Origin of the sequence: Enterococcus sp. (assembly GCF_032555305.1) — a bacterium.
Taxonomy (GTDB): Bacteria; Bacillota; Bacilli; order Lactobacillales; family Enterococcaceae; genus Enterococcus_A.
The window spans coordinates 1-57,671 of the sequence record NZ_JAWGOQ010000011.1 but is presented as its reverse complement, the minus strand read 5'-3'; the positions used below and the strand labels follow the sequence as shown (position 1 = coordinate 57,671).

General features: G+C 39.8%; 46 protein-coding genes (1 of these 46 running past the window's edge). 15 read left to right on the top strand and 31 right to left on the bottom strand.

Features of this window, described 5'->3' with window-relative positions; genetic code table 11:
* On the top strand, window positions 1-368 hold the 3' portion of the coding sequence (locus E6139_RS09870; RefSeq protein WP_316402897.1) for a ClC family H(+)/Cl(-) exchange transporter. It extends 1,207 nt beyond the left edge of the window; 368 of the gene's 1,575 nt are visible here — the last part of the coding sequence; its start codon lies beyond the left edge, outside the window; the stop codon is at window positions 366-368.
* Window positions 369-534: 166 nt separating this feature from the next.
* On the opposite strand, the gene E6139_RS09865 is transcribed toward E6139_RS09870, so the two are convergent.
* A complete protein-coding gene (locus tag E6139_RS09865; RefSeq protein ID WP_316402896.1) occupies window positions 535-1,995 on the bottom strand; it encodes an alpha-amylase in 1,461 nt (486 codons plus the stop codon).
* 159 nt (window positions 1,996-2,154) lie between these two features.
* On the opposite strand from E6139_RS09865, the gene E6139_RS09860 reads away from it, so the two are divergent.
* From E6139_RS09860 to E6139_RS09850, 3 genes are read left to right on the top strand one after another with little or no spacing between them, the layout of a single operon-like run.
* Complete coding sequence (locus tag E6139_RS09860; protein WP_316402895.1) at window positions 2,155-2,907, top strand: DeoR/GlpR family DNA-binding transcription regulator; 753 nt, start codon at window positions 2,155-2,157, stop codon at window positions 2,905-2,907.
* The gene (gene pfkB, locus E6139_RS09855; RefSeq protein WP_316402894.1) at window positions 2,904-3,818 is read left to right on the top strand and encodes a 1-phosphofructokinase; all 915 of its coding nucleotides are present in this window, start codon (window positions 2,904-2,906) and stop codon (window positions 3,816-3,818) included. Before E6139_RS09860 ends, pfkB begins: the two co-directional genes overlap by 4 nt.
* Window positions 3,819-3,870: 52 nt before the next feature.
* Window positions 3,871-5,784, top strand: coding sequence for a fructose-specific PTS transporter subunit EIIC (locus E6139_RS09850; protein ID WP_316402893.1), 1,914 nt, complete (start codon window positions 3,871-3,873; stop codon window positions 5,782-5,784).
* A gap of 43 nt (window positions 5,785-5,827) precedes the next feature.
* Here E6139_RS09850 and E6139_RS09845 read toward each other — a convergent pair whose 3' ends face one another.
* A complete protein-coding gene (locus E6139_RS09845) occupies window positions 5,828-6,013 on the bottom strand; it encodes a hypothetical protein (RefSeq protein WP_316402892.1) in 186 nt (61 codons plus the stop codon).
* Window positions 6,014-6,093: 80 nt separating this feature from the next.
* Window positions 6,094-7,422, bottom strand: coding sequence for a hypothetical protein (locus E6139_RS09840; RefSeq protein WP_316402891.1), 1,329 nt, complete (start codon window positions 7,420-7,422; stop codon window positions 6,094-6,096).
* Window positions 7,423-7,556: 134 nt separating this feature from the next.
* Between E6139_RS09840 and E6139_RS09835 the strand changes: the two genes are divergently transcribed.
* Window positions 7,557-7,709 carry an SPJ_0845 family protein gene (locus E6139_RS09835; protein WP_316402890.1) on the top strand — a complete coding sequence of 51 codons (153 nt, stop codon included), beginning with the start codon at window positions 7,557-7,559 and terminating at the stop codon, window positions 7,707-7,709.
* On the opposite strand, the gene yihA is transcribed toward E6139_RS09835, so the two are convergent.
* From yihA to E6139_RS09795, 8 genes are all read right to left on the bottom strand, one after another.
* Window positions 7,706-8,302: a ribosome biogenesis GTP-binding protein YihA/YsxC gene (gene yihA / locus E6139_RS09830; RefSeq protein ID WP_316402889.1), complete on the bottom strand. Its 597-nt coding sequence runs from the start codon at window positions 8,300-8,302 to the stop codon at window positions 7,706-7,708. The two genes, E6139_RS09835 and yihA, sit on opposite strands and share 4 nt — an antisense overlap.
* Before the next feature lie 53 nt (window positions 8,303-8,355).
* Entirely contained in the window at window positions 8,356-9,603 is a 1,248-nt protein-coding gene (gene clpX / locus E6139_RS09825) for an ATP-dependent Clp protease ATP-binding subunit ClpX (RefSeq protein WP_316402888.1), read from the bottom strand.
* A gap of 152 nt (window positions 9,604-9,755) precedes the next feature.
* Entirely contained in the window at window positions 9,756-11,144 is a 1,389-nt protein-coding gene (locus E6139_RS09820; protein WP_316402887.1) for a GH25 family lysozyme, read from the bottom strand.
* A 298-nt stretch (window positions 11,145-11,442) separates the two neighbouring features.
* Window positions 11,443-12,726, bottom strand: coding sequence for a trigger factor (gene tig / locus E6139_RS09815; protein WP_316402886.1), 1,284 nt, complete (start codon window positions 12,724-12,726; stop codon window positions 11,443-11,445).
* A gap of 103 nt (window positions 12,727-12,829) precedes the next feature.
* Window positions 12,830-13,753 carry a hypothetical protein gene (locus E6139_RS09810; RefSeq protein ID WP_316402885.1) on the bottom strand — a complete coding sequence of 308 codons (924 nt, stop codon included), beginning with the start codon at window positions 13,751-13,753 and terminating at the stop codon, window positions 12,830-12,832.
* On the bottom strand, window positions 13,750-14,295 hold the full coding sequence (locus E6139_RS09805) for an RDD family protein (RefSeq protein ID WP_316402884.1): 546 nt from the start codon (window positions 14,293-14,295) through the stop codon (window positions 13,750-13,752). The genes E6139_RS09810 and E6139_RS09805 overlap by 4 nt, the downstream gene beginning before the upstream one ends.
* A gap of 2 nt (window positions 14,296-14,297) precedes the next feature.
* The gene (sppA, locus tag E6139_RS09800) at window positions 14,298-15,326 is read right to left on the bottom strand and encodes a signal peptide peptidase SppA (RefSeq protein WP_316402883.1); all 1,029 of its coding nucleotides are present in this window, start codon (window positions 15,324-15,326) and stop codon (window positions 14,298-14,300) included.
* Between the two features lie 20 nt (window positions 15,327-15,346).
* Window positions 15,347-15,634: a hypothetical protein gene (locus E6139_RS09795; protein WP_316402882.1), complete on the bottom strand. Its 288-nt coding sequence runs from the start codon at window positions 15,632-15,634 to the stop codon at window positions 15,347-15,349.
* Between the two features lie 479 nt (window positions 15,635-16,113).
* Between E6139_RS09795 and glmS the strand changes: the two genes are divergently transcribed.
* Window positions 16,114-17,922 (top strand): glutamine--fructose-6-phosphate transaminase (isomerizing), encoded by a 1,809-nt coding sequence (glmS, locus tag E6139_RS09790; RefSeq protein ID WP_316402881.1) that lies wholly within the window; start codon window positions 16,114-16,116, stop codon window positions 17,920-17,922.
* Between the two features lie 149 nt (window positions 17,923-18,071).
* Here the strand turns inward: glmS and glmM are convergent, their stop codons facing one another.
* From glmM to nifJ, 4 genes are all read right to left on the bottom strand, one after another.
* On the bottom strand, window positions 18,072-19,427 hold the full coding sequence (glmM, locus tag E6139_RS09785) for a phosphoglucosamine mutase (protein ID WP_316402880.1): 1,356 nt from the start codon (window positions 19,425-19,427) through the stop codon (window positions 18,072-18,074).
* Window positions 19,428-19,450: 23 nt separating this feature from the next.
* Complete coding sequence (locus E6139_RS09780) at window positions 19,451-20,554, bottom strand: YbbR-like domain-containing protein (RefSeq protein WP_316402879.1); 1,104 nt, start codon at window positions 20,552-20,554, stop codon at window positions 19,451-19,453.
* Complete coding sequence (gene cdaA, locus E6139_RS09775; RefSeq protein ID WP_316402878.1) at window positions 20,551-21,435, bottom strand: diadenylate cyclase CdaA; 885 nt, start codon at window positions 21,433-21,435, stop codon at window positions 20,551-20,553. Before cdaA ends, E6139_RS09780 begins: the two co-directional genes overlap by 4 nt.
* Before the next feature lie 105 nt (window positions 21,436-21,540).
* The gene (nifJ, locus tag E6139_RS09770) at window positions 21,541-25,215 is read right to left on the bottom strand and encodes a pyruvate:ferredoxin (flavodoxin) oxidoreductase (protein ID WP_316402877.1); all 3,675 of its coding nucleotides are present in this window, start codon (window positions 25,213-25,215) and stop codon (window positions 21,541-21,543) included.
* 437 nt (window positions 25,216-25,652) lie between these two features.
* Here nifJ and E6139_RS09765 point away from each other — a divergent pair, with 437 nt between their 5' ends.
* Window positions 25,653-26,168 (top strand): thioredoxin domain-containing protein, encoded by a 516-nt coding sequence (locus tag E6139_RS09765; RefSeq protein ID WP_316402876.1) that lies wholly within the window; start codon window positions 25,653-25,655, stop codon window positions 26,166-26,168.
* Window positions 26,169-26,188: 20 nt separating this feature from the next.
* Here the strand turns inward: E6139_RS09765 and whiA are convergent, their stop codons facing one another.
* The 7 genes from whiA to uvrB form a co-directional block, all read right to left on the bottom strand.
* Entirely contained in the window at window positions 26,189-27,124 is a 936-nt protein-coding gene (whiA, locus tag E6139_RS09760) for a DNA-binding protein WhiA (RefSeq protein ID WP_316402875.1), read from the bottom strand.
* 48 nt (window positions 27,125-27,172) lie between these two features.
* Entirely contained in the window at window positions 27,173-28,171 is a 999-nt protein-coding gene (locus E6139_RS09755) for a YvcK family protein (protein ID WP_316402874.1), read from the bottom strand.
* Entirely contained in the window at window positions 28,168-29,055 is an 888-nt protein-coding gene (gene rapZ, locus E6139_RS09750) for an RNase adapter RapZ (protein WP_316402873.1), read from the bottom strand. Before rapZ ends, E6139_RS09755 begins: the two co-directional genes overlap by 4 nt.
* Window positions 29,056-29,366: 311 nt before the next feature.
* Window positions 29,367-30,080 carry an amino acid racemase gene (locus E6139_RS09745; RefSeq protein ID WP_316402872.1) on the bottom strand — a complete coding sequence of 238 codons (714 nt, stop codon included), beginning with the start codon at window positions 30,078-30,080 and terminating at the stop codon, window positions 29,367-29,369.
* 2 nt (window positions 30,081-30,082) lie between these two features.
* Window positions 30,083-31,339: a carboxylate--amine ligase gene (locus E6139_RS09740; protein ID WP_316402871.1), complete on the bottom strand. Its 1,257-nt coding sequence runs from the start codon at window positions 31,337-31,339 to the stop codon at window positions 30,083-30,085.
* Between the two features lie 100 nt (window positions 31,340-31,439).
* On the bottom strand, window positions 31,440-34,262 hold the full coding sequence (gene uvrA, locus E6139_RS09735; RefSeq protein WP_316402870.1) for an excinuclease ABC subunit UvrA: 2,823 nt from the start codon (window positions 34,260-34,262) through the stop codon (window positions 31,440-31,442).
* Between the two features lie 146 nt (window positions 34,263-34,408).
* Entirely contained in the window at window positions 34,409-36,400 is a 1,992-nt protein-coding gene (gene uvrB, locus E6139_RS09730; RefSeq protein ID WP_316402869.1) for an excinuclease ABC subunit UvrB, read from the bottom strand.
* 245 nt (window positions 36,401-36,645) lie between these two features.
* Here uvrB and E6139_RS09725 point away from each other — a divergent pair, with 245 nt between their 5' ends.
* Together E6139_RS09725 and E6139_RS09720 are read left to right on the top strand one after the other, a co-directional pair.
* Window positions 36,646-38,811, top strand: a complete 2,166-nt coding sequence (locus tag E6139_RS09725) for an amino acid ABC transporter substrate-binding protein/permease (RefSeq protein WP_316402868.1) — start codon at window positions 36,646-36,648, stop codon at window positions 38,809-38,811.
* Between the two features lie 12 nt (window positions 38,812-38,823).
* A complete protein-coding gene (locus E6139_RS09720; protein WP_316402964.1) occupies window positions 38,824-39,561 on the top strand; it encodes an amino acid ABC transporter ATP-binding protein in 738 nt (245 codons plus the stop codon).
* A gap of 20 nt (window positions 39,562-39,581) precedes the next feature.
* Here the strand turns inward: E6139_RS09720 and E6139_RS09715 are convergent, their stop codons facing one another.
* The gene (locus tag E6139_RS09715) at window positions 39,582-40,625 is read right to left on the bottom strand and encodes a glycerol dehydrogenase (RefSeq protein WP_316402867.1); all 1,044 of its coding nucleotides are present in this window, start codon (window positions 40,623-40,625) and stop codon (window positions 39,582-39,584) included.
* 116 nt (window positions 40,626-40,741) lie between these two features.
* The gene (gene tuf, locus E6139_RS09710; RefSeq protein WP_102871141.1) at window positions 40,742-41,929 is read right to left on the bottom strand and encodes an elongation factor Tu; all 1,188 of its coding nucleotides are present in this window, start codon (window positions 41,927-41,929) and stop codon (window positions 40,742-40,744) included.
* 332 nt (window positions 41,930-42,261) lie between these two features.
* Between tuf and E6139_RS09705 the strand changes: the two genes are divergently transcribed.
* The 3 genes from E6139_RS09705 to E6139_RS09695 are packed head-to-tail and all read left to right on the top strand — an operon-like array spanning window position 42,262 to window position 43,935.
* A complete protein-coding gene (locus E6139_RS09705; RefSeq protein ID WP_316402866.1) occupies window positions 42,262-42,537 on the top strand; it encodes a hypothetical protein in 276 nt (91 codons plus the stop codon).
* A 1-nt stretch (window position 42,538) separates the two neighbouring features.
* A complete protein-coding gene (locus E6139_RS09700; protein ID WP_316402865.1) occupies window positions 42,539-43,177 on the top strand; it encodes an ATP-binding cassette domain-containing protein in 639 nt (212 codons plus the stop codon).
* A complete protein-coding gene (locus E6139_RS09695) occupies window positions 43,174-43,935 on the top strand; it encodes an ABC transporter permease (RefSeq protein WP_316402864.1) in 762 nt (253 codons plus the stop codon). The genes E6139_RS09700 and E6139_RS09695 overlap by 4 nt, the downstream gene beginning before the upstream one ends.
* Window positions 43,936-43,979: 44 nt before the next feature.
* Here the strand turns inward: E6139_RS09695 and ilvA are convergent, their stop codons facing one another.
* The 7 genes from ilvA to E6139_RS09660 all read right to left on the bottom strand — a co-directional run bounded on the left by ilvA (window position 43,980) and on the right by E6139_RS09660 (window position 54,205).
* Window positions 43,980-45,236, bottom strand: coding sequence for a threonine ammonia-lyase IlvA (ilvA, locus tag E6139_RS09690; RefSeq protein WP_316402863.1), 1,257 nt, complete (start codon window positions 45,234-45,236; stop codon window positions 43,980-43,982).
* Between the two features lie 14 nt (window positions 45,237-45,250).
* Window positions 45,251-46,246, bottom strand: a complete 996-nt coding sequence (gene ilvC / locus E6139_RS09685) for a ketol-acid reductoisomerase (protein ID WP_316402862.1) — start codon at window positions 46,244-46,246, stop codon at window positions 45,251-45,253.
* Between the two features lie 53 nt (window positions 46,247-46,299).
* The gene (ilvN, locus tag E6139_RS09680; RefSeq protein ID WP_016179202.1) at window positions 46,300-46,776 is read right to left on the bottom strand and encodes an acetolactate synthase small subunit; all 477 of its coding nucleotides are present in this window, start codon (window positions 46,774-46,776) and stop codon (window positions 46,300-46,302) included.
* Window positions 46,777-48,474 carry a biosynthetic-type acetolactate synthase large subunit gene (gene ilvB, locus E6139_RS09675; RefSeq protein ID WP_316402963.1) on the bottom strand — a complete coding sequence of 566 codons (1,698 nt, stop codon included), beginning with the start codon at window positions 48,472-48,474 and terminating at the stop codon, window positions 46,777-46,779. It lies immediately after the preceding gene.
* A 20-nt stretch (window positions 48,475-48,494) separates the two neighbouring features.
* The gene (ilvD, locus tag E6139_RS09670) at window positions 48,495-50,177 is read right to left on the bottom strand and encodes a dihydroxy-acid dehydratase (protein WP_316402861.1); all 1,683 of its coding nucleotides are present in this window, start codon (window positions 50,175-50,177) and stop codon (window positions 48,495-48,497) included.
* Window positions 50,178-50,676: 499 nt separating this feature from the next.
* Complete coding sequence (locus E6139_RS09665; RefSeq protein WP_316402860.1) at window positions 50,677-52,482, bottom strand: ABC transporter ATP-binding protein; 1,806 nt, start codon at window positions 52,480-52,482, stop codon at window positions 50,677-50,679.
* Window positions 52,463-54,205 carry an ABC transporter ATP-binding protein gene (locus tag E6139_RS09660; protein ID WP_316402859.1) on the bottom strand — a complete coding sequence of 581 codons (1,743 nt, stop codon included), beginning with the start codon at window positions 54,203-54,205 and terminating at the stop codon, window positions 52,463-52,465. The genes E6139_RS09665 and E6139_RS09660 overlap by 20 nt, the downstream gene beginning before the upstream one ends.
* 77 nt (window positions 54,206-54,282) lie before the next feature.
* Between E6139_RS09660 and E6139_RS09655 the strand changes: the two genes are divergently transcribed.
* The 3 genes from E6139_RS09655 to E6139_RS09645 all read left to right on the top strand — a co-directional run bounded on the left by E6139_RS09655 (window position 54,283) and on the right by E6139_RS09645 (window position 57,479).
* Complete coding sequence (locus E6139_RS09655; RefSeq protein WP_316402858.1) at window positions 54,283-55,125, top strand: MerR family transcriptional regulator; 843 nt, start codon at window positions 54,283-54,285, stop codon at window positions 55,123-55,125.
* 156 nt (window positions 55,126-55,281) lie between these two features.
* On the top strand, window positions 55,282-55,695 hold the full coding sequence (locus E6139_RS09650; RefSeq protein ID WP_316402857.1) for a GNAT family N-acetyltransferase: 414 nt from the start codon (window positions 55,282-55,284) through the stop codon (window positions 55,693-55,695).
* Between the two features lie 617 nt (window positions 55,696-56,312).
* Entirely contained in the window at window positions 56,313-57,479 is a 1,167-nt protein-coding gene (locus tag E6139_RS09645; RefSeq protein WP_316402856.1) for an RtcB family protein, read from the top strand.
* The last annotated feature ends 192 nt before the right edge of the window (window positions 57,480-57,671 follow it).

Genomic DNA, 57,671 nt, shown 5'->3' with positions numbered 1-57,671 from the left:
TAACCGCTTATGTAATCAATGATTTATTAGGTGGTAATCCAATTTACGAATCGTTGCTTGAACGTTTACTCAAAGGACATCTTCCAAGTATTACTGGAAATAAGACGATCATCGAATTTCCTGTTACAGCCGAAAGTACTTTGGATGGTACGATGGTTCGCGATTTTAATTGGCCGGATGAGATGTTGTTGATATCGATTCGACGTGGCTCTTCTGAAATACTCACTCACGGAGACACGATCATGAAGGTTGGTGATCTACTCATGATCCTGACCGATGAAGGCTATACACAAAAAATAAAAGCAGAGATTCGCAAGCGCTCAAATGCTGCGATTGCAAAAAAACAAGATAAAGCAATAAAAAGTTAAATTAGAAAGCAATTTTGAAAAATCCTTTACAAATAAAAAGCAAATGTTTATATAACTATCCGAATGGAAAGAAATATTAGCATTTGCTTTCTTTAAATATTCTCAAAGTCACAGACGATGGATAAATTGATCAATTTAAACTACTCCACAGAGTCTCTTGAATGATCTAGCCTTGAATTTTTTTAGCTAGTCTTTCGTTCACGTAGACTGAAACCTGACCGTCATTCACTGGAAATACCCCTTGTCCATTTTCATCCAATACCACTTTAGCTTCATTATTTCCAAGTAAATCAACAAATGTTTCACCTTCATGAATAGCGCTGATGGTCATTTCTTTTTCGCCACCATTGGCATTTGTCATAATCACTGCCGCTCCTGATTCAGGATCATCAAAATCACCTGTTAAAGTCCAACCAATCACATCAGGATCATCAAAATAATCTGCTTGATTACCAAAATTCAGCATTTGTCGCAACTTGATTAAGTTGTTAAGACCCGGACCAACTGCTTCAGCGTTTTCCGTTCCATACAAGTCTCCCCAAAAAACGACTGGTTCACCTTCGTTTCGCAGTAAAATTAAACTATAGGCATGCAATTTGAACCAGCCTTCTACCCACGATTCCAAGCTTTGTCCATGTTGGGTATCATGATTATCGACAAATGTTACCGCCCAATCGGGACGCGTCTCGATCAAAGTTCCAGCAAATATTTGCCTCATATCAAATCCACCCATAGTTGAAGCCGCTTGAAAGAAATTGAAATGTAGTGGAACATCAAAAAGTGAAATCAGGTTTCCAGAAGAATCTAGATATTCCTGCAGTTTCTCTAGCTCATCGGACCAATACTCTCCGACAACAAAAAGATCTTCACCTTTTTCCTCACGACGTTTAAGAAGCCAATCAACAAAAAGGTCAAATCGAATGTGCTTCACTGCATCTAAGCGATAACCATCCACACCTGTCAATTCCTGATACCATTTACCCCATTTGTCTAATTGTTCGATGGTTTCAGGATTCTCCATGTCTAGATTACATCCCATTAAATAATCAAAGTTGCCATTTTCGTCATCAACATTCGGCTCCCAGCCTTTGTCTGCAAAGTTGAAAATCGCATGATCTTTTTCCCGAGCATCATAATCTACCCCTGAAAAATTTTCCCAATTCCATTGATAATCATTGTATTTACCTTGACGACCAGGGAAAGTAAATTTTGTCCAGGCTTCAATTTCTTCTTCTCCGGAATCAGGTTTAGTCCGATCATCAAAGCGATAGGAAACAGCTGAAACGGTTTCTGTCTCATCTGCGCCCATAAAATGATCGAAAACAATATCTGCATAAATTTTCAATCCAACTTTTTTCAATGCAGCTATACTGCTTAAATACTCTTCTTTGGTTCCATACTTTGTTCGAACACTGCCCTTTTGGTCGAACTCGCCAAGATCATAAAGATCATAAGTTCCATATCCGACATCATTTGCGCCTTCAGAACCTTTATAGGCCGGCGGCATCCAAATAGCATCAATTCCAATTTGACTTAATTCCTCCGCTTTTTCTGCTAATGTCTTCCAATGATTGCCGTCAGCAGGAAGGTACCATTCAAATCCTTGTAAAATCGTTTGTTTTCCCATAATCTTCACCTCTCTATATTTATCATACAGAATTTTAGCGCTCCTTCAAAATAAGACGAACCAAATATTCCTGTTTAAATGTTTTTGACCGTTTATGACTGTTTATGGTTGTATTATAAAAAAAACTGTGGTACTATTTCAAATGAAGGAGGATTGAAAATGCTTACAGAAGAACGACACAGAAAAATTACTGATTGGCTGGAACGGGATGGATTGGTAAAATCACAGGATCTAATCCAATGGTTAGATGCTTCTGAATCCACAATTAGACGTGATTTACAGGAACTTGAAAATTTAGGGATGCTGGAACGTGTCCACGGTGGTGCAAAACGTCCACAGCATCTTGAACAAGAACTAGGTATGGCTGAGAAATCATCCAAAAACGTTCAACAGAAGAAATTGATAGCCAGATATGCAGCTAAGAGCATATCCGAAGGCGATGTAATCTATTTGGATGCCGGAACCACAACTTCTGAAATGATCCCTTTCCTTAAGAATCGAGCAATCACAGTCGTCACAAATTCAGTAGGTTTAGCTGCTCGTCTGGTTGAAGCTGAAATCGCAACAATCGTATTAGGTGGACGAATCAAACTGACAACTGACGCAGTTGTAGGATCTCAAGCCTTGGAACAATTGAAACAATATCGCTTTAATAAGGCCTTTATGGGAATGAATGGTGTTCGAATAGACAGCGGCTATTCTACTCCTGATCCTGAAGAAGCGATATTAAAAAGGGCAGCGATCCAACAATCCGAAGAAGCATTTGTCTTAGTTGATCACAGCAAATTCAATCAAACAAGTTTTGTCAGTGTCGCTCCATTGTCAGCAGCTTCAATCCTCACCGATACCTGTCCTTTGGTTATCCATAATCAAATCACAGAACAAACTACCTTGAAGGAGGTTTCTGTATGATTTATACAGTGACACTAAACCCATCGATTGATTATATAGTACATGTTGAACAATTAATGATAGGCGATGTTAATCGCATGAAGAATGATTTAAAACTACCAGGAGGTAAAGGGATAAATGTTTCGCGGATTTTGAAACGAATTGATAATGATTCTACCGCATTAGGATTTCTCGGCGGATTTACTGGTCGTTTCATAGAAGAATGGCTGGAGAGAGAAGCCATTCAGACCAACTTTACCACAGTTGCTGATGATACACGAATTAATATCAAGTTGAAGGCCGATGAGGAAACGGAGATCAATGGTCAAGGCCCTGTCGTTTCAGTAGAAGAAATGAATGGACTAAAAAAAGTACTGGAAAACTTGACTTCAACCGACATCGTAGTTTTGTCAGGTAGTAAGCCTGCCAGTGTTCCGACTGGCTTTTATCAAAAGCTAATTGAGATCATTAAAGGTAAAGGCGCATCGTTTGTGATTGATACAACCGGTGCTGATTTGATGGATGCCTTAGAAAAAGGGCCACTTTTAGTAAAGCCAAATAATCACGAACTGGCAGAACTATATCAAACAAGCTTTAATTCAGTTGAAGATATTTTTCCGTTTGGTCAACGTCTGCTAGACGAAGGCGCACAACATGCGTTGGTCTCAATGGCCGGTGATGGTGCTCTGCTATTTACTGAAGATGGCGTATTTCGTTCAAATGTACTGAAACGTGAAGTGAAAAATTCCGTGGGTGCAGGTGATTCAATGATCGCTGGATTTGTCGGTAATTATACTAAAACACAGGATTCTGTCGAAGCATTTAAATGGGGCGTTGCATGCGGCAGTGCCACTACATTCTCAGATGATTTAGCAACAGCAGATTTCATTAAGGAATTATTACCAGAAGTTGAGATCACTAAAGTAAAATAATGCTGATTTCCCTTCTGTCAAACATATATTTATTACAATTGGAGGAATTATGATGGATATTAAAGATTTATTGATCAAAGATGCCATGATCATGGACTTGCAGGCGACCACAAAAAAAGCTGCGATCGATGAAATGGTTCAAAAAATGTATGACGCTGGCCGTATTTCTGACACTGATATTTATAAAGAAGGAATTTTAAATCGGGAAGCTCAAACTTCCACTGGCCTGGGCGACGGTATCGCAATGCCTCATGCAAAAAATAGTGCAGTCAAAGAAGCGACAGTTTTATTTGCTAAAAGTAAAAACGGTGTTGACTACGAATCTTTAGATGGTCAACCAACCTATCTATTCTTTATGATCGCTGCTCCAGAGGGTGCGAACGATACACACTTGCAAGCATTAGCTGCCCTATCTCGACTTTTAATTAATCCAGATTTTGTTGCAAAATTGAAAGCGGCTGATAGTCCAGATCAAGTCCAAGCGACCTTTGATGCAGCTGAAAAAGAAAAGGAAGCTGAGGAAAAAGCCGAAGCAGAAGAGAAAATAAAAGACACAAATCGTCGTTATATCGTTGCGGTAACAGCCTGCCCCACTGGAATCGCACATACTTACATGGCTGAAGATGCCTTGAAGAAAAAAGCGAAAGAAATGGGCGTAGAGATTAAAGTTGAAACTAATGGTTCTGAAGGAATCAAGCATCGCTTGACTGACGAAGATATTGCCCGTGCTGACGGAGTCATCGTAGCAGCTGATAAAAAAGTAGAAATGAATCGTTTTAACGGTAAAGAGTTAGTCAACCGTCCAGTTAGTGATGGAATCCGAAAACCTGAGGAATTGATCAACCTCGCCTTGAGCGGAAGCGCTCCTATTTATCATGGCAATGGCGAAGAAGCTTCAACTAGCGATGACAAAAGTGATAATGGAACTTTAGGACAACGCATTTATAAAGATTTAATGAATGGTGTATCACACATGCTACCATTCGTCATCGGCGGCGGAATCATGATCGCTTTATCATTCATGATTGACCAATTTATGGGCGTACCTCAGTCTGAACTTGCTAATCTAGGGAATTACAATCAAGCTGCTAGCTGGTTCAATCAAATCGGCGGTGCTGCATTTGGTTTCATGTTACCTGTTCTTGCTGGATTTATCGCATCAAGTATTTCTGATCGTCCTGGCTTGATTGCTGGTTTTGCAGCTGGTGCTTTGGCAAATGCTGGCGGAGCTGGTTTCCTAGGTGCTTTGATTGGTGGTTTTATTGCAGGATATGTCATTGTGTTCTTGAAAAAAATCTTCAAAAACTTGCCTAAATCACTTGAAGGAATCAAAGCGATCCTCTTCTACCCCTTCTTTGGGTTGATGATTACTGGTTTCTTGATGCTCCTTGTCAACGTTCCAATGAAAGCCATAAATGATGGTTTAAATGGTTTCTTGACTGGCCTTAGCGGCTCAAATGCGATTTTATTAGGCGCTCTGCTTGGCGGAATGATGGCTGTCGATTTAGGTGGTCCTATCAACAAAGCTGCTTATGTATTTGGTACGGCAACGCTTGCGTCAAGCGTCGCTCAAGGAGGATCAATCGTTATGGCGGCTGTAATGGCAGGTGGAATGGTACCTCCTTTGGCTATCTTTGTTGCAACGCGTCTGTTCAAGAATAAATTTGAAAAGAGTCAAGTAGATGCAGGATTGACAAACATTGTAATGGGACTTTCTTTCGTAACTGAAGGAGCGATTCCGTTTGCAGCTGCCGATCCAATTCGCGTGATTCCAAGCTTTGTCGTTGGATCAGCTTTAGCTGGTGGATTAGTTGGTGCTGTCGGCATCAAATTGCTTGCCCCTCATGGCGGGATCTTCGTAGTTCTCTTGTTGAGTCATCCGTTACTTTACCTTTTATTCATCGTCATCGGTGCAATTGTGTCAGGTGTTATCTATGGTTTAGTTAAAAAACCAGTTGTTAAGTAATAAAAAAGAAATCCACTCTCAAAAACTTGAGAGTGGATTTTTTTTACAGCCAGCGATCTCTTCTGTGAGCGCGGACAGGTTGAGGTTTTGGTTTAATCGCAAACAGGATCATCCCAATAAAGAAAACTGCAATCGACAAAGGAATCTCTAGAGACGGAAGTGGCAACAAGAAAATTAATGCAACGATCAATAAGCAACTACCCATTATCTTGATATATCTTCGATCCATAGCAAACCTCACCTTTCTATAGCAAAAGTACAATTTTTATTAATCTTTGAAATGCAGATAGTTCTGCTATTTTCCCTCCATCAAATTTCTAAAATATCTAACTGATTTTTAGCGGATACCTTCTTCTGATCAATAAATGACACAATCAAATGCTTCGCTTCTTTTTCTAATGAAAAGGTCAGAGAATCATTTTTGCGACTCACTTGATGGATAGTCATGTCCTTCAATGCCAGTTTCAACTCATCTAAAGGAAAATCCAAAAAAGCTTTTTTGGGGATGAATAGTTGTAAGACAGCGGTATAATCCTTATAACGCATATCCTGAATCTCAAATTCAATAGAATCACGAATATAGTACTCAAATGCTGCTAAACCTTTGTCTAACGTCAACTCAGGATACAAAATGTGATAGTTCATCATCCTCTCGCTCTCATCATCAATCCACGGGAAGTAAGCAAGAGCGTTTAGACCACCCTTCATTCGATTTACGCGATATTGATTCGTCAAGAAATTATAGGTTCTAGTGACGAAATAAGAAGCATCACTCTTTTCAGTCGGTTGGAACTGCTCATTTTGATATTGCACTGTTTGGATTACTGTGTCTTCAAAAGCAAACTCAATATAGGGTTGTTTCAATATGCCGACACCGTTAGTATAAGACAATTGTGAGATACCTAACTGATCCCTAAATAATTGTTGAAACCTCAAATTCGCTGCATCTTGCCACTGAAACGGGTCCTTATAGAGCTCAAAGAAAACGCCTGAACCCAGCTCTGCTACTTGGTCAACCTGCTGGATCTCCAGCAACAATTGTTTAGCAAACAATTTCTTATAAGGAGCTCCCAAAAAAAGCCACCAACAAGCTGTCAGACAGACCCCTTTATAAAAAACATCGTAACCAGGAAAAGGATTGCAATCTACGACAACATCACCATTAAGCCCTTTCATTTTGGGTAGCACTTTGGTTTCTTCTGCTGATTCAAATGAACGGCGTTTGGATAACTCACTCGTGTTATGATAAAGATACTCATCATATGAACGAATGTAAGCAAAGAAACCATGTTTAATCAAACGCGACCGCAAATAATCTAAATAGACGTTTTCCCAATAGTAAAAATTTTTCTCGTTGATAATACTTTTTTCGAATAGCGAATCTCCTAACAAGTGAATTGTCGTTTCTTCTTCCGCGTTTTTCAATTGAAGCCAAAAATCTTCCTTTAACCCAAACTCAGTAATGGTTCGCTGCAAATGTTCCTGATTAAACTCCTGTTCTTTCCCATTGATTAGCATTTTGTCTGGTTCCAGCAATAGGCGACTCATGACTAGCCAATCGGTGATCGTCAATTGAATATCGGCTTGCTTAAGATCGTAAAGCTGGCTGACACTGTATAACTTCTGATTTTTTTCCATTGCCTTCCCCTTTCTCATAGCTCTATTATAATTATATCTTAAAGATTTAAAAAACCCTATGAAATTGATTATTAAGTTTAAAAAAATTGTATACTATAATTGATTATGATAAAACTAAAACTGGAGGTGTTCAAATGGGACTAAAATTTGAAAAAACCGATGATTTGGATAAGTTATTTGAATCGTTCGCTGTCGATCCTGATAAAAAAGTACAAAAGGACGAAGATATTCAAAAGTTTTTAAAACCAAAAACTGAACAAACAGATAAAAAAAAGGATCAGGCTTAAGCCTGGTCCTTTTCGATTGCTGCCTCGATAGCCTGCCATGCTTCTTCTTTTCCTTTTTTTGTTTCAGAAGAGAAAAGAATGAAGGTGTCATTCGGATCAAAATCTAGTTTTTTCTTAATTGCACTTGTGTGTTTGTTCCATTTTCCCCGGGGAACCTTATCAGCCTTCGTTGCGACGACAATCACAGGGATATTATAATACTTCAAAAACTCATACATCTGAATATCTTCTTTACTAGGATCATGCCTAACGTCAACTAGTGAGACCACCGCTCGTAACTGCTTGCGGCTAGTAATGTATGTTTCAATCATCTCGCCCCACTTGGCGCGCTCTGTCTTCGAAACCTTCGCATATCCATATCCAGGAACATCGACAAAATGCAAAGCATCTTCAATTAAATAAAAATTCAATGTTTGAGTTTTACCTGGTTTTCCTGATGTTCGTGCTAAGTTTTTTCGATCAATCAGGGTATTGATAAATGAAGATTTCCCCACATTTGAACGTCCTGCTAGAGCAATCTCTGGCAGATCCGTTTCAGGATATTGTTTTGGCGAGACCGCACTGATCACGATCTCTGCATTATGCACTTTCATTGCTTCACGCCTTTCAAAAAGGGTTCACAAATAACTTTGTGAACCCTCACTTATTAACCTGCTTTTTTCTTATCGTTATGATATTCAATGATCGGTTTTCCTGTTCCTTCAACAGACTCTTTGGTCACGATCACTTTTTCAATTGATTCGTCTGATGGAATATCGAACATGACATCCATCATCACATCTTCGATGATAGAACGCAAGCCACGAGCGCCTGTGTTTCGTGCAATAGCTTTGTCGGCAATTGCGTTCAGTGCATCAGCGTCAAACGCTAAATCCGTTTCGTCGTACGAAAGTAATTTTTGATACTGCTTAACTAACGCATTCTTCGGCTCAGTCAGAATACGAACCAAATCCTCTGTCGTTAATTTTTCTAATGCTGTTGTTACAGGTAAGCGACCGATGAATTCTGGAATTAAACCGAATTTCAATAAATCTTCAGGAATAATCTGCTGCATAATACTTGCATCTTCATCAATTTTCTTGTTATTTGTGCCAAAGCCAATCGTTTTTTCGCCTAAACGATTTTTGACAATCGTCTCGATCCCATCGAATGCTCCGCCAACAATAAACAAAATATTTGTTGTGTCAATTTGGATAAATTCTTGATGTGGATGCTTACGTCCACCCTGTGGCGGCACACTAGCAACCGTTCCTTCAAGAATCTTAAGTAAGGCTTGTTGAACACCTTCTCCTGATACATCCCGTGTGATCGAAACATTCTCACTCTTACGTGTAATCTTGTCTATTTCATCTATATAGATGATTCCTTTTTCCGCACGTTCAACATTGTAATCCGCAGATTGTAACAATTTCAATAGAATATTTTCCACATCCTCGCCGACATACCCAGCTTCAGTCAAACTGGTTGCATCCGCGATCGCAAATGGGACATTCAGTGTTCTCGCTAAAGTTTGCGCTAAAAATGTTTTACCTGATCCAGTAGGACCAATCAAACAAATATTGCTCTTTTGCAATTCAACCTCATCAAGCCCATCACTCTCAGTATTCACTCGTTTATAATGATTGTACACCGCAACCGATAAAGCCTTTTTTGCTCGATCTTGACCAATAACGTATTGGTTTAAAACATCCAGCAATTCTTTTGGTTTTGGTACATCAATAAATTCACGAATCGCTTCTTCATGGAATTCCTCGTCGATAATTTCTTTACAAAGGTCGATACATTCATTACAAATGTATACTCCCGGACCCGCCACGACTTTTTTTACTTCCTCTTGGGTCTTTCCGCAAAATGAACAGCGGACTGTTTCACCTGCGCCTGTGCTCTCATACATGGCTTTCACCTCTTGCTTCTTTCTCTACAAGTGTTTCCACGATTGCAGTCTTTATCTATAATAACATAAAGCATTGAAAAGACAAAGAATCCAAGTGTATTTAAAAAGGAAATCTAAAGAAAAAAGTTCTCGAAAATTCGAGAACTTTTAGTCTATTTTGCATACCAGGCCAAGCCTTCATATCTCCAGCCATGCTTTACTAGATTATTTTTTTCATTCGTGTTCAATGTGTAATGATGCGAACCGGCTTTAGCATTTGGATTATACAACCGATGAAGTGCTTTCGAACCACCAGAGTACCAAGAGATTCCTTCGTATTTCCAGCCTTTTGAGACTAGGTTGTTCTTTTCATTCGCATTCAAAGTGTAATGATGATCACCAGCATTTTTGTTATATAAACGATAGACTGGCGCCCCTGAAGTCGGACCATTCCAACCGATGCCTTCATATTTCCAGCCTTTTGAGACCAAATTATTTTTCTCAGCAGCATTTTGTGTGTAGAAATGCTCGCCACTATTTGGGTTGTAGACACGATACATCTGAACAGTATTTTCTGGCTGTGTTGTTTTCGGATTACTGAAAGTTCCAGTATAATCTGCGTTGATATCAAAGTTTCCGCCTACGCCAGGAAATGATAATTGTGAAGACCACTGCCAAGCACCGTATTGCGTATAGAAATTCGTCGTTGAGAGATTATAAGGATAAGCAGCTACCCAAATATTTTTGTTCCCAATCGTGGCACCATTGATCCGACCGCTAGTCAACCAATTTAAACCGATATAATGGCGAACATTTCCGTAACCCAATGATTTCAAACGATTTTCGAAAGCTCGAGAGTTGTTGGTGTGATCCCCTTTCCCAGCAATCTGAGGCTCCTCGATATCATTGACCATTACTGTACCACTGCTGAGTCCAAGTCTTTTTGCTTCTGCTGCAAAATAGTTGGCTTCTGCAACGGCTTGAGCATCTGTCTTAAACCAGCTGTAATGATAAGCAGAAACCTTCATACCAGCCGCCATAGCATTATTAATTTGCGATTGTGCATAAGGATTTTTATAACTAGTAGCTTCAGTTAATTTAACAACAACGCCTGTAACGCCATAATTTCGCATTTTTTGAAAGTTCGCAACAGAGATATTTCCATTATGAGAAGAAATATCAATAAAGCTCTTACTCGGCGTATTCGTATTCGTTGCCGAAACTGACGGCAATGCTGCGAACAATTGAATCGAAGGATAAAGGTCAGAACGCCCTTTTGGTAATGACATCGTACCTTCTGCTGTATCTATTTGTGATTCAGGAACGACAATCTCTTCTGGTACGGAGCTGTCTGTCGTTTGAGTGCTTTCTTCTGTATTCTCAGCTGTTTGCTCAACCGCTGGTGTATCTGCTTGCGCTTCAACGGTTGATGATTCGCTTATTGCTGCCGTATCAACTATTTGGTTGTTGCTTGATTCTTGAGTTTCCTCAGCATATACTGCCGTTGAACAATTTAGAAACAAAACAGTCAAGAAGCATAATCCTAAAAATTTTTTCTTCATTTTCTCCTCCTTAAAGTATCGAAGCATATATCTAATGATAGAAAAGTTGCCTCGATAATTAGTCTCATTTATTAATAATTCAATATTACCAAATTTAGATGTTATTTTGAAGTTATTCGTTATAAATACTATAAAAAAACTGAGAAACTAAGTTATTGAGAAGATTAAGTCTTGATACTTCACTCAAAATCTCCATAAAACAAAAAAATATGCCGTACAAAATGTGTGCGGCATACTAAAAATAACCTTCTTTATTTAGCTGCTCACCAGTTAAATGGTAAGCAGCTAAATGCTGAAATTATTTTTCTACAGCTGTTCCAGTTACAAGTTCAACTGCTTTTTTCATTTTAATATCATGCTCCAACATGTCTTCAGTAAGAACACGTTTGATTTGTTCTTCTGGCATTTGGTACATGCCAGCTAATTCGTTGATTTCTTTAGCAATGTCTTCATCAGATGCTTCGATCTTTTCTGCTTCAACGATAGCTTCCATCACTAAATTAGTTTTAACACGACCTTCTGCTTCACCTTCAAATTGAGTGTGTAAGTCAGCTTCAGTTGAGCCTGTTAATTGATAGTACATTTCTGGAGAGATGCCTTGACGTTGCATGTTGTTAAGGAACTCATCCATTGAACGATGGACTTCGTCATGCACCATTACGTGTGGAAGTTCAACGATTTCAGCGTTATCCACTGCTTGCTTAATGGCAGCTTCATCTTTTGCTTCTTTTGCAGCTTCTTCTTTTTGTTTAGTTAATTCATCACGGTATTTTGCTTTTAATTCATCTAAAGAATTAACTTCTTCATCAACATCTTTAGCAAAATCATCGTCTAATTCAGGTAATTCTTTTGCTTTTACTTCGTGGATCGTTACTTTGAAGATTGCTTCTTTACCTGCAAGATCTTCAGCTTGATAATCTTCAGGGAAGGTAACTGTAACATCTAAGTTTTCACCTGCTTTGTGACCAACTAATTGTTCTTCAAAGCCAGGAATGAACGAACCAGATCCTAATTCAAGTGAATAGTTTTCACCTTTTCCACCTTCAAAAGCTTCTTCGCCGACAAATCCTTCAAAGTCGATTACAGTTGTATCGCCATTTTCAGCAGCTTCGTCTTCTTTGATGACTAATTCAGCTTGAGCTTCCTGTTCTGATTTTAAACGAGCATCTACGTCAGCATCTGAAACTTCAGCATCTTGTTTAGGAACTTCAAGTTCTTTATAGTCACCTAATTTTACTTCAGGTTTTACGGTAACTTCAGCCTTGATGACCCAAGCTTCACCTTTTTCCATGCTGTCTACATCGATTTTTGGTTGAGAAACCGGATCGATTCCTGCTTCTTCAACAGCTGCTTCATAAGCAGTTGGCAATACATCGTTTAGAGCATCTTCATACAATGCTTCTTCACCATACATGCGGTTAAATACTTGACGAGAAACTTTTCCTTTACGGAAGCCAGGTACGTTAAGATTTTTTTTCACTTTGTTGAATGCATTTGTTAATCCCTTTTGAATTTGCTCTTGTTCAATTGAGAAAGTTAACACACCATCATTGGTGCCAGTTTTTTCAAAATTTGCAGTCAAATTTGTTCCCTCCGAATACTATTATACTTGCATTTTGCATACCACTAAATATTACACTACTGATTGTGAAATGTAAATATAAAGCTATTACTCTCGGCATTTTTTAATGATAATCGAACATAAGTTGTTTAATCTTACTACGAACCATTTCTACAGCATCATCCAGCTTTTCTGCTTTTCCTCGATACTCAGCTAAATAACTGTCCACCCATGCTTGGGGTCTCATAAACGAGCTTTGTAATGGATACAAGAAGGCCATTTCTAGCTTGACTTGTTCCAATAGATTCGCTAAAAGGATCGGGTCCTCATCAATTAAGTAATCATTCAAAAGAGTTTCGATCTTGTTTTGCAGTGTATCATCAAAGCCAGTATGTGCCGGAGACAGCTCAACGATTTCATCTTGGATTGTCAAATATCTGACCTTTTCCACGACCCCGACTTTAGCTAAGCTCTCAAATAAGAAACTGCGAACCAACGGCGCAATTTTGCGATCCAACATAAAGCTTTCAGCCAAGGATTGTAGACGTTTTTCTGGAAGCTGCTTGATTCTTCGAATGACAATCAATTGATCCATCGGCATCATTGCCGGCAATTGACTCAGTTCAGTTTCAAGTTGTTCGATTACCGCTTGTTGTTGTCTTTGAAAAAAAGTTTCTTGTTCATCGATACGCATCGACCACAAGTTTTGCTGTTCTTCAGTTAATTGTTTATTTTTTTGTGCGCGCCAGAGAAATTCACGAGCGGTGAAAAACTTTTGAGAATATAACTGAATTTGCAAATATAAATCAATCATCTCAGGTGTTTCAAGGTAGCTTTCTATCTCTTCTTCGGAGTATTTCAACGCTTCAGCAAAATCTCCCTGCTCCAAAGCCAGACTTGCGATCAGGCGATTCAATTTTGCTGAAGGATTTTTCTGATAAGCAAGTTTATAATTTTCTAATGCCAGTGAAAAATTCCCAGCTGAAAAGGCCTCTTCAGCTAGTGTTAAATAATAATGATCATTTTTTGGAAATTCTATCGGATTCATTCTTGGTCAATACCCTCTCTAGCTGCTATTAAATTAATCGTTACAACACTGGTATCTGAAAAGTAATCGCCAATATGCTGTTTGTTAGGTGTAAAAATTGTTACAAGATAACCTAACATAAAAAAGGATCCTCGCAAGATATATCGACAAGCACCTTCACGAACCAACACTGTTTGCCAGCTCAATTCGGCTTCTGTGAAGCTAATAACGCGAATGCCAAAAACCATCTTACCAATCGTTTGACCATGATTCATTTTTGTTAATAAAATGAAATACGCCAAATAGACTATTAGTGCTAAAAAACCATATACGCTTGTTATTTCAGTGTTTTTTTCTATGTTAAGCAGGTTAGCCGGTAAGCCAAGCAAAATAGTAGTCACCGCTGTAACACAGAGTAAATCTACTAGATATGCAAAAAAACGGATCCAAAAGCCTGCGTAAAAAAAGTCTGGATAATGATTAAATTGCGGCTGACGTTGTCTTTTTTCAAGCAACCGTGTCACCGGTCCAACTGCCGGTCTTTGATTAGTCTCTTCAGCCATGACTATTCACCTCCATACAGATACATCGCTTTAGGAGCTTGAGGAGTGCCAACACTTTCAACGATATTTCTTACCAGCTCTTCTTGTGAAGGCTTGATTCCTTGGAGTTCTGCTAAACTATTACCAAACCAAGTATTCATAAAATTTGTGGATCCGCTAGTATATGAAATAACTTTTGCGTCGCTCAAACCTTTGTCTTTTCGCAAAGCCTGCAATGCTTGATCTGGAAAACCGATATCATCCACTAAACCATTTTGAAGAGCCTGCGCTCCATCATAGATTCTTCCATCAGCTAATTTCCGCACCGCCGCTTCATCCATATCTCGGCCCTCCGCTACGACTTTGACAAAACGCCCATACATACTATCCACAAAAGCTTGTAAGACTTCTTTATCTTCTTTTGTTTGAGGGCGAGAAGATGAGCCGATGTCTTTTAGAGCCCCACTCTTGATTGTGGCATCGGTGATTCCAAGTTTTTCCATCAAGCCAGAATAATTCATACTGGACATAATCACCCCAATCGAACCAGTCATCGTATCCTCTGTTGCAAAAATCCGATCAGAATTAGCTGCGATATAGTAGCCTCCGCTAGCCGCTTGGCTTTCCATTGATGCATAAATCGGAATTTTTTTATCTTTTTGAATTTCTTTCAAGGCACGAGTGACTTCTGCCGTCTCATAGACTGATCCGCCTGGTGAATTAATTTCCAACAGAATCCCTTTTATTGTCGAATCATTTTTGATCTTAGCTAATTGCTTCATAAAAGAACTGTGGTTATAGCTATCAGTTGAAAATAATCCGCTAGTTCCATCGTCAACAATTGTACCCTCTACTACTAATTTGGCAATTTTCTCAGTACTTGAGCCAGCTTCTTCTGTTTTTTCCTGAGGTTCATCTGTCCCATATAATAACTCGTTCACTTGACTAAGTTCTTTACTACGTTCATTTTTTCGGCTGATCGTCGACGATATCACTGAAAAAATCAATAAAACAACTGCAATAACGACCGCAACCCAACGTCTCTTATTCATTTTCTTCCTCCATTTTCGTTCTAATATAAGTTACGGATAATCAATACTTTTTCAGTCGGTCCTTCAGCATTCATTTTCTCCGCTTTCTCCAATAAAGAATATCCTCCGAAAAATTCATGAGTCAAAGGATCCTCGATTTGAAATGCTTGGGCTTCTTCAATGCTTAAAGCATCTGGATTGATTTCTTGGATGCTATCCCAACCGGTATCTAAAAAGATTTTTGTTTCGTCATTAATTTTTGGATCATCTGAAAGCTGCGCTAAAAATTTCCGCAGTCCACCGACTGTCAAGTTTTCTGGTTGATTCATCTTGTTTTCCTCCTTATACATTTTGTGAAAAATATGATCACAAAAATTGCCGTTCATCATCGGACTAATCCAGCGAACAAAAAAATATTATATTGCTACAATCGCCCAAAGAATGATACTTCTCTATTCTACATTATTCTCCTTACAGATGATACGCAGAAGCAATTTGTTTTTTTTCATCAATACTTTTCACGAATTACATATATACCAATTCATTTAAAATAAAAAATAGTTTGACTAAACGGAAAGTTTATATTATATTATTCATTGTTTCCGAGGTTAAAACAAAAAAATCTTAAATGTACCAATAAGATAGCGCCAGACCCTTTTTGGGTGACGAGGAAGAAGCTAATCGAATCATTCGGCGGGTGGCTTCAGGGTAGCTGTGCTCTACAGATCATTACAAAAACTTTATAAAAGAACAAAAAAATGATCAGACAGCTCGGAAACATATAATGACAGGAAAGTAGGAAGACATTATGTGTGGAATCGTAGGTATTGTAGGAAATGAGAATGCAGCAAGTATTTTAGTGGATGGATTAGAGAAACTTGAGTATCGTGGTTATGACTCAGCAGGTATTTTTGTAGCAGATCAGAGTGAAGATTTCTTGGTCAAATCACAAGGACGGATCAAAGAGCTAGCAGCAAAAATTGGTGATGATGTTCATGGAACAATCGGAATCGGTCATACACGTTGGGCCACTCATGGAGAACCAAGTGAAGAAAATGCTCATCCACATACTTCACAAAGTAAACGTTTTGTTTTAGTTCATAATGGTGTAATTGAAAATTATGATGATTTAAAACAGAAGTATTTGGCTAATGATAGTTTTTATGGTGAAACAGATACCGAAATCGCTGTTCATTTGGTGGAATACTTTGCTGAACAAGGACTATCGACCAAAGAGGCTTTTCGTAAAGCTTTAAAAGAAATCCATGGATCTTATGCTTTTGGATTGATCGACAAAAAAGACCGCGACACTATCTACGTCGGCAAGAATAAAAGCCCACTGTTAATTGGACTAGGCGATGGTTTTAATGTTATCTGTAGCGATGCGCTAGCAATGCTACAACAAACCAATCAGTTTGTTGAGATCAACGACGGTGAAATGGTTATTGTTACCAAAGACCATGTGGAAATTGAAGACAAAGAAGGCAATGAAATTCAACGTGCTCCTTATGAAGCAAAAATCGATCTTTCTGACATGGAAAAAGGAACATACCCTTACTACATGTTGAAAGAAATTGATGAACAGCCAGCAACCATGCGTCGGATCATCAGTGAATACACAGATGAAACAGGAACCGTCGTTATCGCAGAAAAGTTACTTAAAAGCCTATTGGAAAGCGATCGGATTTACATTGTTGCTTGCGGCACTAGTAATAACGCCGGCTGGGCAAGCAAGCAGATCATTGAAGGATTGGCGAATATTCCCGTAGAGATTCATTTATCAAGTGAGTTCGGCTACAATATGCCTTTACTTTCAGAAAAACCATTCTTTATCTATTTAACTCAAAGTGGCGAAACAGCTGATAGCCGTCAAGTGTTAGTGAAAACCAATGAATTAGGCTACCCTTCCCTAACAATTACAAACGTCGCTGGATCAACGTTATCTCGTGAAGCAAGCTACACGATGCTGTTACATGCAGGACCTGAGATTGCTGTCGCTTCAACGAAAGCATACACAGCACAAATCGCTGCATTGACCGTTCTAGCTAAAGCGGTCGGCGAAGCTAAAGACATCGCTGCTGCAAAAGAATTTGATTTAATAAAAGAATTAGGAATAGCGGCCAACGCAATGGATGTGATGATTGCTGAAAAAGCGATGATCGAAGAAATTGCTGCAGAATATTTGGCCACAACTCGCAACGCTTTTTACATTGGTCGTTCAGAAGATTATTATGTCTCAATGGAAGTAGCCTTGAAATTAAAAGAAATCTCTTATATCCAGGCAGAAGGCTTTGCTGCAGGAGAATTAAAGCATGGTACCATTGCTCTAGTCGAGGAAGGCACCCCAGTTATAGGAATCATTACTGAAGCTGTGACAGCTCCTCACACTCGTGGAAATCTGCGAGAAGTAGAAAGTCGTGGCGCTCACACTTTAGTGATTGCTTCAGAAGAATTGAGTAAAGATGGCGACCAAATTATCTTACCAGTCGTTCATCAATTCTTGCGCCCACTTGTTTCTGTAATTCCTGGGCAATTGATTGCTTACTATGCGACATTACTACGAGGTTACGATGTTGATAAGCCTCGTAACTTAGCAAAATCAGTAACAGTAGAATAAACAAAAAGAAATTAGATAAAAAGACGTCCCAAACTCGTAACATGAGTTTGGGACGTCTTTTGTCTAAAGTCTAAAAGGTTGAGATTATTCTCAACCTTTTTTAAATACAAAAGGCCCGATCATTTAAGATCGGGCCTTTTGCTGTTCTATTAATCTAAACCAATTTCTTCGCGAACAACTGCCGCGATTTTGTCAACATAGTAATCAACTTTTTCGTGGGTTGGCGCTTCTGCCATAACGCGTAATAATGGTTCTGTTCCTGAGGGACGAACTAGGATCCGTCCGTCGCCATTCATTTCTGTTTCAGCTTCTTCAATTGCCTTTTTGATAGCAGGGACATCCATTGCGCCGTATTTATCACTGACGCGAATGTTCACTAATTTTTGCGGATAGATTGTTACTTCTCCAGCAAGTTCAGAAAGTTTCTTACCCGTTTGTTTCATGATATTCAATAATTGAACACCTGTCAGCATGCCGTCACCAGTAGTATTGTAATCTAAGAATAATACATGACCTGACTGTTCACCGCCAAGATTATAATCATTTTTCCGCATTTCCTCAACTACATAACGGTCCCCGACTTGTGTAATCACATCTTCTAAACCACTTTCTTCAATCGCTTTATGGAAGCCTAAGTTACTCATGACTGTTGTTACGACAGTATCCTTTTTCAAACGTTTGCGTTCAGCAAGATATTTTGCACAGATAAACATGATGCGGTCGCCGTCAACGATGTTTCCTAATTCGTCTACCGCAATCACTCGATCTCCATCACCGTCGAAGGCCAAACCAGCGTCTGCACCTTTTTCAACAACCATTTTTGCTAAAGCTTCCGGATGGGTCGAACCAACACCTGCATTGATATTCAAGCCATTTGGTGAAGTTCCCATCGTATAGAAGTCAGTCTCTAAATCTGCAAACAAGCGATTAACACTAGTTGATGTCGCTCCATTCGCTGCATCAACACAAACCGTTAGACCAGATAGATCGCCTGAGATGGTTTGTACTAAAAATTGAGAATATTTCAACAGGCCTTCGTGGAATTCATCTAAGGTTCCTAGTCCTTCAGCTGATGGACGAGGTAAAGTATCTTCTTCCGCATCTATCAGTGATTCAATCTCAGCTTCTTGTTCGTCAACCAGTTTGAAGCCATCACCACCAAAGAATTTGATACCATTATCTTCTGCAGGATTATGCGATGCAGAGATCATTACCCCTGCTGAAGCCTTTTGTAATCTAGTTAGATAAGCAACCCCTGGAGTTGAGATAACCCCAAGTTGGAATACTTCGATCCCAACAGATAATAAACCAGAGATTAAGGCTGTTTCTAATAATTCACCAGAAATACGGGTATCACGACCGACCAAAACACGTGGACGTCCTTCACTCTCATGATGTTGACTTAATACATAACCGCCGCAACGTCCTAGTTTAAATGCAAGTTCAGGTGTTAACTCCTTATTCGCGATTCCGCGTACTCCATCTGTTCCAAAATATTTACCCATTAAATTATATTTCCCTTCTTCATCTAGTTTGTTGATTGATTTGTCGACTCTTCTTGACTGCTTGACGTTTGTGTATCACTGGTTTCAGAAGATTTTGAAACATCGCTTGTATTCTCTGAAGTTTCTGTGGTCGACGAACTAGAATGATTTGTACTACTAGTTTCTGATTCTTGTGATTTTTTAAATACTGGTGTCACTTGTGCACTCACCGTCTTCGGATTAACTTGATACTCTCCAGAAACCGGTACATCTATAAATTTCTTAACGGTTCCTTGGATCTGACTCACATCTACTGGAATGCCAATGCTGTCTATTTGATCAATTACTGACTGCGCGCCGGTAATTGTTGCCTTTGTACGATTCAAATCGATTTTGACACTTTCAACATCCGAAGGTAAGTCCCCTTCTTGGATCGGGTAAAGTGAAACTTCCTTACTTGGTGTTTGAATCTCAAAGTTGACGGTGACATTTTGTGGATCTGATTGAATCGCCAAAGCTTCACCGCTGGAGTTCAAAGCCTGAACGGGAGCTTGGATACTTTCTTGATCCGCAGTTAGTTTAGTGCTATCTACAGATGCCACAACACGATCAATTTCTTTCATCGTATTCTCACCAGTAGTGATTTCAACCTTTTCTGGTTGAGTTGACAATTGACCGACTTTTAAACCATTATTACTGGTCGTGCTGCTTAAAATTGGCGATACGTCAAACTTCTTTTTAACTTTTTTCTCGATAGTAACCGAAATTCTTTCTGGTTCAATCGTAGCAGTAAGTGAACTGGATAAGCTTTTAGTTTTCAATCGAACCTCATGTGTACCCGCTCCAAGATTAGATAAATCAGCCACTACACTAAAATCGCGTGTATCAGGATCAATCTCCTTATTTAGTTGGATTCGATTCGCACCGCTCAATTTAACTGAAACATTCGATGAAAAACCATGAACAAAATACTCATCAGAATCGTACACGACATTGATCGGTACATTTTGAACGGACTCTTCATAATTCGTTTCAGAAGAAATCAATCTACTAAAGCTTTGACTATTTGCATTGAAGAACAAGAGCAAGCTAAACAGTAACGAAATCAGTATATATGGTACATCGTTTCTTTTAAACTTGATTCTCATTTTTGCCCTCCTTTAGTCAAACCCTCCAAAAAGGTCTGCAAGAGGCTCTTTCTGCCTGCATATTTCTCATCCGGCAATAGTTCTCGCCGCATTACCGCTAAATATTCTTCTTGTGACAAATCATGCAGAAAGTCGTTGTTTAATGTAATACTAACACCTCCCGTTTCCTCAGAAACGATGAATGTCAAAGCATCACTGACTTCGCTGATGCCAACTGCAGCCCGATGTCGTGTCCCAAATTCTTTTGGAATCATCATACTATCAGAAAGCGGCAAGTAGGCTGACGCCACAGCAAGTTTTCCATCCTTTACAATGACAGCACCATCATGCAAGGGAGTATTAGGAATAAAAATGTTGATCAGCAGTTCACCCGTGATATCTGCATCTAAATCAATTCCGGTCTCGATATATTCATCAAGTCCGGTTGAACGCTGAATCGTGACTAAAGCACCGATTTTCCGCTTAGACATGTACTGGATCGCTTTATCAAAAGCTAAAATCATTCGCTCATCGTCCAGTTCTTCTTTTTTTGATGTTTTAAAGAAGGCGCTGCGTCCCAAATGCTCCAAACCACGACGAACTTCCGGCTGAAAAATAATGATTGCTGCAATCACGCCATAAGTAATAATCTGATTCATCAACCAAGATAATGTATGCAGCCCAATAAATTCGGCAGCTATACGTATACCAATAAATATCGCGACACCCTTAAGCAATTGAACCGCTTTTGTTCCGCGAACGAGTTCAAACAAACGATAAATCAAAAACCAGACGACAAATATATCTAAAAGGTTGACGATGATATCCCAAGTTGAAAGGTTCTCAGAAAAAAAGCTAAGCCAATATTCTGGTTTGAATAATTCAATTAGACGATTAGGCATAGATAACCTCTCTTTCTATCCAAAATTCTTTACAATTATACCACAGTGGTACAGGTCTAGCATAAAATTTAAGAGAGAGTCTTAGCAAGCTAAGACTCTCGAAAATTACTCTTTTTTACGTTTTTCAGCTCGCGCTGCTCTGCGAGCCGCGCGCCTTGCTTCGGCTTCTGGGTCAACCTTCCGTTCGCGTTTTACTTTCCCGCTGACTGCAGTCTCTATTACTTCAGCTTTCGTACCTTCTAGTTTCGCCCGAATTTTATCTTCTTGCCCGGCTATGCGTGCATAGTTGTAAAAACGGGTTTGAGCATCGTTGACTGTCTTATGATACAGACGTTGCGCGTCATCCGGTTGAATTCTTTCTAAAGCCGAGAACCGAGTTTGTTGTTTCATAAAGTTGATCATGTTGTCAAAATTAGGCTTTTTGTAATCTAATGACATTGGGTTCTTGCCTTTTTCCCGTTGCAAAGGATTGTAACGATACAATGACCAGTAACCAGAGTTAACCGCATCTTTTGCTTCTTGTAAGGTTTTGCTCATACCGCCTCGTAGCCCATGATTGATACATGGTGTATAGGCAATTACAAGAGATGGTCCAGGAAACTTTTCCGCTTCTTCCAATGCTTTAATCGTTTGCATCTGGTTCGCGCCTGAAGCAATTTGGGCTACATAAACATTCCCGTAAGTCATCGCCATCATGCCTAAGTCCTTCTTAGACTGATATTTACCACCTGCAGAGAATTTCGCAATAGCGGAAGCAGGTGTTGCTTTAGAAGTTTGTCCACCAGTATTAGAATAAACTTCATTATCCATGACCAAGATATTCACATCCGCACCGCTAGCTAAAATATGATCTATCCCTCCGAATCCAATGTCGTAGGCCCAGCCATCTCCACCAAACATCCATTGACTGGTTTTAACAAATAGGTCACGATTGTCATAAATATCTGCAAGTTTTGGATCAGATAGATTTGCTGCTTCAAGTGCTGCTGTTAATTTGGCAGCTCGCTGCTGTGTTCCTTCTGATTCAAACATGTGATCCATCCAGTCTTCCATCAATTCCCGCAAATCATCAGAAACAGTGTCCAAAACATCAATGATTTTGTCAGCCAATTCTTTGCGTCGCGTCTGATTTGCTAGAAACATGCCATAACCATATTCTGCGTTATCTTCGAATAATGAGTTTGACCAGGCTGGTCCCTGTCCCTTTTCATTTGTTGTATAAGGACTGACCGGTGCAGCTGCTCCCCAAATTGAGGAACAACCTGTTGCATTGGCGATCATCATACGATCCCCGAACATTTGCGTCATCAATTTAACGTACGGAGTCTCTCCACATCCCGCACATGCCCCAGAGAATTCAAGCAATGGTTGATTAAATTGCGAACCTAAAACCGAATTAGTTTTTGCTGGGTTGGCTTTTTGCTTTAAAGTCATTGAAAAAGCCCAGTTGATGGCTTGTTCTTTTTCTTCTTCGTAAGGTTTCATGGTCAAAGCTTTGCCTTTAGCTGGACAAGCCTCAACGCATAAGCCACAACCAGTACAATCTTCAACAGACACTTGAATACGGTACTTCAAACCGTCAGCGCCTCGCATCTCTCTTACAATATAGCCTTCTGGCGCTTCTTTCATTTCTTCCTCATCAGCTAAGAATGGTCGAATTGCTGCATGAGGGCAAACAAATGAACATTCATTACACATAGTACAACGATCACTGATCCAGTGTGGAACTTCCAATGCAATGCCACGTTTTTCGAACTTTGTTGTACCAGTCGGAATGGTTCCATCTGTCATGCCGTTAACAATCAGATCGTTTACCGTTAAGTCGTTTCCTCGCTGTGAATTCATTGGCTCAACAATTTGTTCAACGAATTGAGAAACAGGAGCTTTATTGCTTTTTACAGGAATCTCAATGGTTCGCCAAGCATCTGGTACTTGAACCCGATGCAATAATTCGACTGTCTGATCAATTGCAGCAATATTTTTCTCCACGATTTCCAGTGATTTTCGACGGTAACTTTTATCTGCTTCGGATTTTAAGATATCTAAAACTTCTTCAAAAGGAATAATACCTGTCAAACTGAAGAAGGCCGTTTGCATGACAGTATTGATTCGCGAACCAAGACCGACTTCCATAGCTAACTTCGCTGCATTAATTGTGTAAAATTTGATATTATTCTCAGCAATGTAATGTTTCATCTTCGCTGGCAGTAATTTATCTATCTGCGTATCATTCCACATGGTATTCATCAAGAAAATGCCGCCTGGTTTCAAGCCTTTTAATAAGTCATAGGTATGGATATATGCTGGTGTGTGACACGCAATAAAATCGGCACTCTCAACAAGATAAGTCGAACGGATCGGCGTATCACCAAAACGCAAATGCGAGACAGTCAATCCGCCCGATTTTTTCGAGTCATAGCTAAAGTAGCCTTGCGCATATTTATCGGTATGATCGCCAATAATCTTGATTGCTGATTTGTTCGCGCCAACTGTCCCATCCGAACCAAAGCCCCAGAATTTCGCTTGGAATGTTTTCGGATTCGTCAGATCAAGGATTTCTTTTGTTTCTAAAGACAAATTGGTCACATCATCAACGATTCCAATCGTGAAACGCTTCTTAGCTTCCCTTTTATCTTTCAGCAATTCATTGTAAACAGCAACAATCTGATCCGGTGTTACATCTTTTGATCCCAAACCGAAACGTCCTCCGATAATTTTAGGACGAACATCCGCTTCGTACATCACACCTTGAACATCTTGTAAGAGCGGTTCACCGTCTGCTCCAGGTTCTTTTGACCGATCTAATACTGCAATTGATTTAACTGTATCTGGCAGTTTTTCTAAAAAGTTATCAGTCGGGAACGGACGATATAGATGAATATTCAGAAAACCGACTTTGCGGCCGTTCGCATTCAAATAATCAACTGTTTGCTCAACTGTTTGTGCAACTGAGCCCATCGCTACAATAACTTCTTCGGCATCTTTGGCACCATAATAAGTGACTAGATCGTAATTTGTTCCGCGAAGCTTATTGATTTCAAACATGTATTTTTGTACAATCGCCGGTAACTCATCGTAATAACGATTGACAGTTTCACGTTGTTGGAAGTGCACATCCGGATTTTGATTGGTACCGCTAATCGTCGGATGATTAGGATTCATACTCCGTTTGCGAAATGCTTTCAATTTCTCTTGATCAATCAATGGAGCTAATTCTTCATAATCGAGTACTTCGACCTTCTGAATCTCGTGACTCGTTCTAAAACCATCAAAGAAATTCATGAAAGGGAGGCTGCCTTCAATTGCTGCCAGATGGGCAACTGCTGATAGATCCATCACTTCTTGAACACTGCTTTCTTGCAGCATCGCAAAACCCGTTTGTCGAGCCGCCATCACGTCACCATGATCACCGAAGATATTCAAAGCGTTCGTCGTGACTGCGCGACTAGCTACGTGGAAGACTCCAGGCAATAGTTCTCCCGCAATCTTATACATGTTTGGAATCATCAATAATAGCCCTTGGGAGGCCGTGTACGTAGTAGTTAAGGCACCTGTTTTCAACGCACCATGAACAACTCCAGCGGCTCCAGCCTCTGACTGCATTTCTGTAATTGATACTGTTTGACCAAATATATTTTTCTTTCCTTGTGAAGCCCATTGATCCACAAGTTCAGCCATTGTTGAGCTAGGAGTGATTGGATAAATGGCAGCTAACTCAGTGAATGCGTACGAAATATATGCCGCAGCTGTATTTCCATCCATCGTTTTTTTCTTACGCATGATTCTCCTCCTTATTCATACTATCGAAATCATTCTTCATGAAAAAATGAATTGATTCTAACGTTATAAGTCATTCAAATGAAATATTTTCACAGATTGCCTACTATTTTTTTTCACTCTATTCTCGGCAAACTAAAAATAATTGAATTCTCTTTCACGTACAGTTAGTTATTCGTTGCTTCATTCTTATAGAAAAAACAACTCATTTTTTCATGTCTCCGATAAAAAGTTTGTTCCATTTATTTTTATATCGAAAATGAAAAATACTGTTCATTGATAGAAAATTTGTTTGTAATTTTTATAACAACGGATTTATTATAAACTAACTAACCTTAATTTCAAATACGAGTTATAGTCTTTTTAACTTATTTGTAGGAAAAGAGTTTTTTTTCTTATCAATCTTTTGTACACTAATAAGAGAAAGGACGTGTTCTCACATGGATATTTCTATTATTAAAGGGAATCTAGTAAACGACTTTAATGGAATCAAAATTGGTTCAGATGTCGCACCCAAACGGTTGATTGAATTTATCAATCTTCGCTGTCCTTATTGCAAACAGTGGTTTGAAGACTCTTATAACATATTGAATCAAGCCGTTGCTGAAAAAAAGGTGCAGCGAATCATCAAATTATTAGATAAAGATAAAATTAGTTTGCAACGAGGCAATATCATGCACGAATATATAAGTGCAGATCCCAAAATAGCTTTAATACAAATACAGCAAGCCTTTGAAACACAAGAAATCTGGCAAAATTTTGAATTAGAAGCAGTTGCTGAGTACGCTGAAAAAACGTTGCAATTCACTCAGCAAGCAAATCAAAGCCTGCAGAGAGAGATTCGTAATGAAGCTGAACAAGCCAATATCAAATTTGTTCCCACAATGGTTTTAGGCGAACACATTTTTGATGAGTCGATTGATGAAGCAACCCTTAAGGCATATATTACAGAGTAAACAAAAAACCGTTTGAATTATCAAACGGTTTTTTGTCGTAAATTTTCAGCGAAATCATTGATCTTGCGAATACGGTGATTAATACCAGATTTAGAAATCGCACCTGAAGGAATCATTTCACCTAACTCTTTTAAACTGATCTCCGGATTTTGAATTCTTAATTCTGCAATTTCCTGCAACTTCTCTGGCAAAGACTGCAATCCAACCGTTGATTCAATAAAATGAATGTTCTCAATCTGTTTCGAAGCAGCATCAATCGTTTTATTCATATTGGCAGTCTCACAATTGACCAGACGATTGACCGAATTGCGCATATCTCTCACAATCCGAACATCTTCAAACTTCAACATGGAATTCGTCGCACCAATCAGGGTTAAAAAGTCGGCGATTTTCTCTGCCCCTTTGAGGTAAGTGATGTAGCCATTGCGCCGCTCTAATGTTCGCGCATTTAAATCAAATTGATTTAATAAATCACAGATATCCTGATTATGCTCCTCGTAGATTGATGATATTTCTAAATGATAGCGGCTGGTCTCAGGGTTGTTTACTGAACCTGATGCTAAAAATGCGCCCCTCAAATATGCGCGAGTTTTCTTTTCTGATTGTTTTATCTCATCAGCGATATGCGATTGAAACATTACCCCATCCATGATATCAAGATCTAACAAAATTTTTTGTGTTTCCTGTTTCAAACGAACAATGTAAACATTGTTTTTCTTTAACTTCATTTTTCGCCTTACCAACAGTTCGCTGCGCACGCCATAGTGCTCTTTTAACAAAGTAAAAATTCGACGAGCGATTGCAGCATTTTCCGTTTGGACATTTAGAACAAATTGGTGATTGTTCAAGCTAAGAGAACCGTTCATTCGTATTAATGCGGCCAACTCTGCTTGTGCGAGATTTTTTTGGACTGCCAGACCCGTTAATTCTTTTTTTACTTCTGCTGCAAAAGACATGGCAAGCCCTCCTTTTCATAATAAAGAATGATTGAAAATCATTCCATTCTATATTTTCGCCCCGAAAACAATCCGGAACAATTCATCAACAACTTTATCGCCATCGTGAAAGACACCACCGTCTCGTAATTTCAGGAAATCAGTCGAAACGACTCGACAGCCTTCTTCCCGCAGACCATTGAAATCATGTGTAACCTGAACCAAGTATTCATCATAAATCTCGGGATCCATATAGCCTTCTGGTACATGTTCAGTATTAACTAAAACAGTGTCAATAAATTTACTTTCGAGATGTTTGTGTAAAACACGAATGTGATCCGCGTCACTGAAGTGCTCTGTTTCACCTTTTTGCGTCATGATATTACAAATATAAACAACTTCCGCATTTGTGGTACGGACAGCATTCCCTAATTCTTCGATTACTAAGTTGGGCAGGATACTGGTAAATAAAGAACCCGGTCCAAGTACAACCATATCTGCCTCATGAATCGCATTAACCACCTTACGCGCTGCATGAACGGCTTTTTCACCATTCTTCTCAGTTACGTAAACTTTTTCGATCGTTTTTCGATCAAGTGCTATTTTTGACTCACCTACTGCACTGGTTCCATCTGTAAAATCAGCATGCAATACTAATGGTGTCTCCGAAGATGGGTAAATATGACCGTCAACGTGCATCATCATGGATAGAAGTTGAATCGCTTCGTAAGTACTATTGCGCATTTCTGATAAAGCAGCGATTAACAGGTTGCCGATTGTGTGATTCGCTAAAAATTTATCCTCTTTATTAAAACGGTATTGGAAAATATCATGATAAAGCTTCGGCATATCTGATAAAGCAGCTAATACATTTCGCAGATCGCCTGGAGGTGCCATATCGATAGAATCACGTAATTCACCGCTGCTCCCGCCATCATCAGCTACGGTAACTACAGCAGTAATATCTGCACTTTGATTGCGCAAGCTTTTCAAAATGACGGGCAATCCAGTACCTCCGCCGATTACCACGATTTTAGGTTTGCGGATACGATAAGTTTTCATTCTCATGAACGATTCACCGTCTCTTTCCGCTTGTCTTTGTCTCGATGAGTGATATTTACTTTATAGTCTGCTTCCTTAATTGCTTTTCCTACTCGCTCAGTCAGAGCAACAGAACGGTGCTGTCCACCAGTACAACCAATTGCGATTGTCAACGAACTTTTTCCTTCTTTAATATATCCCGGTAGAATATCCATGATCAGTCGGACAAAGTTTGTATAAAAGCTTTCTGTCTCAGGAAAAGACATGACATAATCGTAAACAGGTTTATCCAATCCCGTTTGCGGACGTAATTCTGGAATATAGTGTGGATTTGGTAAAAAGCGGACATCCATAACGATATCGGCATCAATTGGCAGCCCGTACTTGAAACCAAAAGAAACAACTTCCACATGAAAACCAATATCATCCTGCTGCTTATATGATTGGTTGATTTTTTCACGTAATTGCCGCGGAGTTAAATCGGTCGTATCAATCATTAATGTGGCGCGACTCTTTAGATCTTCCAAAATCGCACGCTCTTTACGGATTCCTTCTGTAATCATACCATCCATCGCAAGTGGATGAGCCCGACGCGTCTCTTTATAACGAGAAACCAATTCCTCATCAGAACAATCTAAAAATAGAATGCTTGTATCGATAAAGCCGGTATTCTCAATTTCTACTAACATATTTTGAATATCTTCAAAAAATGAACGTGATCGTAAATCAACCACTAATGCGATTTTTGTAACTTTTCCAGATTCACGAATCAACTCCCAAAATTTAGGAATCAATCCAGGAGGCATATTATCTACACAAAAATAGCCCATATCTTCAAAACTTTGGATCGCAACGGTCTTTCCCGCCCCACTCATTCCAGTAATGACAACTAAATGCAAACTTTCAGTCATTTGTGCCACTCCTTTCTCAATTTAAGGAAATTATTTTTCAGAAATAATTTTGATTTTTTAAAATGAAATTACCTTTTTGCTTGCACCCGAAAAAACTTGGTGTGAAGCACGTACTGTACATTTTGTTATTTGCGCTAAAAAAAGGCAAAATCTTTTTTTGCCTTTTAAATATTATAACACTCCTGGCGTGTCTTTGCTACTTATTAGTGATTCTTTACCTTTTCCTAATACGCTAAATCCAAGATAAGTAAAGGAATCACACTTTTTTTCTACCTATTGAAAATCATGAAAATCTGAAAAAACAGACCCTCCTATTTGGAAGATCTGTTCTTTAAGGCTAATTCAATTGTGCGATCCGCTAGAATCGATTGAGCATCGATCACCGGATAAGGAACTTTTTCTGTCAACTCTTGGACTAAGGAAAGTTCTGTACACCCTAAAATAGCATTTTGACAACCGTATTTTTCAAATACATCAGCAAGAATCTCTAAGTACAGTTCGCTATTAATGAAATCATTTTCCTTCACATCATGGTAAATTAGATAATTTACTTTATCTTGAAGTTCTTTTTCAGGAACCAGTACTTCAAAACCCTTCGCTTCCAGCTCGCTTTGATATACTTTCGCCGACATCGTTCCAGCAGTTGCCAAAACAGCAATTTTTTCACCTACTTGATGATGCTTTGTCACTTCGTTAACAGCTTCTCGCGGCATATGCATTAATGGTATTTTCGTTGCACCTTGTAACTGATCAAAAAAATAATGAGCCGTATTGCAGGTCAGTACGATAAAATCTGGCTGTAACAAATTCTGCTTTTCAATATCATCTAGTAAGAACGGCAACGGATTCGCCGCTTTGTCATCTAAAATATAGGCCGTCCGGTCAGGTACAGTTGCGTGATTAAACAACACATAATTCAGATATTCTTGATCGTTATGCGCTTTGGTTCTCTGATTGAGAATTCGAACGAAGCTCTCTGTGGCCTTAGTTCCCATACCACCGAGTATGCTGAAGAAATTTTCCATGCTTATCCCTCTTTCTCTTTAAAGAACAGATCAAAACGTCCTTTATATTTGCTAAACATGTACTTCATTAGAATCCAGCGCATCACTGACATATCCTTCTTATAGAAGACAGTCGTTCCCCACTTATCATTCTTGATCATTTCTAAAGCTTTGTCTTTATCGGTATTGTTTCGCGCATATTTTTCAAAGACACCTTTGGGGACACCCATCCACAGCATAGAATTTGCTGCTTCCGCCTTACCATAAATAGTTTCATCAAATGGCTTTTCAAAGACACGATCTTCCGTAACGTATTGAGCTAGATTAAATCCGTTCAAAGTTACGAAAAAGCTGCTCCTTCCCTGACGTAAATTGATCTCAAACAATTTATACTCGCCGTCCCGCGGATCATATTTCATGTCGAAGTTAGCAAAACCCGTATAGTTGATTTTTTCTAAAAACCCTTTGATGGTTTGATAAATTTTCTCATTGTATTCGGGCATGATCGCCACATAATTTCCGATTGCTTCTGGAGAAGGATCTTCCAGCAAAGGATGGCCTAAGCACATCATTCGAACTTGGTGATTTTGATCAACATACGCGTTCAACACACGCATATTGCTGTCATCACCTGGAATGAAGTCTTGAGCGATCATTTCACTTGTATATCCAGCCTGGTAGATACGTTCGATAATCATATCAAATTCATCACGAGTATCTAAAATAAAGGCCTTTTTACGTCCTTCAAAATCAATAGATAACCACTCTACACTATTAGCTGGCTTCAAAGCAACTGGAAAGTCAAATGGCAAATCTTGTTTCAATTTTCCAGCTTCTAAAATATCTTCTGTAATAATAAATGTTTTGGGATAAGGCAGATCATATTTTTCACAAATTTCATAAAAGCTAACCTTACTAATTAAACGTTGTAATAAGTCAAAATCAATATAAGGGCAAATAAACCACTCAGAAAGCTCTTCTTTGTGTTGTGAAACCAATTCTGCATAGCCGTCCCCACAGGCAATCAGCAGGTACTTTGTTGCTGGATCATTATACGTATTCTTTCCTAATTCACGCATTTTCTCCATAAAGACAGGATCTTTATCAAATCCTGGTACGACATGGACATTCACGATTTTACTGTATTTTGTCGGCGCTAGCTGCAAGCCCGCATAAGCTTCAGAAACGATCCCATATGCTTCATGGAAAGAACGTGACATTCCATATACATTGATGTCGCTTCCTAATAAGATCGGTACAAACTTTTGTTTTTCATTCATATTTCTTACACCTTCTCATTCTAAATCAACGATAATCATACCATAAAGAAAAATGCAAGCAAAGGAGAATCCTTCACCTGCATCAAGCTTTATCAGTTATTTATTTTTTTAAGACACGTTTTAAATAATGTCCCGTATAACTCTCTGGTACTTCAGCGATTTCTTCCGGTGTCCCTGTTGCTAAAATAGTACCACCACCATCGCCGCCTTCTGGTCCTAGATCGATCACATAGTCTGCTGATTTAATTACATCTAAGTTATGTTCAATCACAAGTACAGTATTTCCAGCGTCAACGAAGCGTTCAAGAACCTTCAATAAACGCGCAATGTCATCTGTATGCAAACCAGTAGTTGGCTCATCCAAGATATAAAAATTCTTCCCATTCGAATTTTTGTGCAGCTCGCTGGCAAGTTTCATCCGCTGCGCTTCACCACCAGATAACGTAGTAGCTGGTTGACCCATTGTAACGTAACCTAAACCAACATCAACGATTGTTTGCAATTTGCGATGAATCTTAGGGATATGTTTGAAGAATTCAACAGCGTCTTCCACAGTCATTTCTAGAATATCAGCAATGTTCTTTCCTTTATAATGAACCTCCAGTGTTTCTGAGTTGTAACGTTTGCCATGGCAAACCTCACAAGGTACATAAACATCCGGTAAAAAGTGCATCTCAATCTTGATGATCCCATCACCGCGACACGCCTCACAGCGTCCGCCCTTTACATTAAAACTGAATCGTCCCTTTTTATATCCACGAATCTTCGCTTCATTTGTTTGCGCAAACAAGTCTCGGATATCATCAAACACACTCGTGTAGGTCGCCGGATTGCTTCGTGGTGTCCGACCGATTGGACTTTGATCAATGTCGACTAATTTTTCAATATTGTTGTAACCTGTTAGTTTCTTGAATTTCCCAGGTTTATTAGAATTACGGTTAAGTTTTTGCGCCAGAGCCTTCTTCAAGATCTGATTAACTAAAGTTGATTTACCTGAACCTGAAACGCCGGTCACTGCAACAAACTTACCTAAAGGGAACTCTGCATCGATATTTTTCAAGTTATTCTCTGCAGCGCCAGTAACTTTGATTTTCTTACCGTTTCCTTTACGACGTTCTTTAGGAACAGCAATTTCTCGTTTGCCAGATAGATACTGACCAGTCAAAGAGTTTGGATTCTTTTCGACTTCTTTTGGTGTACCTGCTGCTACAATCTCGCCACCTTGATCTCCTGCCCCTGGCCCCACATCAATCAGATAATCGGCAGCACGCATTGTATCTTCATCATGCTCCACAACAATCAAAGTATTTCCAAGATCACGCATTTTTTTCAAGGATTCGATCAATCGATCGTTGTCTCGTTGGTGCAAACCGATTGAAGGTTCATCTAAGATGTAGAGTACCCCAGAAAGGTTTGAGCCAATTTGTGTCGCTAGCCGAATCCGTTGTGCCTCTCCACCAGACAAAGTACCAGAAGCACGACTTAAGGTCAGGTAATCTAGCCCAACATTTCGCAAAAAGCTCAAACGATCCTTGATTTCTTTTAATATTGGCTTTGCAATAACTTTTTCTTGCTCACTCAGTGCAACCGTTTCAAAGAATTCCAATGCACTATTAATTGAATCTTCGCTTACCTGACCAATATTTGTCTCATTGATCTGGACAGATAATGCTTGTGGGTTCAAACGATAGCCATGACATGTCTGACAAGTTAATTCTGTCATATACAAACGCATTTGATCACGAGTAAAATCACTATTCGTTTCAGCATATCGGCGATTGATGTTATTGATGATTCCTTCAAAAGGTACCTCAACATCACGCACACCGCCAAAATCATTTTCATAGTGGAAATGGAAGTTTTCCCCATTAGAACCATTTAAAATAATATCTTGATGTTCTTTGGGTAGGTCTTCAAAAGGAGTATCCATGTCAATACCAAAGCTCAAGCATGCTTGCTCCAACATTTGTGGATAATATTGCGAACTAATCGGATTCCAAGGAATCAATGCTCCTTCGCGTAAAGTCTTGCTTTGATCCGGAATCACTAAGTCCATGTCAACTTCAAGTTTTACACCTAACCCGTCACAATCTGGGCAGGCGCCAAAGGGAGCATTAAATGAAAATAATCGAGGTTCAAGCTCACCTACAGTGAAACCGCAATATGGACAAGCGTAATGTTCACTAAAAAGCATCTCTTTTTCACCGATTACATCTACGATTGCATAGCCTTCTGCCAAACGTAAGGCAGCTTCAAAAGAGTCGAATAATCGTGAGCGAATCCCTTCTTTAACAACGATCCGATCAACGATGATCTCAATATCATGTTTCTTATTCTTCGTTAATTCAGGTGCCTCTGTCACATCATACAATTCGCCGTCAACACGCATTCGGACATAGCCTTCACGTTGAATCATTTCAAATACTTTTTTATGTTGTCCTTTTTTCTTAGCCACGACAGGTGCTAAGATTTGGATTTTCGTCCGTTCTGGCAATTCCAACACTTTATCGACCATTTGTTCCACCGACTGTGAAGTAATCTCAATATGATCGTTTGGACAAATCGGATGTCCAACACGTGCATAAAGTAAGCGTAAATAATCGTTAATCTCAGTAACAGTTCCTACTGTTGAACGGGGATTTTTACTTGTTGTTTTTTGGTCAATTGAAATCGCAGGGCTGAGTCCGTCGATACTATCAACATCCGGTTTATCCATTTGCCCTAAGAATTGACGCGCGTAGGCAGACAGACTCTCTACATAGCGGCGTTGCCCTTCCGCATAAAGGGTGTCAAAAGCCAATGAGCTTTTTCCAGAACCTGATAAACCAGTAACAACCACCATTTTGTCACGAGGAATTGTGACATCTAAGTTTTTCAAATTATGAGCCCGCGCTCCATGAATCACTATCTTATCATTCGCCATTTGTATCTCCTATTTCATTGTTTTACTGTTTTTCTTCTCTATATAATGTTTCTTATCTATTTACTTTACTAGACAACTAATTTCCTCGAAGAGAACCAGTTGTCTGAGTAAAGTTCAATTAGATTACTCTCACCTGTTAAGTTTGTCTATTCTGCCGCTTTCAATTCTAAAATGGTGTCTCTTAGAGTAGCAGCAGTTTCAAAATCAAGGGTTTTAGCCGCTTCGCGCATTTCCTCTTCCATTTTCGCGATCAGTTCTTTACGCTCTGATTTAGATAGATCCTCAAATGAAGTTGTATCATACGTTTCTGTGTCTTCAGCGACTTTACTGATGGAAATCAGATCACGAATTTCTTTGATGATCGTCTTCGGAACAATACCATGTTCCTCATTATATTGTTGCTGAATACTGCGACGACGTGATGTTTCATCCATTGCTCGTTGCATTGAGTCCGTGATTTTATCACCGTACATAATAACTTTACCTTCAGAGTTTCGAGCAGCTCGTCCGATCGTTTGAACGAGTGATCGTTCACTACGCAGGAATCCTTCTTTATCGGCGTCTAAGATTGCTACTAAGGAAACTTCAGGAACGTCTAACCCTTCACGTAACAAATTGATTCCTACGAGTACATCAAATTTACCTAAACGCAGATCACGAATGATTTCAGTACGTTCCAAAGTTTTGATGTCACTGTGCAGATATTTTACTTTGATGCCTAATTCTTTGAAGTAGTCGGTCAAGTCCTCTGACATCTTCTTCGTTAAAGTCGTGACAAAAACCCGCTCATTTCGCTCTGAGCGCTCATTGATTTCACCGACCAGATCATCGATTTGTCCCATGATTGGCCGCACTTCAATGACCGGATCCAGCAACCCAGTCGGTCGAATAATCTGTTCAACTACTGTATCAGTTTCTTCGTGTTCATAAGGACCAGGTGTTGCAGAAACATAAACGATTTGATTAACCCGCTCTTCAAACTCTTCCAATCTTAACGGACGATTGTCTAACGCTGATGGTAAACGGAAACCGTAATCTACCAGCATTTGTTTTCTAGCGCGGTCGCCATTATACATTCCACGAACTTGGGGCATCGTAACATGTGATTCATCGACTACTAATAGGAAGTCATCAGGGAAGAAGTCAATCAAGGTATATGGCGGTTCTCCCTCTTTACGACCATCCATATGACGAGAATAGTTTTCAATTCCCGATGTATAGCCCATTTCCCGCAGCATCTCAATATCATAATTGGTTCGCTGTTCTAAACGTTGGGCTTCTAATAACTTATTATCATTACGGAGAACTTCCAACCGATCTTCCAATTCTTTTTGAATATTACTGATTGCTACTTCCATATGGTCTTCATTCGTTAAGAAGTGCGTTGCCGGGAAGATCGCTACGTGCTCTGTCTCTCCTGTAATTTCACCAGTCAGAGCATCAACTTCACGAATGCGTTCGATCTCATCGCCAAAAAATTCCACACGTAATGCACGTTCGTCACGGGATGCGGGAAAGATCTCCACTACATCACCACGAACACGAAAACGTCCACGCTGAAAATCAATATCGTTTCGTTCAAATTGAATATCGATCAAATTTCTCAACAGTTGGTTCCGATCCATTTCCATCCCAACTCGTAACGACAGGACCTGTTCCATATACTCTTTTGGCGATCCTAAACCAAAGATACAAGAAACGGATGCCACTACTATCACATCGTTCCGTTCTAACAGAGCGCTGGTAGCAGAGTGACGAAGCTTATCAATCTCATCATTGATACTCGAATCTTTTTCAATATACGTATCGCTAGACGGTACATACGCCTCTGGTTGATAGTAATCGTAGTAACTGACAAAATACTCCACCGCGTTGTTAGGAAAGAACTCCTTAAACTCACCGTATAATTGTCCCGCTAATGTTTTATTATGGGCAATGATCAAGGTTGGTTTATTGACTTCTTTGATGACATTAGAAATTGTATATGTTTTCCCTGTACCGGTGGCTCCTAAAAGTATTTGCGCTTTTTTTCCATCGACGATTCCATCGGCTAACTGTGTAATGGCCTCAGGCTGATCGCCAGCAGGCTGATATTTTGAATGAAGGTCGAACGTATTGTCCGTTACTCTTTCAATCATACAAAAATCCCCCTTTTCTATTAAATAAACAAAGATTTTCCATTTCAAAATTATAGCATACCGAACATATTTTCGCCATTTTTTTATTCTTGACACTAAAAGTTCCTATAATTACGCGTGTTAGGTATTCTGACATTTCATGTTATAAAAATTTTGCTTTTTTTCTCTCCGACAATGAACCCTCTTGTATTTTATCCTTAAACTAACATATAATAAACAAATGATAAGTATATAGGAGGATTATTATGAGAAAAAACAAATTAATTCCATTCGTCGTTTTCTTAATGGCAAGTATTTTCACACTTGGCTTCGCCAGTAAGACCGATGCCGCGGAAAAGACATATAAAATCGGAACGGATCTGACTTTTGCTCCTTTCGAATTTCAAAACTCTGACGGTGAATACATAGGAATCGACGTGGATTTGCTCAATCAGATCGCTAAAGATCAAAATTTCAAGGTGGATCTACGTCCGCTAGGTTTCGACAGCTCAATCCAAGGTGTACAGTCAGATCAGCTTGACGGCATGATTGCTGGGATGAGCATTACAGATGAACGTAAAAAAACTTTTGATTTTTCAGAACCTTATTTTGATAGTGGAATTCAAATGGCTGTCAAAAATGATAACAAGGATATAAAGGATTACAAAGACCTTAAAGGCAAAACTGTTTCTGCGAAAATCGGGACAGAAAGTGCCACTTTCTTAGAAAAGAACAAAGACAAATACGGTTATGATATTAAGCTGTACGAAGCGGCAGATGCAATGTATAATGCTTTGACCAACGGAAATTCTGTAGCAATTTTTGATGACTATCCTGTACTTGGCTACGCTGTAACAAATGGTCAACCATTCAAATTAGTAGGTGATCCAGAAGAAGGCAGTTCTTATGGCTTCGCGGTGAAAAAAGGCGAAAATAAAGAATTATTGGAGAAATTCAATAAAGGCTTGAAGGACTTAAAGGACAACGGCGGCTACGATAAAATCGTTGCTAAATACATTTCTAGCGGATCTGGTGATCAGGCTGCCGCTTCTGAAGAAATGAAAAAAATTGAGCCGAAAAAAGATGTCTATGTCATTGCCAGTGATTCGGCCTTTGCTCCTTTTGAATACAAAGACAGCGATGGCAAATATAAAGGAATCGACGTTGACCTGTTGACTCGTGCCGCTGAGCTCCAAGGATTCAAGTTAGACATGAAGTACATCGGATTTTCTTCTGCGATGCAAGCCTTGGAATCTGGTCAAGCTGACGGAATGATCGCTGGGATGACCATCACAGATGAGCGAAAAGCTAACTATGACTTTTCTGATCCATACTTCCAAAGCGGAATTCAGTTGGCTGTGGCAAAGGATGACAATAACATCAAGTCTTATAAGGATTTAAAAGGGAAAACTGTGGGAGCTAAAGTCGGTACTGAAAGTGCTGATTTCCTAGAAGCTCACAAAAAGGAATATGATTACACGATTAAAAGCTTTGATGCGGCCGATCAATTATATGATGCTCTGAAGGTCGGCTCAATCGATGCGATGATGGATGACTATCCTGTTATCGGCTATGCTATAAACCAAGGTCAGGATTTGAAAACACCAATCAAACGTGAAGTCGGTGGCGAGTATGGCTTTGCTGTGAAAAAAGGACAAAATTCGGAACTTCGTGAAATGTTCACTGAAGCGTTGAAGGAAATGAAACGAACTGGTGAATACGATAAGATCGTCGATAAATACATTGGAGCTGAAAAAGAAGATAAGAAAGATGCAGTTGATGAATCAACTATCACCGGACTTTTGAAAAACAACTACAAATCACTACTAGACGGTTTATGGAAAACAATCGTGTTAGCTTTAGTATCATTTGCGCTTGCATTGGTATTGGGAGTCATCTTTGGGCTATTCCGGGTATCTCCTGTTCGCGGATTACGCACCTTTGCTGGCATATACATTGATATTATTCGCGGGATTCCAATGATGGTATTGGCTTTCTTCATTTTCTTCGGACTTCCTGGTATTACAGGAATCAAAATCCCTGACTTTGCTGCTGGGATTATCACTTTAACCTTGAATGCCAGTGCGTATATTGCTGAAATCGTTCGAGGCGGTATTAATGCTGTACCTGTTGGTCAAATGGAAGCTTCACGAAGCTTAGGTCTATCGTACAACCGTACCATGCAAAAAATTATTTTGCCGCAAGCAGTTAAGATCATGATTCCTTCTTTCATCAATCAATTCGTCATCAGTTTGAAAGATACGACGATCATCTCTGCCATCGGTGTGGTAGAATTACTGCAGACTGGTAAGATTATCGTGGCACGGACTACACAAAGTTCTTACGTTTACTTGATTATTGCGATCATGTACTTGATCTTAATCACGATCTTGACTAAGTTAGCGAACCGTTTAGAAAAGAAGGTGAAATAGATGGAAAAAACGATGGATAAAAAAATTGTCGTTAATCATTTAGTAAAAAAATTCGGTGATAATACCGTTTTAAATGACTTAAACATCACTATCAGTGAAGGTGAAGTGGTCTGTATCATTGGACCATCTGGTTCCGGAAAAAGTACGTTTTTACGTTGTATGAATCACCTGGAAGAACCGACCTCTGGTGAGATTATAATCGATGGACAGGACTTAACAGATAAACACACAGATATCAACTTGGTCCGTCAGCATATTGGAATGGTATTTCAACATTTCAACTTATTCCCTCACCTAACTGTTTTAGAAAATATTACTTTAGCTCCACTTGATCTAAAAGGTGAATCGAAAGAGTCTGCTGAAAAACGCGGTGTGGAATTACTAACACAGGTTGGACTTGCAGAGAAGAAAAACGATTATCCAGACAGCCTGTCAGGCGGTCAAAAGCAGCGTGTGGCAATTGCTCGTGCGTTGGCAATGAATCCTGACATCATGCTGTTTGACGAACCGACTTCAGCTTTAGACCCTGAAATGGTTGGAGATGTGCTGAAGGTTATGAAGGATTTAGCTTTACAAGGAATGACCATGGTAATCGTTACCCATGAAATGGGTTTTGCCAAAGAAGTAGCCGATCGTGTCATCTTTACTGACGGCGGGAAGATTTTGGAAGACGGCACACCCGAACAGGTCTTTAACAATCCTCACAATCCAAGAACACAAGACTTCTTGAACAAAGTTCTAAATATCTAAAAGAAACCCGTGAAATCACTTTAGATTTCACGGGTTTTTCTGAATGCTAACAAGGCTTGAAAAACGTTCTCTTTGGTTGCCGGTGATTGACTGCGAACAATGCCATCCTCTGGCGAAAAGGCAAGCTCTGTGACTTTTTTTAGTTCATTGACTGATGGAAAAATTGATAATGCTTCATAAGTAAGCGGTAGCTCTAACTTTTCAAACAATGCCTGATATTGTGTGAACTCTTCTTCTCGTCCTTCAATCCGTAATTGCTGCAGAGTAGTCAAAGCGATAATTTGACCGTGACTCCCCTTTATTTCTCCGCCCCACAAACTGACCATTGCATTGTGCAATGCGTGAGCTATACTCAGCCCTCCGGATTCAAAGCCAATACCACTCAACAATGTATTAGCTTCAATTACTGCTTCAAAAGCCGGCGATATTTTTTTCAGTTTATTTGCTTCCACTGCTTCTTCTGCATATACAAGCAATACATCACGGCATTTCTCAGCGATTGCTTCGGCTGCCAATGTGGGTAGAGCACCTAATGTGTTCACACCGCGATTTTCCCGTACGGTTCTCGCCTCAATCGAAGTTGATAGACCATCAGCGATTCCCGCCGTCAAAAAATGAACCGGACTATTAATTAGAATCGCTGTATCGACCAACACAAGATCTGGACTTTTAGTATAATAAGAATATTTTTCAAAATAGCCCTCACGATATTTAACTGAGATCCGTGATGTCGGTGCATCCGTAGAAGCGGATGTAGGGACAACAACCACAGGACAATTTGACTCAAAAGCGAGAGCTTTCCCTAAATCAATTGCCCTACCGCCACCTAAAGCAACGACAGAATCAAATGCTCCAATAGGTTTTTCTTGCTCTACCACCCATACGAAGATTTCCCCGCCTAGCTCCATCAATTTCTTACATAATTGTTCTCCCAGCATTTGATAAACAAAGCCATCAGTTACTATCAAGCACTTTCGACCAAAAGCTAGTATATCTTCCAAGTGATTCCATAAAACATTTTCTCCCTGACGATAAGTCATAGGACTAACAAACACTTTTTCCATATGCTCTCCTTCTTATCCTGTTTAGAAATATCATAGCAATCAAATAAAAGCGTTGCAAGTTGTGTAAGAATGCAAAAAACACGCAACGACTAGCGTTGCGTGTTAATCAAATCTATTTATGCTTCGATTTCAGTTACGATACCTGAACCAACAGTACGTCCACCTTCACGAATAGAGAAAGTTGTTCCTTTTTCTACGGCGATTGGATGGATCAATTCAACATCGATTGTCACATTGTCACCAGGCATAACCATTTCGGTGCCTTCTGGCAATGCGATGTTTCCGGTAACGTCAGTTGTACGGAAGTAGAATTGAGGACGATAGTTGTTGAAGAATGGAGTATGACGTCCACCTTCTTCTTTCGTCAATACATAAACTTCTGCACTAAATTTCGTATGCGGTGTGATTGAACCTGGTTTAGCTAGAACTTGTCCACGTTCGATTTCATCACGTGTAATACCACGTAATAGAACCCCAACGTTGTCGCCGGCTTCCCCATAATCCAATGTTTTGCGGAACATTTCAAGTCCGGTTACGACTGCTTTTTGAACCTCAGGTTTGATCCCGATAATTTCAACTTCGTCGCCGACCTTGACTTCCCCACGATCGATACGACCGGAAGCTACAGTTCCGCGACCAGTGATAGAAAATACATCTTCGACTGGTAATAAGAATGGCTTGTCAGTGTCGCGTTCTGGCGTTGGAATGTATTCGTCAACAGTATCCATTAAATCAAGGATTACTTGTTCTTGTTCAGGATCGCCTTCTAAAGCTTTCAAAGCAGAACCTTTAAGAACTGGAATATCATCACCTGGGAATCCATATTCAGAAAGCAATTCACGTACTTCCATTTCTACTAGATCAATCAATTCCTCATCGTCAACTAAGTCAACTTTGTTCAAGAATACGATTAAGTGCTTAACACCTACTTGACGTGATAACAAAATGTGTTCACGTGTTTGAGGCATTGGGCCGTCAGTAGCAGATACTACTAAAATAGCACCGTCCATTTGAGCCGCACCGGTGATCATGTTCTTCACATAGTCCGCGTGTCCAGGAGCATCAATATGGGCATAGTGGCGTTTTTCAGTTTCATACTCAACGTGTGCAGTGTTAATAGTGATTCCGCGTTCACGTTCTTCTGGTGCAGCATCGATACTAGCGTAGTCTTGAGGGTTTGCTAGACCTTTCTTGCCTAATACCGTTGTGATTGCTGCCGTTAAAGTTGTTTTCCCATGGTCAACGTGACCAATAGTACCAATATTAACGTGTGGTTTACTTCTATCGTAATGTTCTTTTGCCATAATAAACAAACCTCCTAAAAAGTGTAAAAATTCTTACGGATATAGTGTAAAGCATTTTGGGCTAAATGAAAAAGATTTACACTTATTTACTTTTTGTAAGTAACTATCCGAGATCATAATACATCAGAATTGGTCAAACTCCAAATAATATGTTTCAACTTGCTCATGGATGAAATGATTTTGAAAATTTTCTGTGCTTTATGTGCTCCAAGCAAAATCAGTAAGCTATAATAAAGATGAATGAATGTACAGAAGCAAAAAATATTGTTTTAATAGTATTGGACTTTTTTAGTAATGTCTTTTAAAACAACTAAAAGCTGGAGGAATATTCCATGGAAAATTTTCAAGAAAAATTGATGCTGCTTCCAACTGAGATAACTAGAGCTTACAGTGTCGGCTTTGTTTTTGTTAAAGAGAATGACCGCTACTGGCATTTTCCAGCAAGACAATGGACGGAACAACAGATCCAGAACTACTTTTTGGAACGCTATGGAAAAACAAGTACTTTTCATCGTTATCCTGAGTTGAAGTTAAAGCACCTCGTTGTGACTGACATGCCTTCACTCTTTGTTATCGTTCCATACGATCCAAGAAAGGAAAATAATTGATATGACGTTCCTAGAACTAGATTCTATTAGTTACCAAAATGATCAAAGAACAATTTTAGACCAAATTACATTAAGCGTTAAACAAGGAGCTTTCTTGACGATCACAGGACCCTCTGGCGGAGGAAAAAGTACATTGCTTCGATTGATTGCTTCCTTGTTAACACCAACTAGCGGAGAAATTCTTTTTCACGGAAAAGCACAGCAATCCTATGAATACACAGAATATCGCCAACAAGTTTCTTATTGCTTTCAACAGCCCTCCCTATTTGGTGAAACTGTTCTAGATAATCTAACTTTGCCTTATACCATTAGAGACCTTACTCCTGATCAAACGCAGATGCTTGAACATCTCCAAATGGTAGATCTGCCAAAAGAATACTTGACAAAAAATATCTCTGAATTATCAGGCGGTGAGCGGCAACGAGTAGCTCTGATTCGGAATATTTTATTTTTACCACAAATTTTGCTATTAGATGAGGTGACAACGGGGCTTGATGAACAAACAAAAACAGTCATTCATCGATTGATCAAAGATATTCAGCAAAAAGACTGCACGATTTTGCAAGTTACCCATGATGAATCTGAAATCCAAGCAGCAGAGGAATTGCTGATTGTCCAAGGAGGAAAATTAAAACAATGAATCAATTAGCAGTGAACGATCTTTCTTTAGTTTTGGCTTTTGCAATGGTGATGATCGCTGTTGCGATCAGTGCTAAAGAGAAGCTGAATCTAACGAAAGACATCCTTTTTAGTATTTTTCGTGCAATCGTTCAACTAGTTATCGTCGGCTATTTGTTAAAGTATATTTTTCAAGTCAACAATAACTTTTTGACGATTGCTATGAGTCTCTTTATTGTGTTCAATGCTGCGTGGAATGCACATAAAAGAAATCCCAGTCTCCATAAAAAATATCTTCATTCGTTAGCAGCAATCTTTATTAGCACTTATATTACCCTTGGTTTGTTGATTTTAACTGGGGCAATAAAATTTATACCCTCTCAAATCGTTCCTATCACTGGTATGATTGCGAGCAATTCAATGGTAGCAATCGGATTATGCTATAGAGCGTTAAACACTCAATTTCATGACTTGAGACAGCAGGTACTAGAAAAATTAGCCCTTGGCGCATCAATCAAACTGGCATCTAAACCGATCCTGCAGCAAAGTATCAAGACTGCCATGCAACCTACTATTGATTCTGCTAAAACAGTTGGACTCGTCAGCTTGCCCGGAATGATGTCTGGTTTGATTTTCGCCGGTTTAGATCCCGTTCATGCCATCAAATATCAAATTATGGTTACCTTCATGTTACTATCAGCTACAAGCCTCGGATCAATTATCGGCGGATATACTGCTTATAAAAACTATTTCAACTCAGACCATCAATTGATTGTATAAAAAGAAGGGAACTCAGAAAAATTTCTTTTCGAGTTCCCTTCTTTTTATACTAGTAAATTGTAGAGCGTTTTATTTTGACTTAATTCAATATAGCTTGAGTCAAACGCTTTTAATCGCTTCAATAAATCGGGTAACGTTTCTGCTTTCTTCAACAGCACGCCAATCACTACTGGTCCGGTTCCTCGATTACTCTTCTTTGTATATTCAAAACGAGTAACATCATCGCCTTCGCTTAGAACTTCTGATACAAATTCCTTTAATGCACCAGGACGTTGCGGGAAGTTCACGACAAAGTAGTGCTTAACGCCTTCATAGATCAGTGAGCGTTCTTCAATCTCAGCCATCCGATTGATGTCATTGTTTCCACCGCTGATGATGCAGATGACTGTTTTGCCTTTAATCTTATCTTTCATCAACTCTAAAGCTGCCACACTCATTGCTCCGGCTGGTTCCACGACAATCGCTTGTTTCCCATACAAATCTAAAATGGTTGTACAAATCAAGCCTTCGTCAACAGACATCAGCTCATCGACATATTTCTTACTGTGTGAGTAAGTAATTTCACCGACACGTTGAACTGCGGCACCGTCGACAAATTTATCGATCTCAGCTAATTTGACCGGCTGTTCTTCTTCAAAAGCCGCCTGCATTGAAGCCGCTCCTTTGGGTTCAACACCGACAATTTTAGTGGTCGGTGAGGTGTTTTTCACGTATGAAGCCACTCCACTGATCAATCCACCTCCACCAATCGCTGAAATGACATAATCTGGCTTATAGCCTTCGCTTTCCGCGTCGGTCATCATTTCCAAAGCCAGCGTTCCCTGACCGGCAATGATGTTTTTGTCATTAAAAGGGTCGATAAAGGTCATGCCGTTTTCTTCGCAGTATTTCCTTGCGGCAGCGGCAGAAGCATCAAAGGTATCGCCGACTAAATGAATATCCGCAAACTCACCACCAAAGAATTTTACTTGAGAAACTTTTTGTTGCGGTGTGGTAGTCGGCATAAAGATCGCTGCTTGTGTCTTCAATTCATGACACGTATAAGCAACTCCCTGTGCATGATTTCCCGCACTTGCACACACCACACCTTTTTTCAATTCTGCCTCAGGAAGTTTCTTAATGGCATAATAAGCACCACGTAATTTAAATGAACGAACTTTTTGCAGGTCTTCCCTTTTCAATAAAATGGTCGCCTGGTATTTTTCAGATAAATAACGATCATATTGTAACGGCGTATGGTTTACAGAGTTTTTCAATAATTGATAAGCACTGCGCACCTCAGTATCTTTGATTAATTCCATCGCTGCATCCCCCACTAATCTTTACGACTTACAAATGGCATCATTTTACGTAATTCGCCGCCCACTTCTTCAATTTGATGTCCTGCGCTCTCTTTGCGCATCTTATTGAATTCTGGGAAGCCGTTCTTGTTGTCATCGATGAATCCTTTAGCGAATTTGCCATTTTGGATATCAGTCAAGACTTCTTTCATTCCTGCTTTAGCTGTTTCTGTAATTACGCGCGGTCCTGAAACGTAATCCCCATATTCCGCAGTATTAGAGATTGAGTTACGCATTTTCGCAAATCCACCTTCATAAATCAAATCAACAATCAATTTCATTTCGTGACAAACTTCGAAGTAAGCCAATTCAGGTTGATAGCCAGCTTCAACTAGTGTTTCAAAACCAGCTTCGATCATACTAGTCAATCCGCCGCAAAGCACTGCTTGCTCACCGAACAAATCAGTTTCGGTTTCCTCTTTAAAGGTTGTTTCCAAAACGCCCACTCGTGTAGCGCCAATGCCTTTTGCATAAGATAACGCTAAGTCTTGAGCAGCTCCTGTTGCATCTTGATAAACAGCAAATAATGCTGGAACCGCAAACCCTTCAGTGAAAGTACGGCGAACCAAATGGCCTGGTCCTTTCGGAGCTACTAAGAAAACATCCACGTTTTTCGGTGGTTTGATTACATCAAAATGAATATTGAATCCATGAGCAAAGACTAAAGCAGCACCGTCTGCTAAGTTTGGTGCGATTTCATTGTCGTACAGAGCACCTTGGATTTCATCTGGAGCTAAAATCATGACTACTTCGGCTTTTTTAGTTGCTTCGTCTACCGGCAACACATCAAACCCGTCTTCGCGAGCAGCCTCAGCGGATTTTCCTTCTCGCACACCGATCACGACTTGATGACCTGTATCACGTAGATTTTGTGCATGAGCATGTCCTTGTGAACCGTAACCCACCACAGCAATTGTTTTTCCTTCTAAAGCATCCTTCGCTACTGCATCATCATAATAAACTTTAACCATAATTTTTCCTCCAATTTTTTAAACTATATTAATAGCAAAATTAAATTTTGCGCTTAACCTCTGCTAAATCCGGTTACCCCGGTTCGTGCTAATTGTTTGATGCCATATGGCCGCAATACATCAATGCATGCATTGACCTTTTCAGTCGAGCCGGCAACCTGCACAACGATCGTTTTCAATCCAACATCCACGACATCGGCGCGGAAGGGATCAATCATTGCTTGGATCTCTGATCGAGTAGCCGCAGGAGCACTGACTTTAATCAAAGCTAACTCTCTTTCAAGATGAGGCTCATCGGTTACATCAGAAACTTTAACCACATCTATCTGTTTGTTTAATTGCTTTGTTACTTGCTCTACATCCGCCAATGTGTCCGCTTGGATAATGATCGTCATTCGCGACTCACCGTCTCTCTCTGTACGTCCAACGGAGACACTGTCCATGTTTACTTGTCGTCGGTTCAAGACGCTCGTAATTCGACTCAACACCCCAGCCTGGTCGTGAACCATTGCTGTAATCATTCGTCTCATTTAATCCACCCCCAACATCTGATCATTCGGCATACCTGCCGGAATCATCGGTAATACATGTTCTTTGTTGCAGATCATAACTTCGATCAGCATTGGTCCCGGTGTAGCAAAAGCCTCCTGCAGCTCTTTTTCCAGTGTATTCGGATTCGTAATTTTTTTATTCCCGATCCCATAAGCTTCAGCCATCTTCATAAAGTCCGGTTGCTCTTGGAAAACGGATTGGGAACGACGTTCATTGTAAAATTTCTCCTGCCATTGTCTAACCATTCCGAGGGATCTATTGTTCAACAGTATAAATTTAATATCTAAATTATTTTGGTTCAAAATGGCTAATTCTTGATTAGTCATCTGGAAACCTCCGTCACCGACAAATACAACAACGGATTCATTCGGTTTTCCAAATTTTGTCCCAATTCCTGCTGGGATACCGTACCCCATTGTTCCAAGACCGCCGCTGGTGATTAATTGCTTCGGAAATTGAAATGGATAAAATTGCGCGACCCACATTTGATGTTGACCAACATCGGTTACGACATAGGATTTCCCTTTTGTGATCCGACCGATGATCTCAATTACCTCTTGCGGTTTGATGACTTCTTCATTCCATTCATATTTCAATGGATATTTTTCTTGGCGCGCTTTGCAGAGCATTCGCCACTCTTCGCATTCAGGTGCGTCAATTTCGATCGTCAGCATTTGCTGCAAGGCAATCTTCGCGTCACCTACAATTGGGACATCAGTATGAATAATCTTGCCGATCTCTACTGGGTCCACATCAATATGGGCAACCTTCGCATTTGGTGCAAAAGCATCCGGCGAACAGGCCAAGCGATCATCAAAGCGGCTGCCGATGTTAATTAGTAAATCGCATTCCATCATAGCCATGTTGGCTGCATAGGTGCCGTGCATTCCGCCCATCCCAAGAAAGTTCGGATGATCATGAGGCAGCAATCCCAAACCTAGTAACGTGCTAACAGTCGGCAGTTGATATTTTTCAACAAATTCTCTTAATTCTGCTGCACCATCAGCAGCGATTACGCCGCCGCCAACTAAAAGAATCGGTTTCTTAGCCTTCTTCAGTAAGTTCATTAATCGTTCGATCTGCAAGATTGATGGTGTCGTTGTAGGCTGATAGCTTTCTAAATGGACAGGTTTGTCAATATTTGGATTTGACTTAAATGTCATGATATCTTTTGGTAGATCAATCAGAACTGGACCTTTTCGTCCAGTTGTCGCGATATGGAAGGCTTCATTGACGATCCGCGGTAGTTCATTCACATCTCGAACTTGATAATTGTTTTTTGTAATGGGTACGGTAATTCCTAACATATCTGCTTCTTGAAAAGCATCCTTCCCGATTCCCGGTGTCGTAACCTGTCCTGTAATAACAACTAATGGTACAGAGTCGATCATTGCATCTGCGATCCCAGTTACAACATTGGTTGCTCCTGGTCCGCTGGTAACGATTACTACTCCTGGTTTGCCAGTAGCTTTGGCATACCCTTCTGCCGCATGTACCGCTCCTTGCTCGTGACGCGTAAGAATATTTGGAATCGATTCATCATAAAGGGAATCATATAATGGTAAGACGGAACCTCCGGGATACCCGAAAATCAATTCAACTCCTTGATTCTCCAGACATTTGATTAATAGATCGGCGCCTGTTTGCAAATCTTCAGCTTCCACTTTTTGCTTCATTTCTTCCACCCCATTTCCCCCTATTCTTCAGGTAGTTTCATTACACCACCGGTATGTGCTGAGGTTACCATTGCTGAGTAACGTGCTAACCAACCTTTTTTGACTTTCGGCTGGAATTTCGTTAGTCCTTCTTTTCGTTTTGCTAATTCTTCTTCTGAAACAGCTACATTCAATGTGCGATTTGTTAAATCAATCGTAATTTCATCGCCATCTTGAACTAAAGCAATTGGTCCACCGGCAGCTGCTTCTGGTGAAATATGCCCAACCGCAATTCCACGAGTCGCACCAGAGAAACGTCCATCTGTAATCAGTGCAACATCTTTGCCTAAACCGCGACCTACGATACTTGACGTTGGTGCCAGCATTTCCGGCATCCCCGGTCCGCCTTTTGGTCCTTCGTAGCGAATAACTACCACATGGCCTTTAGTAACGGTATGGTTATCGATTGCTTCAACCGCTTCATCGTGAGAGCCAAAGCAAATTGCTTTACCTTTAAAGACTTTGATACTTGGATCAACACCGCCGACTTTGATAACACTGCCCTCCGGTGCAATATTTCCATAAAGAATGGAGAGTCCTCCCACTGGACTGTAAGGTGCTGTTTTGGGATGAATCACTTCTTCATTCATGATCTTAGCTGAAGCGACATTTTCACGTAATGTCTTGCCCGTAACGGTGATTCGGTCAGAATGGATTGCCCCATCAATTGAAACTAGCTCATTGATAATCGCTGGTACGCCTCCTGCTTGATGCACATCATGCATTGAATAACTGGAAGAAGGAGCGATTTTAGATAAATAAGGAACTCTTTTGGCAATCTCATTGATATCCGATTGATCATAATCAATCTCCGCTTCGTTGGCGATCGCCAATGTATGGAGCACGGTATTCGTCGATCCGCCCATCGCCATATCTAAAGCAAAAGCATCATCAATTGCTTCTTTTGTCACGATGTCACGAGGTTTAATTTGTTTTTTCACAAGATTCATTAAATGTTTCGCCGATTCACGAACCAATTCACGCCGTTCATCAGAAACTGCTAAGACTGTACCGTTCCCCGGTAAAGCTAGCCCTAGCATTTCCAGCAAGCAGTTCATGGAATTTGCCGTAAACATACCAGCGCAGGAACCACAGGTTGGACAAGCGTTTTGCTCCATGAATAGGAAGTCTTCTTTGGTCATTTTCCCTTCTTTGAAGGTACCAACAGCTTCAAACATCGAAGAAAGTGTTGTTTGATGACCAAGTGGATCGATCCCTGCTTTCATCGGACCGCCTGAACAAAAGATTGAAGGAACATTCGTCCGAACAGCCGCCATAATCATCCCAGGTGTGATCTTGTCACAGTTAGGAATGTAGAAAACACCGTCAAACCAATGGGCATTGATCACTGTCTCTGCTGCATCGGCAATCAGTTCACGACTTGGTAAAGAATAGCGCATACCGATATGTCCCATCGCAATCCCGTCATCTACTCCAATCGTATTAAACTCGAAAGGAATACCGCCGGCTTCACGAATTGCCTCTTTTGCCACATCAGCCAGTTCTCGCAGGTGGACGTGTCCTGGTACAATATCAATATAAGAATTACAAATAGCAATGAACGGTTTATCCATATCATGGATATTTTTTACTTGGCCAGTCGCATATAATAAGCTTCTGGCGGGTGCTGCATCAATTCCTTTTTTAATCTGATCACTTCTCATTGTCACATCTCCCTACTTTTAGCTAACTCATTTTTATTGAGGGTCATTTTTCAACCCCATGAAAAATGAGCTTATTTTCGTTCGCATATCATTGTACTAAGTTCTCTGCTTGATCATTTGTTATCCATCATTAGTTTTATTCTTTCGCTAAATAAACTGCGAAAAGTACAACTGACAAAAAGAGCATCCCATCAATAAAATGGGATGCTCTTGCAAGAACCCCATTTGTAACGCAAACAGGACTCAAACAAACGGTTAAAACTTCTTCCGCGTTCTAAGTCCTGGACTCAATAATTAATAAGACGATGCCATCGAAATTATTGTATTTACTCTTGCGCATAAAAATCGGCTCCTCATTTTTCTAATAGTATCTTAATCATTTTTTTATACTATACATTTCATAAGATTAAAAGTCAATGAATTTTCAGAATATTTTCTAACTTAGCAACTTTTTGGTTCATTTTTATTCAAAAAATAAGCTCAACATAGAATGTCGAGCTTATCCGGCAAATTGACTATTATAAAGATTCGCGTAAAAGTCGCCTTTTTTCATCAAGCTGCGATGACTCCCCTGTTCAATAATCGAACCTTCTTTCATCACTAAAATCAAATCCGCATTTTTAATGGTAGATAACCGATGAGCGATGACAAAGCTCGTCCGTTCCGCAGTTAATTGATCCATCGCCTGTTGGATCATTCTTTCTGTTCGAGTATCCACGCTCGATGTCGCTTCATCTAAGATCAATAATTGCGGATCGGCTAGGATCGCCCGCGCAATCGTTAAAAGCTGCTGCTGGCCTTGCGAGATCTGGGTCCCATCGGAGGAAATAATCGTGTCATAGCCATTTGGCAGCGTGCGAATGAAGTGATGGCATTGCGCATCTTTTGCTGCCTGCACAATTTCTTTTCTAGTGGCATCGGGATTGCCATAAGCGATATTATCCGCTACAGTTCCTTCGAATAACCAGGTATCCTGCAGGACCATACCAAACTTCTGTCGAATCTCAGCACGTGAAAAATGACTGATATTCTTTCCATCGACTTCGATTTGACCACCTGTCAATTCATAGAAGCGCATCAATAGGTTAATCATTGTCGTCTTTCCAGCTCCAGTCGGTCCGACGATTGCTACCATTTGCTTTGGCTTTACCTTGAAATTAACATCTTCCATTAAAAGACGATCCGGCGTGTAGCCGAATGCTACATGCTTGAAGCTTACTTCGCCTCGCAAATTTTCTGGAACAGCTACACTTAGAACTTCTTCTTTTTCTTCCGGCTGATCTAATATCTCAAAAATTCGCTCTAACGCCGCAAATGCGCTTTGCAAACTATTAATCACATAGGAAACCTGTGTGATCGGTTCAGAAACTTGGTTCACATATTGTAAATAAGCTTGAACTAAACCAATCGATAATTGACCATTGATTACCATGATACCGCCAACGACAGCACTTGCAACGAAACCGAGCTGATTAATAAGACGAATCAATGGGTTGATGGCGAAGCTGACAAATTGAGCTTTTTTGAAGGCTTGAAATTGTGCTTCATTCAGCTTATCTAACTCATCTGCGGTTTCGTTTTGCCGGTTGTAGGATTTGATCAATAAATTTCCAGAATAGTTTTCCTCCGCTTTAGTTCCGACAGCGCCTAAAGCTGCTTGATTCTCAGAGAAATACTCCTGATTCTTATGAGCCAACCGATTGGTCAAAAAGAGGCTGATCAAAAGAATACCTACGATTCCCAATGTTAATAACGGACTCAAATAGATCATCAGCCCTAGTCCGATGACGATCGATAATATCGCTGAAATCATCTGCATCAAGCCGACTTGCAGGACTTCTGACACTTTATCCAAATCAAGGGTCGCTCTAGTTAAAATATCTCCGGTTTTGTATTGATCAAAAAAGTTCATCGGCAAGCGATTCAATTTCTCTGTCAACGTCTTTCTCAAACGTAAGGTTAGCGTTTCTGCCACGCTTGCCATGGTATACTCTTGCAGCAATGAAAATAGCGAGACGCCTCCCCAGGCTAAAAAGAGCCAGAGCACAGGCTGAAGCAAAGCCGCAAAAAGATTGTCCCAACTAACCGACTGAGTACGAACCAACGCTATGATCGCGTCCAAACCCCAACCTAAGATCAAGGGAGTAACAGCCATCAGAGCCGCAAAGCAAATAGCAGAGGCAATGATGATTATGAAACGAGCCTTTTGCTCCGCTAATAGTTTAAATAGACGAATCCCGGTTTTCTTAAATTCTTTTGGTGTTTCTGTATCTACGTTTTTTTCATCAACTTGCTTGATGCCCATGCTTCTTCCCCTCCATTCCTTGAGATTTAGCAAATTCTTGATAAACAGTACACGTTCGAAGCAACTCTTCGTGTGTCCCTTTACCAACGATTTTTCCTTCTTCTAAAACAATGATCTGATCAGCATCTTTGATCGTTGACAGTCGTTGAGCAACGATCACGATCGCTGCATCAGATAGATAGGTTTTCAACGCTTTTCGCAGCTTCGCATCGGTCTGATAATCCAAAGCAGAAAAACTGTCATCAAAGAAATACAAATCAGCTGACTTGATCAATGCTCGAGCAATACTCAAACGCTGCTTCTGTCCGCCAGAGAAGTTATTGCCTTTTTGAGCGACGAATGCATTGAATTGTCCATCTAAGTTGTTGATAAAATCTTCTGCTTGAGCTACTTTAGCCGCTTGTTTCATTTCCGCTTCTGTTGCCTGCGGATTTCCAAAAAGAAAGTTGTCCTTAACCGTTCCGCTGAACAAGAAGGCTTTTTGCGGCACATAACTGATTCGTGCTCTCAAAGCCTCTTGCGTGACATTTTGGATTGGCTCGCCGAGAAAGCGGATCTCGCCTTTCGTTGTGTCCCTTAGCCGCAGTAACGCTTTTGCAATCGTACTTTTACCTGATCCAGTTCCGCCAACGATTGCTGTCACGCCTTTTGGAATCTCGATGCTGATATTGTATAAGACTGCTTCCTCTGCTCCACTGTAGGCAAAGTCCACATGATCAAAAACTGCGATGGATGCATCCTGTTTCTTTTCAAAAGAAACTTTCGGCCCATCAACGATTTCTTCCTGAGTGTCAATAACTTCACCAATCCGCTCTAATGAAGCCAGTGCTTTAGGGATCATTACGATTACCATCGCCGCCATCGTCAAGAACCATAGGCTCAAGATGGTGTACTCACTGATTGCCGTCAAGCTTCCGATCGGTACACTTCCTTGAACGACTAACAGTCCGCCATAAGCTAAGACAGCTGTCATCCCTAGACCCATCGTAAGATTGACGGTCGGATTCAAGACAGCGAAAAGTTTATTTACCCGAATCATCACGTCCGCGTAGCTACTAAAAGTTTTGTCAGTCCGTTTCTTTTCAAAGCTTGTTTTATTAAATGCTCGAATCACGCGTACGCCTGTGTAGAATTCTCGTAAAATCTGCATCATTTTGTCCATACGCTGCTGCATCACATCAGCAAGAGGAACCGCCTTCTTAATGACGAACAGTGAAACGATCGAAAAGAGTACGATTGATACGATCGGAATCCAAATAAACCGCCATGAAATTGCTCCTGTTAAAACGATTGAAGCTAAACAGATTAATGGCGCCGGAATAATCATCTGGAATACCATCATCATGATTTGCTGAATATTGGTGATATCACTGGTTGTCCGAGCTAATAATGTAGGAGTTCCAAATTCGTCCATATCTGCCATTGATAAACGCTGTGTCTTATCAACTAACTGCTTCCGTAAGAAATAGCCAAAACGTCCAGCTAAAATAGCTGAGAAATAGCTGGCAATAATTGAGACAATCCCAGTTAACACTGCAATTCCTAACATCAAAGCGCCATTTCGCCAGATCGCTCCTTGATCCTTAGTTAAAATACCTTCATCAATAATTTCAGCAACATAGTAAGGAATCATCAACGTTCCAACCGCTTGCACGATCATTAAGATGAAGGTGCCAAGGAACATCATTTGATATTCTTTGAAAAAGACTTTGAATAATTTCATCTTTTTTTCCCTCCTTCTCCTATGGTAGAATAAACTGTAACGTAACGTCACAGTCAAGCAGAAAATGGAGTTTTTTTATGAAAAAATATTTGACCATCAGCGAGATGGCAAAATACGCTGGAATTAGTCGCCGTACGCTGATTTATTATGACCAAATTGATCTATTTAAACCAGCAAAGGTCGGTGAAAATGGTTATCGCTACTATGGAATTGACCAGTATTTTGAATTAGATGTCATCCTCTTGTTAAAAAATCTCGACGTTTCCTTAGATGAGATTCATATCTTCTTAAAAAATCGGAATGTCGATTATGTCCTTGATGGCTTTATGAGACAGAAACAAAAGGTTGATGAACAGATAAATAAATTAAACGTGATTCGCGGGGCATTAGACAGCTATATTGAACGGTACACGACTTTAAAGAACTTTGATCTAGAATCAATCACTTATTCTTATCGTAATGCCGAATCCTTCGTGATCTCTGATACGATCGAAAGCTATGACGACTTTGATTCCGTGCAGATTTACGGCAGGTTTTATTCCTCAGTAGACAGTAGCGATCTCTTTAGCGGATATCCTATCGGTTTTTTGGTAGACGGTTCTGCCTTTTATGAGAAAAATTTTCACGATGCTCCCTATCGTGCGCTAGTGAAGATCCCTGAAGAACGATTGCACATCTATGATAAACAGCGTGTCATCAAACGACCGGCTGGTTATTACGTATCCGGCTTTATGAAAGATGAGATCCATCATATCAATACCTTTAATAATCGTTTCAGAAGTTATCTGAAGGAAAATGAATTGGTTTTAAATGGCGATATTTGGGAACTATTGTGGCAAGATGAAACCACCTCAGAACATCCTGAAGATCAGATATTTGAAGTACTAATACCTGTAAAGCGTAAAAAAGGTTCTGAGTAATTATCAATTTCTTTAAAACTCCAGAGACATTTATCTTAATCAAAAAAGCTTTTTTATTTCTTCGTGGATCATATTTTGATACAGTGAAATAGTTGTAGAACGAATGATGAAATTGTTTTGATGTGTCTAATAGCACCTTACGATAAGGAGATTATGATGAATTTTGAAATTACCGATAGTATTCAAGAAAAGGATAAGTCAGAGATTATGACAGGATTGATAAACTACAATCTTGCTCGAATTGAAAACAAAAGTTCAAAAGAATTAGGTATCTATTTAAAGGACAAACAGGGAAAAATGATTGGCGGCTTAATTGGAGAGACACATGGAAATTGGCTAATGATTGAATTTTTGTGGGTTGATGAACTACATAGAGGAACTCATATAGGTAGTCAGCTGCTGGAACAAGCTGAGTCGACTGCCAAAAAAAGAGGCTGCAGCTACGCTTTTTTGGATACATTTAGTTTTCAAGCACCTACTTTTTACAAGAAGCACGGATACAAAGAGGTATTTACCTTAAATGAGTACCCACCTATCGGAAAACGATTTTATTTCACTAAAATACTTTGAGCGGTAAAAGAGTCGTTTCTCCAGTGTTTGATTAGTTGACCTTACTTTTGAAGAATGATTATCTACTATCATCTTGAACAACTATTTGCCAATGTTTGATGCATTGGTAAAATGGAGAGAGATTATCACCAAATTTGTATCATATTTCCAATAGAATCGAGCTTCTGTTAACCAAATAGCCTTGACACCCTGTCTGTATTGATGATAGGATGAAAAAAGAATTTCATGAAGGGAGAGAGTATGATGATGAAGACCAGAAAAAATAAGCAAATACATTTGATTGCGCTTTTTGATTTGTTTTATTGGAGCAGAGTGTCTTTTTCTGAGGACTCTCTAGATGCTTAAATAAAGTTTATTTGTCAAACTGCCAATCGTGGATTGGCAGTTTTTTTGCTATTTTTACGCATTAGAATTATGCCGAAAAGATAGCAATCATTAAGCGGTAGCCATAGTTTTCGGACCTAAAAAAATATTGGGTACCATTTACCAAGATAACTGCACATTTCTAACGTAAAATTTTAACGGAGGTGTTTCCTATGAGTGGAAAAAAAGAGAAATCAGAGAAGAGAATAAATTAACTAGAGGAATAATTTAATTCCTCAAAGAGAGGATTAAATATGTTAACGATAAAAGGAAAATATAATTCAGCAATTGTGTACACAGATATTTTGACAGATAGTACAGTCGGTCAAATTATGACTCTTTGCAATCAAAAATTTGTTCAGAATGCAAAAATTCGGATTATGCCAGATACTCACAGTGGCTCTAGCTGCGTGATTGGTACAACTATGACAATTAAGGATAAAGTAGTCCCTAATCTTGTCGGTGTAGACATTGGCTGCGGACTCAATGTGACAAAGATCAGAAAAGGTGTCAAATTGAATTTTGATAAGTTGGATCGTACAATTCGTAATCGAATTCCTAGTGGTCACCATTCGCACGGAAAACCTCAATACGCTTTTCCCTTAGAAAAGGTGCTGGCTCCGATTCACCGCGGATGGGCACTGCGGAGCTTGGGAACATTAGGTGGCGGCAATCACTTCATTGAAGTGAATGAAGGAAGTGACGGTTACTATCTGGTCATTCATAGCGGTAGCCGTGTGTTAGGTAAGGAAATTGCTGAATACCACCAGGAAATTGCCTATCAGAAGTTGACACAAAGGCGGCAAGAACTAAAGCTGCAAGCAAAGACGACGAATGATCCAAATGAAGAGGAACAGCTGGTTCAACAACGAGAAGAAATAAAAATACCTTATGAATTGTCGTACATGTCTGAGCAAGATCTGATTAACTACCTATCAGATATGAAAATCGCTCAACAATATGCGGCATACAATCGGCAGAGCATGGCACGGACAATCCTAAAAGCTATGAAGTGGGAAAAATATATCATCGAAAGCTTCGACAGTCCTCATAATTATATCGATCTGGAGCACATGATTTTACGCAAAGGGGCTGCTTCTGCCCGATCAGGCGAAAAAATGATCGTTCCCTTAAACATGAAGGACGGTTCCATTATTGGTATCGGAAAAGGCAATGATGAGTGGAATCAATCCGGTCCTCATGGAGCAGGTCGTACAATGAGCCGCTCACAAGCCCGAGTATCGATTAGTCTAGAAAATTATCAGCATATGATGCGCCACGTTTGGACGACCTCTGTTTCTAAACGTACGCTAGATGAAGCACCCAAAGCGTATAAATCAAAGAAACAGTTGCTAACGAATCTACACGAAACAATGGATGTAAAAGAAATTATTAAGCCATTGTATAATTTCAAAAGCTAAGCAGAAGACGATGGAAAATCAAAATGATTCTCCATCGTCTTTATTTTTCAAGTGGTTAACCTAAGAATGAAGCCGATACTAAAGTACTCTTACCTGCATACGACGGAGTTTGGGAGCCACTTCATCGGACGTGATTGAGCCACCTGAATCGGGAAAAACTGAGCCACTCGAATCGGAGATAGAGAGCCACCT

What these genes read in the sequence shown, in the direction of transcription:
- rapZ (WP_316402873.1), bottom strand. Translation starts at nt 29,055, where the DNA reads ATGACTGAAAGTTTGCATTTAGTTGTCATTACTGGAATGAGTGGGGCG.
- glmM (WP_316402880.1), bottom strand. Translation starts at nt 19,427, where the DNA reads ATGGGTAAATATTTTGGAACAGATGGAGTACGCGGAATCGCGAATAAG.
- whiA (WP_316402875.1), bottom strand. Translation starts at nt 27,124, where the DNA reads ATGTCTTTTGCAGCAGAAGTAAAAAAAGAATTAACGGGTCTGGCAGTC.
- E6139_RS09740 (WP_316402871.1), bottom strand. Translation starts at nt 31,339, where the DNA reads ATGAATGAAAAACAAAAGTTTGTACCGATCTTATTAGGAAGCGACATC.
- E6139_RS09780 (WP_316402879.1), bottom strand. Translation starts at nt 20,554, where the DNA reads ATGAGAATCAAGTTTAAAAGAAACGATGTACCATATATACTGATTTCG.
- E6139_RS09715 (WP_316402867.1), bottom strand. Translation starts at nt 40,625, where the DNA reads ATGGAAAAAGTGTTTGTTAGTCCTATGACTTATCGTCAGGGAGAAAAT.
- nifJ (WP_316402877.1), bottom strand. Translation starts at nt 25,215, where the DNA reads ATGCGTAAGAAAAAAACGATGGATGGAAATACAGCTGCGGCATATATT.
- E6139_RS09865 (WP_316402896.1), bottom strand. Translation starts at nt 1,995, where the DNA reads ATGGGAAAACAAACGATTTTACAAGGATTTGAATGGTACCTTCCTGCT.
- E6139_RS09820 (WP_316402887.1), bottom strand. Translation starts at nt 11,144, where the DNA reads ATGAAGAAAAAATTTTTAGGATTATGCTTCTTGACTGTTTTGTTTCTA.
- E6139_RS09845 (WP_316402892.1), bottom strand. Translation starts at nt 6,013, where the DNA reads ATGGATCGAAGATATATCAAGATAATGGGTAGTTGCTTATTGATCGTT.
- E6139_RS09840 (WP_316402891.1), bottom strand. Translation starts at nt 7,422, where the DNA reads ATGGAAAAAAATCAGAAGTTATACAGTGTCAGCCAGCTTTACGATCTT.
- yihA (WP_316402889.1), bottom strand. Translation starts at nt 8,302, where the DNA reads ATGAAAGTGCATAATGCAGAGATCGTGATCAGTGCGGTCTCGCCAAAA.
- E6139_RS09795 (WP_316402882.1), bottom strand. Translation starts at nt 15,634, where the DNA reads ATGAATCAACCAGAAAACTTGACAGTCGGTGGACTGCGGAAATTTTTA.
- E6139_RS09700 (WP_316402865.1), top strand. Translation starts at nt 42,539, where the DNA reads ATGACGTTCCTAGAACTAGATTCTATTAGTTACCAAAATGATCAAAGA.
- uvrA (WP_316402870.1), bottom strand. Translation starts at nt 34,262, where the DNA reads ATGGCGAATGATAAGATAGTGATTCATGGAGCGCGGGCTCATAATTTG.
- E6139_RS09720 (WP_316402964.1), top strand. Translation starts at nt 38,824, where the DNA reads ATGGATAAAAAAATTGTCGTTAATCATTTAGTAAAAAAATTCGGTGAT.
- E6139_RS09705 (WP_316402866.1), top strand. Translation starts at nt 42,262, where the DNA reads ATGGAAAATTTTCAAGAAAAATTGATGCTGCTTCCAACTGAGATAACT.
- E6139_RS09745 (WP_316402872.1), bottom strand. Translation starts at nt 30,080, where the DNA reads ATGGAAAATTTCTTCAGCATACTCGGTGGTATGGGAACTAAGGCCACA.
- cdaA (WP_316402878.1), bottom strand. Translation starts at nt 21,435, where the DNA reads ATGCCTAATCGTCTAATTGAATTATTCAAACCAGAATATTGGCTTAGC.
- E6139_RS09650 (WP_316402857.1), top strand. Translation starts at nt 55,282, where the DNA reads ATGAATTTTGAAATTACCGATAGTATTCAAGAAAAGGATAAGTCAGAG.
- E6139_RS09655 (WP_316402858.1), top strand. Translation starts at nt 54,283, where the DNA reads ATGAAAAAATATTTGACCATCAGCGAGATGGCAAAATACGCTGGAATT.
- E6139_RS09645 (WP_316402856.1), top strand. Translation starts at nt 56,313, where the DNA reads ATGTTAACGATAAAAGGAAAATATAATTCAGCAATTGTGTACACAGAT.
- E6139_RS09850 (WP_316402893.1), top strand. Translation starts at nt 3,871, where the DNA reads ATGGATATTAAAGATTTATTGATCAAAGATGCCATGATCATGGACTTG.
- ilvC (WP_316402862.1), bottom strand. Translation starts at nt 46,246, where the DNA reads ATGGTTAAAGTTTATTATGATGATGCAGTAGCGAAGGATGCTTTAGAA.
- E6139_RS09860 (WP_316402895.1), top strand. Translation starts at nt 2,155, where the DNA reads ATGCTTACAGAAGAACGACACAGAAAAATTACTGATTGGCTGGAACGG.
- ilvB (WP_316402963.1), bottom strand. Translation starts at nt 48,474, where the DNA reads ATGAAGCAAAAAGTGGAAGCTGAAGATTTGCAAACAGGCGCCGATCTA.
- E6139_RS09765 (WP_316402876.1), top strand. Translation starts at nt 25,653, where the DNA reads ATGGATATTTCTATTATTAAAGGGAATCTAGTAAACGACTTTAATGGA.
- pfkB (WP_316402894.1), top strand. Translation starts at nt 2,904, where the DNA reads ATGATTTATACAGTGACACTAAACCCATCGATTGATTATATAGTACAT.
- E6139_RS09835 (WP_316402890.1), top strand. Translation starts at nt 7,557, where the DNA reads ATGGGACTAAAATTTGAAAAAACCGATGATTTGGATAAGTTATTTGAA.
- ilvN (WP_016179202.1), bottom strand. Translation starts at nt 46,776, where the DNA reads ATGAGACGAATGATTACAGCAATGGTTCACGACCAGGCTGGGGTGTTG.
- tuf (WP_102871141.1), bottom strand. Translation starts at nt 41,929, where the DNA reads ATGGCAAAAGAACATTACGATAGAAGTAAACCACACGTTAATATTGGT.
- E6139_RS09660 (WP_316402859.1), bottom strand. Translation starts at nt 54,205, where the DNA reads ATGAAATTATTCAAAGTCTTTTTCAAAGAATATCAAATGATGTTCCTT.
- sppA (WP_316402883.1), bottom strand. Translation starts at nt 15,326, where the DNA reads ATGAATAAGAGACGTTGGGTTGCGGTCGTTATTGCAGTTGTTTTATTG.
- glmS (WP_316402881.1), top strand. Translation starts at nt 16,114, where the DNA reads ATGTGTGGAATCGTAGGTATTGTAGGAAATGAGAATGCAGCAAGTATT.
- E6139_RS09810 (WP_316402885.1), bottom strand. Translation starts at nt 13,753, where the DNA reads ATGAATCCGATAGAATTTCCAAAAAATGATCATTATTATTTAACACTA.
- E6139_RS09695 (WP_316402864.1), top strand. Translation starts at nt 43,174, where the DNA reads ATGAATCAATTAGCAGTGAACGATCTTTCTTTAGTTTTGGCTTTTGCA.
- E6139_RS09755 (WP_316402874.1), bottom strand. Translation starts at nt 28,171, where the DNA reads ATGAGAATGAAAACTTATCGTATCCGCAAACCTAAAATCGTGGTAATC.
- E6139_RS09805 (WP_316402884.1), bottom strand. Translation starts at nt 14,295, where the DNA reads ATGGCTGAAGAGACTAATCAAAGACCGGCAGTTGGACCGGTGACACGG.
- ilvD (WP_316402861.1), bottom strand. Translation starts at nt 50,177, where the DNA reads ATGAGAAGTGATCAGATTAAAAAAGGAATTGATGCAGCACCCGCCAGA.
- clpX (WP_316402888.1), bottom strand. Translation starts at nt 9,603, where the DNA reads ATGTATGAGAGCACAGGCGCAGGTGAAACAGTCCGCTGTTCATTTTGC.
- E6139_RS09665 (WP_316402860.1), bottom strand. Translation starts at nt 52,482, where the DNA reads ATGGGCATCAAGCAAGTTGATGAAAAAAACGTAGATACAGAAACACCA.
- E6139_RS09725 (WP_316402868.1), top strand. Translation starts at nt 36,646, where the DNA reads ATGAGAAAAAACAAATTAATTCCATTCGTCGTTTTCTTAATGGCAAGT.
- uvrB (WP_316402869.1), bottom strand. Translation starts at nt 36,400, where the DNA reads ATGATTGAAAGAGTAACGGACAATACGTTCGACCTTCATTCAAAATAT.
- ilvA (WP_316402863.1), bottom strand. Translation starts at nt 45,236, where the DNA reads ATGGAATTAATCAAAGATACTGAGGTGCGCAGTGCTTATCAATTATTG.